The organism is Streptomyces sp. CC228A (assembly GCF_021390935.1).
Taxonomy (GTDB): domain Bacteria; phylum Actinomycetota; class Actinomycetes; order Streptomycetales; family Streptomycetaceae; genus Streptomyces.
Genome location: NZ_JAJPUI010000002.1, coordinates 230,176 through 287,846, shown reverse-complemented (window position 1 = coordinate 287,846; position 57,671 = coordinate 230,176). Strand labels below are relative to the sequence as shown.

The following is a 57,671-nucleotide window of genomic DNA, read 5'->3' as shown; positions in this document are numbered from 1 at the left end:
CGCGTCGCGGTCGTCGCGCACCTCGGCGTCGAAGCCGGCCGCGCGCTCGGTCAGCGCGTCCAGCACGACCTGTGCGTTCGAGGCGTTGGCGACGACCATGTACTCCTGCTCTTGGAGCCGGTACACGATCAGGTCGTCGAGGATGCCGCCGTCCTCCCGGCAGATCATCGTGTAGCGGGCGCGGCCGGTGCCGACACCGCCGATGTTGCCGACGAGCGCGTAGTCCAGCAGGTCCGCGGCCTGCGGGCCCGTCACGGTGATCTCGCCCATGTGGGAGAGGTCGAAGAGGCCGGCCCTCGTACGGACGGCCTGGTGCTCGTCGCGCTCGCTGCCGTACCGCAGCGGCATGTCCCAGCCGGCGAAGTCGGTCATGGTGGCGCCCAGCGAACGATGCAGCGCATCAAGGGCCGTACGGCGCGGGGAAGTGCTCATGTAAGGGGGCTCCCAGGTCCAGGGGGCGGCAATGGCGAGGACGATTCCTCCCCATCTGTCATCGGAACCTGAGAGGTTCGCCGTGACCCGCGGGAGGACCCGCCGGGCGCGGCTTGCACCTTGGGTGGAGCCGTCCGCCCGGAACGGGGGGCGGCTCGCTTTTCAGATCTGCCTCACCCGTGCGGTGCGGGGCCTGAGAGATTCAAGGGAGGGACTTGCTCCTTCGGCGCCCGGGCCAGCGACTGCGGCTGGTCCGGAACTCTCCCGCACGGATTCGATCGGCCGGTATGCGGTTGTCGGCGCGCACATCATTGCACGAGGGTCCCGATCGGCAAACCCTCGACTTGTCGGCAAATCACTTGAGACTTATTACCGGTTCTTTACACTTCGTGGGCAGGCTGTGGAAAGCCGACCCGGGAGGGGCCATGACATTGCAGCGGTCCGAGGCGTACGCCGTGACCGCGGGGGTGCCCGCGCCGTCCGGGCTGCCCGCCCGCGGCGACACCACCGCCGTCCCGCTCCCCGCGGGCGGCGCACCCCTGTGTGCGGGCGCCCCGCCGACGGCCGCCGCCGTGCTGCGCGACCTGCGCGACCGGGCCGGGCGGGGCCCCCGGGAGCTGGTCTTCGCGGAGGGCGACCTCGTGGTGGTGTCCGGGCTGCCGGGCAGCGGCAAGTCCACGCTGATGCGGCGCGCCGTGCCCGGCCGCGCCGTCGACTCCCAGGACGTCCGCGAGCGCTGGGAGCGCAGGGTCCCCCGGATCGTCCCGTACGCGGTCTACCGCCCGCTCGTACGGGCCGCCCACTACGCCGGGCTGTGGAGCGCCCTGCGCTCCGGCCGCAGCCTCGTCGTCCACGACTGCGGCACCCAGTCCTGGGTCCGCCGCTGGCTCGCCCGGGAGGCCAGGCGGCGGGGCCGCACGCTGCACCTGCTGCTGCTCGACGTGGACCCCGACACCGCCCGCGCGGGCCAGCGCGAGCGGGGCCGCGGCGTCTCCGCGTACGCCTTCGCCCGGCACCGCGGGGCCGTCGCCCGGCTGCTGCGCGACGCCGAGCGGGGCGTGCTGCCGGGCGGCTGCGCCTCCGCGGTGCTGCTCGACCGGGCGGCCGCCGGCGCACTGACCCGCATCACCTTCGGCTGACGACGGCGGGGCCCGGGGCTGCCGCCCGGCTGGGGCGTCCGCGACCGGAGCCGGCCGCCCGGTGGGGCGGACCGCCCACTCCGCCCGGCGGGCGTGCCCCGCCTGCCCATCGGGCCGGTCCCCTCCGCGGTGCCGGCCCCCGGGGCCGGAACCGGCGGGTGCCCTGCTGCCGACCCGGCCCGCAGCGGCGCTCCGCCCGGGACCGCCCCGGACTCCACGACGGCCCTCGGCCCACCACGGCAGCCCCGCCCCGCGGCACCCCGCCGACATCTCCCGCCCGGGCCCGGCCGCCGCTCGGCCGCCGCCGGCCTGGTCGGCCGGGCGGGCACAGGCCACCCCGGCCGCCGCGCGGCCGCCGCGCCGCCGACCGGGCGGGCACAGACCACCCCGGCCGCCGGGGCTGTTCCGGCCGCCGCAACCGCCCCCGCCGCCCCGGCCGACCGCCCCCGCGGGCCGTCGCGCTAGGGTGCTGCGGAGACCCAAGTGCCCCGCGCGGGAAGGGATGGAGCGCCTTGGACCACGCAGCAGCCGCCACCGCCTGGCCCGCCAACGAGCTCGAAGAGGTCCTCGCCGCCTCCGTCGGCCACCCCGGCGCGGGACCGCGCATCGGCGAGGTCCTCGGCCGCAGCCACGTGTGGGTGCCCCTCCCCAAGGGCGGCGGCCCCGACAGCGCCGGTCCCGGCGGCCCCGGACTCGACCTGCCGACGCTGGAGGTCGACGGACAGCCGTACGTGCCCGTCTTCAGCTCCGAGGCGCAGCTGCGCGCCTGCGCCGGCGACCACATGGCCTTCGCCGTGGCGCCCGCCGTGGAGGTCGCCCGCGGGCTCCCGCCGCAGCTCGGCATCGCCGTGAACCCCGGCGGCGCCGTCGGCGTGCCGCTGCCGCCGCCGGCCGTCGCCGAGCTGTGCCGCGCCGGGCGCAGCCCGCTGGACGGCCCCGCGACCGGGGCCGCGTCCGCCTCTTCGAGCCGGACTGGAAGGACGACCCCGTCGACTTCCTCGCCGCGGCCGGCCAGGAGTTCGAGGCCGCGGGCCTCGTCCTCACCGCCCGCCGCGCCCTCGCGAGCATCGAGGGCGACCCGCCCGCCCTCTTCGTCGGCGTCCAGCTCTCGTCGTGGGGGGACGCCGACCGCACCGCCCCGCTGGACGCCCTGGGCCGGGCCCTCGGCCGGGTCCCGGTGCCCTGGCCGGTGAACCTCATCCTGCTCGACGTCGCGCAGGACCCCGTCGGCGACTGGATGCGCGAGAAGGTCCGCCCCTTCTACGACCGCGCCCCCGCGTCCTGACCGCCGCCCGCCCCCGCCGACCGGCGGAACACGGCGCCTGGGCGGCGCCCCGCGCCGGGCGGCCGCTTAAGCTGGACCGGACACCACGCGGAACGAGGGGCGGGATCCAGTGAGCGCGTCAGGCACGGCGGCGGCCGGTCACGTGGAGCACATGCTGCGGCAGGTCACGCCCGGCCGCTACGACGCCTACGAGGCCCTGCTGCACGCACTGGCCGACAGCCAGGTGTGGATGCTGCTGTGGCACGGCCGGGCCGGGTCGCCCGACGCGCAGTACGGCAACGTCGAACTCGACGGGCACGGCTACGCCCCCTGCGTGACCTCCGCCCAGGAGCTCGCCGCCTCCGGCTGGAACCGCGACCACGAGGTCGTCGCCGTCCGCGACGTGGCCCGCACCCTCTACCCCGACCGCTGGGGCATCTGGCTCAACCCGCACGCCCCCGGCGGCGGCGTCGGCGTCCCGTGGGCCGACCTGCGCCGCATCGCCACCGGGCTGGACCGCATGCCCGCGGGCCCCCTGCGGCTCGGGGAACCCGCGCTCCAGCTTCCGCAGTTCTACGCCCTGCTCACCCAGAACGCGCACCGGACCGCCGCCGTCCGCTCGCTGCGCCGGGCCTGGGTGCAGCCGGCGCTCGGCACCCCGTACCTCGCCATCGGCCTCGACCTGTACGACACGAGCCCCGGCTCCGTCGACGCCGTGCGCGCCATGATGCAGCAGTCCGTCGGCGCCGTTCCCGACGGGCTGCCGGTCTCCACGGTCGCGATGTCCGACCCGTACGACCCGGTCGCGATGTGGCTGCGCGCCCACGCCCGCCCCTTCTACGACCGCGATGCCCACCTCGCCGCCCCGCCGGCGCCCGGCACGGCCGGTTACGGCTACCCGCAGCAGCGCTGACCTTCCTCTCCGCGACCCCGCGGAACGCGCCGTGAAGTCCCCTGTGTGTCCGGCGTGTTAACGCGCCCAGCGGGCTTGTCCCGGATGGGACCGGTTTGGCGACTGTCCGGGTCTCGACTAGGTATCACCGCTATCCGGACTGTTCTCCGCAGGTCCACCCGTGGGTAGTGTTCGGCCCACTCAAGACCTCATTCACTAGGCCAAACCAGGGGTGGCCCATGCGAATATTCAAGTCCCGTGCGGTCCGGGCGGTCACCGCGGCGCTGGCCGTCGGAATGATCGCCACGGGCTGCGCCAGCGAGCGCGACAAGGACAGCGGCAAGGGGGAGGGTGGCGGAAAGGACACGTTCGTGTTCGCCGGCGCGGGTGACCCGGGTTCTCTCGACCCCGCACTCGCCAGCGACGGCGAGACGTTCCGTGTGACGCGCCAGGCCTTCGAGGCCCTGCTGGAGCACGAGTCCGGCGGCAGCGAACTCGTCGGCGGCCTCGCCGAGAAGTGGTCCAGTGACCCGGCCGGCAAGGTGTGGACCTTCAACCTCCGCAAGGGCGTGAAGTTCCACGACGGGGAGACCTTCAACGCGGCCGCCGTCTGCGCCAACTACGACCACTGGTTCAACTGGACGGGCACGTACCAGTCGAGCGCGGTCTCGTACTACTGGCAGAAGATCATGGGCGGCTTCGCCAAGAACGAGGACAAGGAAGCCCCGAAGCCCAACTACAAGGGCTGCACCGCCAAGGACGACCACACCGCCGTCATCGAGGTGTACGAGCCGTCCGCCAACCTGCCCGGCGGCTTCTCCCTCCAGGCCCTGGCGATCCACTCGCCGAAGGCCCTCAAGGAGTACCAGAAGCAGGCTGCCGGCGGCAGCGGCGACGCCATCACCTACCCCGCGTACAGCCAGGAAGCCGGCACGGTCGCCGGCACCGGCCCGTACAAGATCGTCAAGTGGAACAAGGGCAACAAGGAGATCACCCTTGAGCGCTTCGACGACTACTGGGGCGAGAAGGCCAAGGTGAAGAACCTGGTCTTCCGGACGATCCCCACCGAGGAGGGCCGCCGTCAGGCGCTCCAGGCCGGTGACATCGACGGCTACGACCTGGTGTCCCCGGCGGACGTCAAGACCCTCGAAAAGGAGGGCTTCGAGGTCCCCACGCGTGACGTCTTCAACATCTTCTACCTGGGCATGACCCAGGAGAAGAACCCCGCGCTGCAGAAGCCCGAGGTCCGCCAGGCCATCGCGCACGCCATCGACCGCGAGAACATCGTCAAGACGCAGCTGCCCGAGGGCGGCAAGGTCGCCACGCAGTTCATGCCGGACACCGTCGCCGGCTGGTCGGACAAGGTGAAGACGTACCCGTTCGACACCGCCAAGGCGAAGCAGCTGCTGAAGGACGCCGGCGAGTCCGGCCTGAAGCTGGAGTTCTGCTACCCGACCGAGGTGACCCGGCCCTACATGCCGGCTCCGCAGGACATCTTCGAGCAGATGAAGGCCGACCTGGAGAAGGCCGGCATCACCGTCACGCCGAAGCCGATGAAGTGGGCGCCGGACTACCTGGACGCCACCGAGGCCGGTGCCTGCGCCCTGCACATGCTGGGCTGGACCGGTGACTTCAACGACGGCTACAACTTCATCGGCACCTGGTTCGCCAAGTACGACAAGCAGTGGGGCTTCAAGGAGCCCGCGCTCTTCGACGCCGTCAACGGCGCCTCGAAGGTGACCGACACCGCCCAGCGCGTCGAGGCCTACAAGGCCGCCAACGAGAAGATCATGGAGTACCTGCCGGGTCTCCCGATCTCCTCGTCGCCGCCGGCCATCGCGTTCGGCAAGAACGTCGTCCCGATGAAGGTCTCCCCGCTGACGCAGGAGAACTTCGCCGAGGTCTCCTTCAAGTAACCGCCACCGCACGCGCGGTCCGCCCGGCCACACCCAGCGTGGCCGGGCGGACCCGCTCTCGCGTAGACGTAAGAAAGGGGCATGCGGGGTGCTGCGACTCGTCGTACGAAGACTGCTTCAGCTCATACCCACCCTGCTCGGCCTGTCGGTTCTCCTCTTCATCTGGCTGAACCGACTGCCCGGCGGACCCGCCTCAGCGATCCTGGGCGAGCGCGCCACGCCGACCGAAGTGGCCCGCATCAACCGGGCACTCGGGCTCGACCAGCCCGTCTGGGTGCAGTACGGCCGTTTCCTCAAGCGCATCGCCCAGCTCGACCTGGGCACCTCCACCAAGACCGGGCAGCCCGTCTGGGACGAGTTCGCCCTGCGGTTCCCGGCCACCGTCGAACTCAGCCTGGCCGCCATGCTCATCGCCATCGCCGTGGGCATCCCGCTCGGCTACCTCGCCGCCCGGCGGCGCGGCGGCTGGCTGGACGTCGCCTCCGTCTCCGGCTCCCTCGTGGGCATCTGCGTGCCGGTCTTCTTCCTCGCCCTCATCCTCAAGGGCATCTTCGCCGTCAACCTCGGACTCTTCCCGAGCTACGGGAGACTCTCGACCGGCATCGACGCGACGAGTGTCACCGGCTTCGCCGTGCTGGACGGCGTCCTCACCGGCGAGTTCGACGCCGCATGGGACGCGGTCATGCACCTGGTCCTGCCCGCCGTGACCCTGGCGTCCATCCCGCTCGCCGTCATCGTCCGCATGACCCGGGCCAGTGTGCTGGAGGTCCTCGGCGAGGACTACATCCGCACCGCCGAGTCCAAGGGCCTGGAGAAGAGCGTCATCCGCCTCCGGCACGTCCTGCGCAACGCGCTGCTGCCGGTGGTCACGGCGATCGGTCTGCTCACCGGATCCCTGCTGTCCGGCGCCGTCCTCACCGAGTCCGTGTTCGCCTTCGGCGGCATCGGCTCCTTCATCAAGGACGCCATCGACGCCCGCGACTACCCGGTCCTCGTCGGCTTCATCATGTTCATCGCGATGGTGTACGTCGTCATCAACCTGCTGGTGGACCTGGCGTACAGCCTCATCGACCCGAGAGTGCGGGTGAACTGACGTGTCCACCAAGACCGACAAGATCGACCGCCTGGCGGAGCTCACCCAGCGGACCGAGACCACCTCGGGCGCCAGCCTGTGGCGCGAGGCCTTCCGGCGGCTCAAGGCCAGCAAGATGGCCGTCATCGGCGCGGCGGTCATCGCCGCCTTCGTCCTCGTCGCCGTCGTCGGCCCGTGGTTCGTGCCGTACTCGCCGACCGCGCAGACCTGGCGCGGCGAGGTCTTCGCCAACCGCGGCCAGTTCGTCGGTGCGCGCCCCGAGAACTGGTTCGGCCTGGACCACCTGGGGCGCGACATGTTCTCCAGGATGCTCGTCGGCGCCCGCCAGACCCTCCTCGTCGGTGTCGTGTCAATGCTCATCGGCCTCCTGGTCGGTGCGCTCATCGGCATGCTGTCCGGCGCCGCCGCCACGCTCGGCGGCCGGGCGGGACGGCGGGTCGACACCGTCGTCATGCGGTTCATCGACATGCTGCTGTCGCTCCCGTCGCTGCTCCTCGCCGTGTCCATCGCGGCCGTGATGGGCCAGTCGCTCACCACCGTGATGATCGCCGTCGGTGTCGTGCAGATCCCCGTCTTCGCCCGCCTGCTGCGCGGCTCCATGCTGGCGCAGGGCGGTTCCGACTACGTCCTGGCGGCGAAGGCGCTCGGCGTGAGGAAGAAGCGGATCGTCGTCACCCAGATCCTCCCCAACTCGCTCAGCCCCGTGATCGTCCAGGCGACCCTCAGCCTCGCCACCGCGATCATCGAGGCGGCCGCGCTGTCGTACCTCGGTCTGGGCAACCCGGATCCCGCCGTGCCCGAGTGGGGCGTGATGCTCGCCCAGGCGCAGCGGTTCTTCGACAACGCGCCGATGATGGCCGTCTACCCGGCGGTCGGGATCGTCATCACCGCCCTCGGCTTCACCCTGCTCGGCGAGGCCATGCGGGAAGCCCTCGACCCGAAGCTGCGAGGCTGAACGACCATGCCACTGCTCAGTGTTGACGAACTCACCGTGACGTTCGACGGACGTGGCCGGACGCCCACCGCCGCCGTGGACGGCGTCTCCTTCACCGTCGACCAGGGCCAGGTCGTGGGCCTGGTCGGCGAGTCCGGCTGCGGCAAGTCCGTCACGTCGCTCGCCCTCATGGGCCTGCTGCCCCGCAAGGGCGTGACGATCGGCGGGCGCGCCGAGTTCGACGGCGAGGACCTGCTCGCCATGAACCCGCGCAGGCTGCGCGACATGCGCGGCAGCCGACTCGCGATGATCTTCCAGGACCCGCTGTCCTCGCTGAACCCGGTCGTCCCGATCGGCGTCCAGGTCACCGAGATCCTCCAGCGCCACCGCGGCATGAAGGGCGAGGCGGCCCGGAAGGAGGCCGCGCACCTGCTGGACCGCGTCGGCATCCCCGACCCGCACCGCAGGCTGAAGGAGTACCCCCACCAGATGTCGGGCGGCATGCGCCAGCGGGCCCTGATCGCCATGGCGGTCGCCTGCGCACCGCGCCTGCTGATCGCCGACGAGCCGACGACCGCACTGGACGTGACGATCCAGGCCCAGATCCTGGAACTGCTGAAGGAGCTCGTGGACCAGGAGGGCACGGCCCTGCTGATGATCACCCACGACCTCGGCGTGGTGGCCGGGCTCTGCGACCAGGTCAACGTCCTGTACGCGGGCAAGGCCGTGGAGACGGCGGACCGCCGCGAGCTGTTCGCCCACCCCACGCACCCGTACGCGCACGGTCTGCTGGGCTCCATCCCCCGGCTGGACGCGCCGCGCGGCGAGCCGCTCCACCCGATCCGCGGCTCCATCAACGACAAGATCGCCTGGGTTGACGGCTGCGCGTTCGCCCCGCGCTGCGACCACTACACGCTGGAGTGCCTGTCGGGCACGCCCGCCCTGACCGAACCCGGGAACGCCGGCCACCAGGTCCGCTGCGTCAACCCGATCCTGCCCGAGGGGGTCCAGGCATGAGCCTGCTCGAACTGGACGGAGTGAAGGTCCACTTCCCGGTCAAGAAGGGACTGCTCTTCGACCGCACGGTCGGCCACGTGTACGCGGTCGACGGGGTGTCCCTGAAGGTCGAGGCCGGGCAGACGTACGGCCTGGTCGGCGAGTCCGGCTGCGGCAAGACCACGCTGGGCCGCGCGGTGCTGCGGCTGGTGGACATCACCGACGGCTCCGTCGTCTTCGACGGCACGGACCTTGCGGCGCTCCCCGAGGAGCAGATGCGCAGGTTCCGCCGGAGGCTCCAGATGGTGTTCCAGGACCCTCTGGGCAGCCTCAACCCCCGCCAGAACATCGAGTCCATCCTGACGGAGGGCATGCTGGCGCACGGCATCGGCGACGACCAGGAGGACCGGCGCAACCGGATCAAGGCGATCCTGGAACGGGTCGGCCTCCCGTCGAACGCCCTGTCCCGCTACCCGCACGAGTTCTCCGGCGGGCAGCGCCAGCGCATCGGGATCGCCCGCGCGCTCGTCCTCGAACCGGACGTCATCATCTGCGACGAGCCGGTCTCCGCGCTGGACGTGTCGATCCAGGCGCAGGTCATCAACCTGCTGGAGGAGCTCCAGGAGCAGCTCGGGCTGACGTACCTGGTCATCGCCCACGACCTGGCCGTCGTCCGGCACATCTCGGACGTCATCGGCGTCATGTACCTCGGCTCGCTCGTCGAGGAGGCCCCGAGCGACGCGCTGTACGAGTCGCCGAAGCACCCGTACACGCGCGCCCTCATGTCGGCGGTCCCCGTCCCCGACCCGGAGGTGGAGGACCGCCGCGAGCGGATCCTGCTGCACGGGGACCTGCCCTCCCCGGCCGCCCCTCCGGCGGGCTGCCGCTTCCACACGCGGTGCCCGTGGGCCCAGCCCCGCTGCGCGCAGGACCGTCCCGAGCTGACGGACACGGGCGACGGCCACCGGGTCGCCTGCCACTTCACCGCGGAGATCGAGGCGGGCACCCTCGCGCCCACGCGCCCGACGGGCCCGGAAGCGGTCACCGCCACCATCCCGGAGCAGCCCTCGGCCCCGGTCACGAAGGCCCCCTGACCGGCGCACGCGCAAGCCCTGCGGCGGGGCGCGCCCTGCCCTCCTGCCGGTACGGGTCTTCCGGCGGCGGGGGTGCGCTGTGCGCTTCTGCCTGTGCGGGGTTTCCGGCGGGGGTGCGCCCTGCCCCTCCTGCCTGTACGGGCCTTCCGGCGGCAGGGGCGCGCCCTGCCCATCTGCCTGTGCGGGGTTTCCGGCGGGGCCGCGTTCTGCGCTTCTGCCGGTACGGGGCTTCCGGTCGGGGTGCCCTGAGGGGTGCCCGTATGGGGATGCCGGCCGGGGTGCTGGGGCCTGTGCCCGCGCGGTCCCTGGCTCGGGTGGTCTGACGTGCGCCTGCGCGGGCCGGTGGCGGGGGCGTGCCGCCCGGGACCGCACAGCCCGGGACCGCGCAGCCGCACCGGCCCACCGGGCACACCGGACGAACTCCGCGGCCCCGCGGCGGCGCACTCCGCACCCCCGCGGCGGCACACCCGCAGTCCCGCGGCGGCGCACCCCGCCGCGGGGCTGCGGCGCGGCCGTCCGGCACGCGGGGTACAACGGTGCGGTGCTCCAGGATCTGTTCACCCCCTCCGTCCTCCACGCCGTGGACCTCGCGGGGATCTTCGTCTTCGCGATCTCCGGCGCGCTGCTGGCCGTGCGCAAGAACTTCGACGTCTTCGGCATGGCCGTCCTCGCCGAGTTCACCGCCCTCGGCGGCGGCCTCTTCCGCGACCTCGTCATCGGAGCCGTACCCCCGGCCGCCTTCACCGACCTCGGGTACTTCCTCACGCCGCTCGTCGCCACCGCCCTCGTGTTCTTCCTGCACCCCGTCGTGGAGCGCACCCAGGCGGCCGTCAACGTCTTCGACGCGGCCGGGCTCGGCCTGTTCTGCGTGGCCGGGGCGACCAAGGCGTACGACTACGGGCTCGGCCTGACCTCCTCGGCCGTGCTCGGCCTCGCCACGGCCGTCGGCGGCGGCGTCCTGCGGGACGTGCTCGCCAACGAGGTGCCGTCCCTGCTCCGCTGGGACCGCGACCTCTACGCGGTACCGGCGATCGTGGGCGCCACGATGGTCGTGCTCTTCATCCGCTTCGAGATGCTGAACCCTTTCACCAGCGGCCTGGCCGCGCTCACCGCCTTCGTCCTGCGGCTGCTCGCCCTGCGCTACCGCTGGCGGGCGCCGCGCGCCTGGAACCGCCGGTCGTCGGCCACCGAAGAACCTCCCCCTGGCAAAGCTACCGCTTAGTATTTTCCTGTTGTACGGTGCCGTCATGGACAGCCAGTTCGACCGCGACACCGCGGTGACCCTCCGCTCGCCGGGCCTCTACGACGCGGAGCTCTCCGCCGACTGGACGATCTTCGGCGTCGTCAACGGCGGCTACCTGCTCGCCCTGCTGGGCCGCGCGCTCGGCGACGCCCTGCCGCACCCGCACCCCTTCACGGTGTCCGCCCACTACCTGGCGCCCTCGCTGCCCGGCCCGGCCGTCATCCGGACCGAGACCGTCCGCACCGGGCGGAGCCTGTCCACCGGCCAGGCGTCCCTCTACCAGCAGGCCGAGGACGGCACCGAGGTGGAGAACATCCGCGTCGTCGCCACCTACGGCGACCTGGACGGCCTGCCCGACGACGTCCGCACCACCGCCAAGCCGCCCGCCATCCCCCCGTACGAGCACTGCCTGGGCCCCGCGGACGCCCCCGCCCCGCTGCCGGGCTCCTCCGAGATCGCCCGGCTCCTCGACCTCAAGCTCGACCCGGCGACCGTCGGCTGGGCCCTCGGCGCCCCGTCCGGCAAGGGCGAGATGCGCGGCTGGTTCGGCCTGGCCGACGGACGCGACCCGGACCCGCTGTCCCTGCTGCTCACCGTCGACGCGCTGCCGCCCACCGCCTTCGACCTGGGCCTCAACGGCTGGACGCCCACCGTCGAACTCACCACCCACATCCGCTGCCGCCCCGCTCCGGGCCCGCTGCGGGTCTCCATCACCACCCGCAACCTCGCCGGCGGGTTCCTGGAGGAGGACGCGGAGGTCTGGGACAGCGCCGACCGCCTGGTCGCCCAGTCCCGCCAGCTCGCACGCGCCCCCCGCCCGTAGCGGCGCGGCGCGCTCAGTCCAGCCAGTGGCGGCTGCCGATCACGATCAGCCGCATCCGCCGCCACGCCCTGCGGGCGACCTCGTCCACGGCCTCCGCGTCCTGGCCCGCCGCCAGGAACGCGGAGGCCGTCATGACCATGTGGTCGACGTACAGCCCGGCGAGCATCAGCACGTCGTCCGGCCCCCACCCGGCCGTCTCCGGCTGCCCCTCAAGCTCCTCGGCCACCTCCCGGGCGAACCGTTCGAGCTGCGCCGCGATCGCGTCCCGCACGGCCCGTACGCCGCCGTGCTGCTCCCGCGCCACGAACCGCACATGCGCCGGGAAGTCCCGGACCAGCGCGGCGATCAGCTCCACCGCTCCCGCGATCCGCTCCTCGCTGTCCCCGGTCGTCGCCAGCGTCGTGCGGATGGTGCCGTGCAGGCTGCCGAGCGCCTCCTCCACCAGCGCCACCCCCAGGTCCGCGGTGTCGCGGAAGTGGCGGTAGAAGGCGGTGGGGGTGACCCCGGCCGCCCGCGTCACCTCCCGCAGGCCCAGGCTGCTGAGGCTCTGCTCCTCCAGCAGCGCGAGCGCCGCGTCGAGGAGGGCCTGTCGGGTCTTCTGCTTGCGGGCCTGCCGGACCCCCGTGGCGGCGGTGGTGTGACTCATGCCATGCAGTAAACAACTGTTCTCCGAAGGGTTCCAGCGGCGAAACCACCTAGACTGAAGAGTCAGTGCACAGTTGTCACCTAACCGTCGTATCAGGAGGCAACCCGATGCTCTTCCTCGTAGCCGCCCTGCTCCTCCTCGGCACCTTCATCGGCACCCCGGCGTTCCTGCCGCTGCCCGCCACGGCGGTCGCCGCCACCGCGGTCGCCCTCTGGCTCCTGGTCTTCGCCGCCCGGGAGCGCCGCACCCGTACGCGCCGCACCAGCTGACCCACGGTCCGGAGGCCGCCATGAAGACCACCGCATCCACCACAGCCACCGCATCCACCGCCCCCCTCGCCGGCCCCTCGCCCGCGGACCCTGTCCGGGCCGCCCCGACCGGGGAGTCCGCCGGGTCGAAGGGGGCCGCCGGGGCGCCCGGCACGTCCGCCGCCGCGGCCCGGAAGCGGGACGCCGACGGCATGGCCGTCGCCTCCTTCGTCCTCGGCCTCGTCGGGCTCGTCGCCTTCAACCTCCTGCTCGGCCCCCTCGCCATCGGCCTCGCCGTCCTCGCCCTGCGCCGCCGCACCCGCCGGCGGGGGAGGGCCCTCCTCGGTTTGGCCCTGGGCGTCGCCGACCTCGCCGTCCTCGCCGCGCTCGTCACCGCGAACGGCACCGTGTCCTGGAGCCTCGGCTGACGCACCGGCACGAGCCGGTGACGGAATGGCGCGATCCGGCACGTCAGCCCGGACGGGGGCCCGTAGAATCGGCGGCACCATGGTTTACCTCGACCACGCCGCGACCACTCCGATGCTTCCCGAGGCGATCGAGGCGATGACCGCCCAGCTCGCCGCCACGGGGAACGCCTCCTCCCTGCACGCCGCCGGCCGTCGGGCGCGCCGCACCGTCGAGGAGGCGCGCGAGGCCCTCGCCGAAGCGCTCGGGGCGCGGCCCAGCGAGGTCGTGTTCACCTCGGGCGGCACCGAAGCCGACAACCTCGCCGTGAAGGGCCTGTACTGGTCCCGCAGGGGCGCCGACCCGCGCCGCGTCCGGGTCCTCGCGAGCCCCGTCGAGCACCATGCCGTCCTGGACGCCGTGCACTGGCTCGGTGAGCACGAGGGCGCCACCGTCGAGTACCTCCCCGTCGACGGGTACGGACGCGTCCACCCCGACGCCCTGCGCGAAGCCATAGCCCGCGACCCCGCGAGCGTCGCGCTGGCCACCGTCATGTGGGCGAACAACGAGATCGGCACGGTGCTGCCGGTCCGCGAACTCGCGGAGGCGGCGCGCGAGTTCGACGTGCCGCTGCACTCCGACGCCGTGCAGGCCTTCGGTCAGGTGCCGGTGGCCTTCGGCGACTCCGGGCTCGCCGCCATGACGGTGACCGGACACAAGATCGGCGGCCCCTACGGCATCGGCGCGCTGCTGCTCGGCCGCGCCTACAGCCCCGTGCCCGTCCTGCACGGCGGCGGCCAGGAGCGCCACGTGCGCTCCGGCACCCTCGACGTGCCCGCCGTCGCCGCCTTCGCCGTCGCGGGGCGGCTCGCCGCCGAGCGCCGCGAGGAGTTCGCCCGCGAGATCGGCGCGCTGCGGGACGAACTCGTCGACGCCGTCCGCTCGGCCGTGCCGGACGCCGTCCTCGGCGGCGACCCCGTCGACCGCCTCCCCGCCAACGCCCACTTCAGCTTCCCCGGCTGCGAGGGCGACTCGCTGCTGCTCCTCCTCGACGCGCAGGGCATCCAGTGCTCCACCGGCTCCGCGTGCACCGCCGGGGTGGCCCAGCCGAGCCACGTCGTCCTCGCCACGGGCACCGACCCGGAGCTGGCGCGCGGCACGCTCCGCTTCTCCCTCGGCCACACCACCACCCGCGCCGACATCGAGGCCGTCGCCAAGGCCATCGGCCCGGCCGTGGAGCGGGCCCGGACGGCCGGCCTCAGCTGACCGCGGCGCCCGCCGGCCGACGCGGCGGCGCCGGATCCCGGCCGCAGCCCACCGCCTCCGGGCCCGGCCGCGCGGGTACGGACAGCAGCCCACCGCCTCCGTACCGCGCCCGGCGGTGCCGGTACCGGAAGCAGCCCACCGCCTCCGTACCGCGCCCGGCGGTACCGGATCCAGTCCACCGCCTCGGTACCGCGCCCGGCGGTACCGGTACCGGAAGCAGCCCACCGCCTCCGCGCCCGATGACCCGCAGGCGGGCGCACGCCGTGGCCCGCCACCCGGCGGAGGCCGTCGCCATCAGGCGACCCCCACGGGGACACCCGCCCGCCCGGCCGCCCGATGCCCCGGCCGCACGTCGCCGTCCCGGCCCTTCAGGCCCCGCCGGCGCCCGGCTCAGGAGCGGACGGCGAGGGCGACGGAGGGTTCGCGGCCGCCTCCCGCACCAGCTTCAGGTACCGGTCCCAGTCCCAGTGCGGGCCCGGGTCCGTGTGGTCCGTGCCCTCCACCTCGACGTGCCCGATGATGTGCTCCCGGTCGACCGGTATGCCGTACCGCCCGCAGATGTCGGCCGCCAGCCGCGCCGACGCGGCGTACATCTCCGCCGTGAAGTCCTGCGGACGGTCCACGAAGCCCTCGTGCTCGATGCCGATGCTCCGCTCGTTCATGTCGCGGTTCCCCGCGTGGAAGCCCACGTCGAGCTCGCGGATCATCTGCGCGATCCGCCCGTCCTTGCCCACCACATAGTGCGTGGCCGCCCCGTGCAGCGGGTCCTTGAACACCCGCAGGGCCGTGGCGTAGCTGCCCTGCACCACGTGGATCACGATCCGGTCCACCGTGTAGTCGTCCGGCCGGTCGGCCCGCCGCCAGTTCGCCCGCGACGCCGCCGTCCACACCGCGCCCGCGTGGTCGAGCTCGCCCTCCTTCCGCGGCTTCTCCGTCCCGGGCAGGAGCCACCACATGCGCTCCAGCTCGTCCCAGCCCGCCGCCACCCCGCCCGCCAGAGCGGCGCCGCCGCCGATCAGCAGGGCCCGCCGTCCCAACCGCTTCCGCCCGCCGTCCGGGCCCTGTTCGCTCCCCATGTGACCATGAACGCACACGCCCGCCGCGACGGTTCCCGCGGCCCCGTACCCTGGTAGGGCTATGACTGAGACCTCCCCCCGCCCCCTCCGCGTCCTCGCCGCCATGTCCGGCGGTGTGGACTCCGCCGTCGCCGCCGCCCGCGCCGCCGAGGCGGGCCACGACGTGACCGGGGTGCACCTGGCGCTCTCCGCGAACCCGCAGTCCTTCCGCACCGGCGCCCGCGGCTGCTGCACCATCGAGGACTCCCGCGACGCCCGCCGCGCCGCGGACGTGATCGGCATCCCCTTCTACGTCTGGGACCTGGCGGAACGCTTCCGCGAGGACGTGGTGGAGGACTTCATCGCCGAGTACGAGGCCGGGCGCACGCCCAACCCGTGCCTGCGCTGCAACGAGAAGATCAAGTTCGCGGCGCTCCTCGACAAGGCCCTCGCGCTCGGCTTCGACGCGGTGTGCACCGGCCACTACGCGAAGGTCGTCACCCTCGCCGACGGCACGCGCGAGCTGCACCGCGCCTCCGACGAGGCCAAGGACCAGTCGTACGTCCTCGGCGTCCTGGACGAGAGGCAGCTCGCCCACGCCATGTTCCCGCTGGGCGACCCCGTGACCACGAAGGACGAGATCCGCGCCGAGGCGGAGCGCCGCGGCCTGGCGGTCGCGAAGAAGCCCGACAGCCACGACATCTGCTTCATCGCCGACGGTGACACCCAGGGCTTCCTCGCCTCCCGCCTCGGGAAGGCGGAAGGCGACATCGTCGACGAGTCCGGCACCCGGCTCGGCACCCACGACGGCGCGTACGGCTTCACCATCGGCCAGCGCAAGGGCCTGCGCATCGGCCACCCCGCCCCCGACGGCAAGCCCCGCTACGTCCTCGACATCTCCCCGGTGGACAACACCGTGACCGTCGGCCCGGCGGAGGCCCTGGACGTGGTCGCCCTCACGGCCGTCAAGCCCCGCTGGTGCGGCCGCGCCCCCGAGGGCCCCGGCACGTACACCGCGCAGCTGCGCGCCCACGGCGGCGAGACCGACGTCACGGCGGAGGCCGTCGACGGCGAGCTGCGCGTCACCTTCGCCGAGCCCGTCCGGGGCGTCGCACCCGGCCAGGCCATCGTCCTCTACGACGGGACGAGGGTCGTCGGCTCCGCGACCATCGCCGCCACCACCCGCCGCCCGCGGGCCGCCGTCGGCAGCTGACCACTCACCCGCCCCCGGCCGGGGCCGCGTCAGCGAACGGGCGCGTGCACGACCCCCTCGCGATGTGCGCTAACGTCTCCTGCTGCGCGGTTGCGAAAGCAAGGCGCCATGGCACGACTGCATGGCGAATCGGGGGATCGTACGGTGGAGTACTCACAGCGGTGGCAGGAGCTGTTCGACCTGCCGCCGGGACAGCACGGTACGGCGCGGACGGTCCTCGCCTCCGCGGACAGCGGCGGACCGCGCGGCACGGGCGGCGGCCAGGGCACCCTGCAGCACACGAAGGGACCGTGGAGCAGCGCGTCCGCCACCGCCTCCGACCTGCGGACGAACACGGAGAAGAGCCGCGCCTGCCTCGCCCCCGGCCACACCGGCGTCACGTCGGGCGGCGCGGGCCTCGCGTCGGCGGCGGCCCTCACGAGCGTGCTGACATCCTGGGAGGACCGGCTCGCGTCCGTACGCGACGAGTGCGACCACCTCGACGGGGCGCTCCTGAAGGTGGCCAAGGAGATGGGCGAGACCGACCTCGCGGTGAAGGACTCCCTCACGCAGGTACGGAAGGCCGGTGAGGCGCCGTGACCAGTACCCTCACCTGGCAGCAGCTCCGCGACCTGAAGCGCTCCGTGTTCGAGGACGCGGGCGACCGGTGGCACGAGGTCTCCAGCCGCTCGGCGACGGACCGCACGCGGGTCGATCGGGCCATGTCCAAGCAGCTCCGCGACACCCAGGAGAGCGAATCCGCCGAGAAGGCGCTGGGGCGCCTGCAGCGGCTCAGCCGCAACTTCCAGTATCTGCACACCGAGTGCGGCCTCGTACGGACCGCCCTCAACGGCCTCGCCGCCGACCTCGCCGCACCCCAACGCAGGCTCCAGCAGGCCCTGGAAGACGCCGCGACCCTGAACCTCACCGTCCACCAGGACGGTTCCGTCAGCTTTCCGGCCGCCGAGGTCGAGAACGTCGCCGGGGAGAAGCGGCAGGTGCCGGGCGGCACGGTGCGCGGCGGCCGGCTGCCGCTGGACCCGCAGCCCCTCGACAGCCGCGGCTTCACGTCCCCGTACGTCGACAGCGCGCCCGGGCTCCGGCTCGTCAACCCGCACGCCGCGAAGGCCGAGGACGTCGCCCACCGCATCACCCAGGCGGTGAACGCGGCACGCGAGGTCGACGCCCGGTACGCCAAGGCGCTGAACGAACTGAAGGCGGAGAAGGGGCTCGACGTCACGGCGGCGATGCTGAAGGACGCCGCGCACGACACCGCCGTCGTCCGCGACGCCGCCGACGCCTACCTGGCCCGCGCCGTCCCGGAGGACAAGACGCCCGCCGAACGCCGGGCGTGGTGGGAGAACCTGGGGGAGGAGCAGCGCCAGGAGTACCTGGTGATCGCACCGGACCTCATCGGCAGCCTGGACGGCATCCCGGCCGCCACCCGCGACGAGGCCAACCGCACCTACCTTCCCGTCCTCATCGCCGAACTGGCGCAGCGGACAGGCGACGACGACGCGCAGACGAAGCTGGACGCGCTGCGGATGATCCAGGACAAGCTGAACCAGCCGAGCCACCCGCCGATGTATCTGCTGGGGATCGGGGAGGAAGGGAACGGCCGGGCGATCGTCTCGTACGGCAACCCCGACACGTCCCGGCACGTGTCGGCGTACGTGCCGGGCCTGGACACCAGTCTGAACGAGACGTTCGTCAAGGAAACCATGGTGCGGGCCCAGAACACCGCCATCGGCGCACGCAAGTACGATCCCTCAAGTGCCTCCATCGTGTGGCTTGGCTACGACGCTCCGCAGTTGACGAACATGCACGTGCTGGGCACGGGCGACGCAGAACGGGGGGCGCCTGCCTACAGCTCCTTCATGGACGGTCTCCAGGCCACGAACCGCCATTCCGACCTCCACCTGACAGCCATCGGGCACTCGTACGGCTCTCTCACCGTGGGTACGGCAGCCAAGGAGCCCGGCGGCATCCCGGGCGTCGATGACGTCATCCTGCTGGGCAGCCCGGGCGTGGGGGTGGACAGGGCGGAGGATCTCGGCGTCGGCAAGGAACACGTCTTCGTCGGTGCGGCGGACAACGACATCGTGACCCACCTGCCGTCGAAGACCCAGGGGAGAGCAGCACTGATCGGTGCCGGTGTGGGCTCCCTTGCCGGGCCGGTCGGGACGGTGCTGGGAACGGTAGTCGCAGGGGAGATCAGTGACCCCGGCAGCGACGACCTGTACTTCGGCAAGGACCCCGCCAGCGAGGCCTTCGGAGCACAGCGCTTCCAGACCCTGACCGGCCCGCACCCCGTCACTAGCGGAGACCCGTTCCAGGCCCACTCCAACTACTTCACGCCGCAGGGCGCGGATTCCGATCCCGTCTCTGCGTCCAACATCGCTCTGATCGTCGCCGGGAAATCCGGCGAAGTGGTCAAGGAGGAGTACCGGTGACACGTGGGGCACGGGCGCTACGGAGGTCCTTTGCGCTCACGCTGGCCGGTTTGGTCGTCGTGGGATGCGGAGTCGCAGGCGGAGGGGCAGCAGACATGAACATGCAGGAAGCCGCGGAGCGCGCGGACTCCATGCTGGACACGACGATCAAGGCGGTGGTGCCGGAGATCCAGTGGACGCACGACACCACGACCGCATCGAGCTGCGAGGTGTGGCGTCGGCGCACCGTCCTCACGATCATTTCCGACGCGCGACGCGGCAACTTCCTCGGAGTGGTCGAGCGTCACTGGAAGAAGAGCGGCTACCGCATCAGCGCTGTGAGGAAGAGCGCCGACGTGCCGGCCATCTTCGCCGAGTCCGCCGACGGCTTCCGGATCACCCTGGAGTTCGGCCACAAAGGCCAAGCCTTCTTCGAAGTGGCCACCCCCTGCGTGGAGGAGTCGGCAGTGGCCGACCCGACGTCGCAGCCCAACGGCCCCGCGTACGCCCCCGGTGGGATCCCCACGCCCAACGTGCGCTCCGACTTCTGGTCGGCGGCGGGTCCGGCCGTCCCGCCTGCCGGTCAGCCCTCGTCCTCCTCGTAGAAGCAGAAGTGGCCCTTGACGGCCGCCACTTCCGGCTTCGGGTCGAGGTAGGCCCACACCGCGTCGGGGCGGCCCGGCAGGGACCAGTACGAGGCGGTGCCCTTGAAGGGGCAGTACGTGCGCGTGTCCGACGGGGCGAGCAGGTCCTCGCGGACGTCCTCCGTCGGGATGTAGCGGCGGGTGCGGCACCCCGTCTCCCGGAGGGTCAGCGCGCGGGTGGTGTCGGCCACCACCCGGCCGTCGCGTGTGACGCGGACCGGCTCGGTGGCCGGTTCGACCGTGATGCGGTGCCCCGAAGGCGTCCTGTCGCTCATGACGGGTGAACGGCGGGCGGCCCGCCGGTGTTCCCGTACCGTTGCGCCATGGACATCTGCGTCTTCCTCTCCGCCGCCGACCTGGACGAGCGCTACACCGCACCCGCCCGCGAGTTCGCCGCGCTGCTCGGCAAGGGCGGCCACACGCTCGTGTGGGGCGGCTCCGACGCGGGGCTCATGAAGGTCGTCGCGGACGCGGCGGAGGAGGCCGGCGGGCGGCTCGTCGGCGTGTCGGTGCAGTTCCTCCACCACAAGGCCCGCCCCGGCGTCGACGAGATGGTCATCGCGAAGGACCTCGCCGAGCGCAAGGCGGAGCTGCTGGCGCGGGCCGACGCCGTCGTCGTCATGGTGGGCGGCACCGGAACCCTCGACGAGGCCACCGAGATCCTGGAGCTGAAGAAGCACGGCCTGCACGACAAGCCGGTCGTGCTGCTGAACACGGCGGGCTTCTACGACGGGCTGAAGGAGCAGTTCCGCCGGATGGAGGCGGAAGGGTTCCTGCCGCTGCCCCTCACCGAGCTGGTGTTCTTCGCCGAGGACGGGGCCTCCGCCCTCGCCTACCTGGAGGAGGCCGCCGGGATCCGGTGACCGGCGCGCCGGGTGCGAGGATGACCCGTATGGCTACTCATCTGATCACCGGCGCCGGCTCCGGCATCGGCGCCGCCGTCGCGCGCCGGCTCCACGCGCGCGGAGACGAGCTGATCCTGCTGGCCCGTGACGCCGGGCGGGCCAGGGAACTGGCCGCGGCGCACCCGGGGGCGAAGACCCTCGTCGGCGACCTCGCCAACCCCGACCGGCTGTCCTGGGCCTTCTCCCACCAGGCGCTCCCGGACCGGCTCGACTCCCTGCTGCACATCGCGGGCGTCGTCGAACTCGGGGCGGTGGGCGAGCTCGGGCTGAAGGCGTGGCGGAGCCAGCTCGACGTGAACCTCCTCGCCCCGGCCGAGCTGACCCGGCTGCTGCTGCCGCAGCTGCGCGCGTCCCAGGGGCACGTGGTGTTCGTGAACTCCGGCGCCGGGCTGAACGCGCACGCCGAGTGGTCGGCGTACGCCGCCTCCAAGCACGGGCTCAAGGCCCTCGCCGACTCCCTGCGCGCCGAGGAGCACGCCCACGGGGTGCGCGTCACCTCCGTGTACCCGGGCAGGACCGCCAGCCCCATGCAGGCCAAAGTGCACCACCAGGAGGGCAAGGCGTACGACCCGGCCCGCTGGATCGACCCCGAGTCCGTGGCCACCACCCTCCTCATGGCGCTCGACCTGCCGCGGGACGCCGAGGTCAACGACCTCACCGTGCGGCCGGGGCGGTAGGCCCTTGCGCGTACCCTTCCCGGGTGAGCGAGAACATCCGTAGCGAGGACGTCATCTGGGGCCCGGCCACCGGGGTGGGCTCCCTGCCGGGCGGCGACGCCCGCGAGGCCGCGAGGACCGTCACCGGGTCCTTCGAGGACTTCGTCCACTTGCCGGAGCTGCCGGCCCGCGGCCCCGGAGCGGACATGATCGGCCGGACCGCCGGGATGCTGGTCGACATGTACGCGCACGTCGAGCCCAGCGGCTGGCGCATCAGCGACCGGCCCGGCCGCGACACCCGGCGGGCCCGCTCCTGGCTCGGGGAGGACCTGGACGCGCTGGAGGAGTCCACCCAGGAGTACGACGGGACGTTGAAGGTGCAGGCCGTCGGGCCGTGGACCCTCGCCGCCGCCCTGGAGCTGCGCGGCGGCGAGGCCGCCCTGGCCGACCCCGGTGCCTGCCGCGACCTGGCCGGCTCCCTCGCCGAGGGGCTGCGCGGCCACCTCGCGGATGTCCGGCGGCGCGTGCCGGGCGCCCGCGTCGTCCTCCAGCTCGACGAGCCGTCGCTGACCGCGGTGCTGCGCGGTCAGGTGAGGACCGCCAGCGGCTACCGCACCTACCGGGCCGTGGACCGGCAGGTCGTGGAGGCCGGGCTGCGGGACGTCATCGCGGCCGCCGAGGTCCCCGTGGCCGTGCACTCCTGCGCCCCCGACGTGCCGTTCGCGCTGCTCCGCCGCGCCGGCGCCGCAGCCATCTCGTTCGATTTCGGACTCCTCACGGATCGTGACGACGAGGCGGTCGGGGAGGCCGTCGAGGGCGGCACGAAGCTGTTTGCCGGCGTCGTGCCCTCCACCGACGGCCCGTTGTCGGACCCTGCCGGTAGCGTCATGGGTGTCAGGACGCTGTGGCGCAGGTTGGGGCTGCATCCGGGCACGCTCGCGCACGCCTTGGTGATCACCCCGGCGTGCGGTCTGGCGGGTGCCTCGCCCGCCTACGCCCGCCGCGCACTGGCGCACTGTGTCAAGGCGGCGAAGTCCCTCGCGGACAACCCTGAGTAACGGGAGGATCGACGTGGCGGTCGAACAGGACGGTCGGGACCGGCAGGACGGGCAGGGCGGTCGCGACCGGCAGCTCGGGCAGGACGACGCCGTGCCGGCGGAGGCCCGGGAGGAGCACGCCCGGCTGGCCGAGCAGGTGGAGGAGCACCGCTTCCGGTACTACGTGAAGGACCAGCCGGTCGTCAGCGACGCCGAGTTCGACCGGCTCCTGCGCACCCTGGAGCGCCTGGAGGAGCAGCACCCCGGGCTGCGCACCCCCGACTCCCCGACGCAGAAGGTCGCGGGGGCGTACGAGACGGAGTTCACGGCGGTCCGGCACCGGGAGCGGATGCTGTCCCTGGACAACGCGTTCGACGACGAGGAGCTGGCCGCCTGGGCGGAGCGGGTGGCGCGCGACGTCGGCGCCGCCGAGCACCACTTCCTGTGCGAGCTGAAGGTCGACGGCCTGGCCGTGAACCTCACGTACGAGAAGGGGCGGCTCACCCGCGCCGCGACCCGCGGCGACGGCCGCACGGGCGAGGACATCACCCCCAACGTGCGGACCATCGCGGACGTCCCCGACCGGCTGAAGGGCGACCGCGTCCCCGACCTGGTGGAGATCCGGGGCGAGGTGTACTTCCCGATGGAAGCGTTCGAGGAGCTGAACGCCCGCCTCGTGGCCGCCGGGGACAAGCCCTTCGCGAACCCGCGGAACGCCGCCGCGGGATCGCTGCGCCAGAAGGACCCGAGGATCACGGCGACGCGTCCCCTGCACATGGTGGTGCACGGCGTCGGCGCCCGTGAGGGACTGGCCATCGACTGCCTGTCGCACGCCTACGAGCTGCTGCGCGAGTGGGGGCTGCCCACCGCCCGGCACAACCGCGTGGTCGGGGACCTGGACGGCGTGCGGGAGTTCATCGCGTACTACGGGGACCACCGGCACTCGGTGGAGCACGAGATCGACGGCGTGGTCGTCAAACTCGACGAGATCCCCCTCCAGGGGAGGCTGGGCTCCACGTCGCGCGCGCCGCGCTGGGCCATCGCGTACAAGTACCCGCCGGAGGAGGTCAACACCAAGCTGGTGAACATCCGGGTCGGTGTGGGCCGTACGGGCCGCGTCACGCCGTACGCCCAGGTGGAGCCGGTCACCGTCGCCGGTTCCGAGGTGGAGTTCGCCACGCTGCACAACCAGGACGTGGTGAAGGCCAAGGGCGTCCTCATCGGTGACACGGTCGTGCTGCGGAAGGCCGGAGACGTCATCCCGGAGATCCTCGGCCCGGTCGTCGACCTGCGGGACGGCAGCGAGCGCGAGTTCGTCATGCCGTCCGCGTGCCCGGAGTGCGGCACGCCGCTGAAGCCGATGAAGGAGGGCGACGTCGACCTGCGCTGCCCGAACGGCCGGACCTGCCCGGCGCAGCTCCGGGAACGGCTGTTCTACCTCGGGGGGCGCAAGTGCTTCGACATCGAGAACTTCGGCTACGTCGCGGCGGCCGCGCTGACCCGCCCGCTGGAGCCGGCCGAGCCGCCCCTGGTCGACGAGGGCGACCTGTTCGACCTGACGATCGAGCAGCTGCTGCCGATCAAGGCGCACGTCCTGGACCAGGACAGCGGTCTGCCGAAGCGCGACCCGAAGACCGGCGAGGAGAAGGTCGTCACGGTCTTCGCCAACCAGAAGGGCGAGCCGAAGAAGAACGCCCTGGCCATGCTGAAGAACATCGAGGAAGCCAAGAGCCGCCCGCTCGCCCGGGTCATCACCGCGCTCTCCATCCGCCATGTGGGTCCCGTCGCCGCCGAGGCGCTCGCCCGCGAGTTCCGCTCCGTCGACCGTATCGAACAGGCCACGGAAGAGGAGCTGGCGGCGGTGGAGGGCGTCGGCGGGGTCATCGCGCAGTCGCTCAAGGAGTGGTTCGCGGAGGAGTGGCACCGCGAGATCCTGCGCAAATGGCGGGCTGCGGGCGTCCGGATGGAGGAGGAGGGCGCCGGCGAGGAGGAGGGCCCGCGCCCGCTGGAGGGGCTCACCGTCGTCGTCACCGGCACGCTGGAGAACCACACGCGGGACGGTGCCAAGGAGGCCCTGCAGGCACTCGGCGCGAAGGTGACCGGCTCCGTCTCCAAGAAGACGTCCTTCGTGGTGGCCGGCGAGAACCCGGGCTCCAAGTACGACAAGGCCGTGCAGCTGAAGGTCCCCGTGCTGGACGAGGCCGGTTTCGCCGTGCTCCTGGAGCAGGGGCCGGACGCCGCCCGCGAAGTGGCCGCGCCCGTCGAACAGTAGAGCGGCAGGCGGAGGAGGCAGGGGAAGCGTAAGACCGGGAAGGAGCAGTAAACGGCCGGAAAAGGTCACCCGTTCGGCCCATATCGGCTGCATACGGGTGGCTGGGTCGCATTCGGGCAAGAGCTGTAGAGCGCTGCCCGCGGAAGCCCTCCGCGGCCTACTGTTGAGCTGTGCGCCTGTTGTGCACGGCCGCGTGGGGACACTCCCGCCGTGGTGACATGACACGAGGCCACCACCACCAGGCAGAGGCAACGGCACCGCCGGCTGTGAGAGGGACGGAATGAAACCGACCGAGAGTGCCGACCCGGTCGCGCGGCCGCGTCCGTACGCGCCCGTCGGCGCGGCGTGCGCGGGACTCGTCGCCCAACTGCCCGCCATCGTCGTGGCGCTCGCCGCGGTCGCCCTCGCGACCGGGTTCTACCGCGCCGTCAGCCACGGCCACGCACTCTTCCCCGGCGGCGCCACGGGCTGGTCCCTCGCCGTCCTCACCGGCATCGTCGTGGGCCACCTCGTGGCCCTCGGCCGCGACCGCTGGTGGGGCGGCACGGGCTCCGGCGCCGCCCTCACCCTCGCCGTCCTGCTCCTGTACGGCTGGGTGCCCGCCGGCCTGGTCAGCCTGGCCGTCGTCGTCCTCGTGGGCGCCGCCCGCAGGCACCGGTGGCGGCAGGGCCTCCTGCACGGGGCCGCCGACGTCCTCGGCATCGGCTCAGCCGCCCTCGTCCTGGCCGCCTTCGGGGACGTGCCGTCCGTCGAACGGCCCTGGGAGCCCCTCGAATGGGGGATCGCCGCCGTACCGGAAGTCGCGCTCGCCGCGGGCACGTACCTGGTGGTGACCCGGATCGTCCTGTGGTACACGCTCGCGCCGCCCGCCGGCGGCCTGCCCACCGCGGCCCGCACCGCGCTGCTCCGCCAGGGGCTCGTCGCCGTCGCCCTGCTCGGCATCGCCCCGCTGATCTGCGTCGTGGCGGTCTCCCTGCCGGTGCTGCTGCCGCTCTTCGCCGTGCCTTTAATCGCCCTCGACTCCACGCTGTGGATCGCCCGCGCCCGCGCCGAGGAGCAGTTGCGCGACCCGCTGACCGGACTGCCCAACCGGCAGTGGCTGCTGGAGCGCACCTGGACCGCCCTGGAGGCCGCCGAGGCCGACGGCGTCCGCACCGCCCTCGTCCTCATCGACCTCGACCGCTTCCGGTCCGTCAACGACACCCTCGGGCACCTCGCGGGCGACCGGCTCCTCCTGCAGATCGCCGAGCGCCTGCGGCTCGCCCTGCCGCGGGGCGCCGAGGCCGCCCGGCTCGGCGGCGACGAGTTCGCCGTCCTCCTGCCCACCGCCGACTCCCCGACCAGCGCCCAGCGCGTCGCCCGGCTGCTCGCGGCCGAGCTGTCCTCCCCCCTCGACCTCGACGGACTCACCCTCGTCCTGGAGGCAAGCGCGGGCGTCGCCGTCTTCCCCGACCACGCGCTGGACGCCGAGGGCCTCCTCCAGCGCGCCGACGTCGCCATGTACCAGGCCAAGCGGGACCGCACGGGCGTCGAGGTGTACGAGTCGAAGCGCGACTCCAACACCCCCGACCGGCTCGGCCTCCTCGGGGACCTGCGCCGCGCCCTCGACGCCGGCGACGTGGAACTGCACTACCAGCCCAAGGTCCGCTTCGACGGCCACGTGGCCGGCCTGGAGGCACTCGTGCGCTGGGTGCACCCCGAGCGCGGCAAGGTGCCCCCGGACGAGTTCATCGCCATCGCCGAGTCCTCCGGCCTGATGCCGCACCTCACCGAGTACGTCCTCGAGACGGCGCTCGGCCAGGTCGCCCGGTGGCGCGCCCAGGGCCTGGACGTGCCGGTCGCCGTCAACGTCTCGCCGCGGGACGTGCACAGCCCCGGCTTCGCGGGGGCGGTCGCCGCCCGGCTCGCCCGCCACGGCGTCCCGGCGGGCGCCCTCCAGCTGGAGATAACGGAGCACGTGCTGCTGGAGGACCCGCAGCGGGCCGCGGACACCCTCGCGGGACTCACCGGCCACGGCGTGAAGATGTCGCTGGACGACTTCGGCACCGGCTACTCCTCGCTCGTGCACCTGCGGCGGCTGCCGGTGAGCGAACTGAAGATCGACCGCTCGTTCGTCGCGCGGCTCGCCGTGGACAACGAGGACGCCGAGATCGTCCGCTGCACCGTGGACCTCGCGCACTCCCTGGGCCTCCTCGTCGTCGCGGAGGGCGTCGAGGACGACGAGACGTGGGAGCGCCTGCGGGACCTCGGCTGCGACGCGGTGCAGGGATGGCTGGTGGCCGCCGCCATGCCGCCCGCCGAGACCACGGCGTGGCTCCGCGCCCGCGGCAAGCACGGCTGGCGCCGTCCCGCGGCCGCCCTGCCGCCGTCCCCGTCCGGCCAGGCGTCCGACCAGCCGTCCGACCAGCCGTCCGGCCAGATCGTCACCTGAGCGCCCCGCCGGCGGCCCGCCGCGGCACGCCGGCGGGCCGGGGCGCCGGCGACGGGGCAAACCGTTTAACGGGTGAGGGGCACCGCCCCATAGGATTGGGCCAAAATCCACACACTCACCCCTGAGGATCGCTGCATGCCTGGCATCACGCGCGAGGAGGTCGCCCACCTCGCCCGGCTGGCGCGTCTGGAGCTGAAGCCCGAAGAGCTCGACCACTTCGCAGGCCAGCTCGACGACATCATCGGCGCGGTCGCCCGCGTCTCCGAGGTCGCCGACCAAGACGTCCCGCCGACCTCCCACCCGCTGCCGCTGACCAACGTCATGCGCGCGGACGAGGTCCGTCCGTCGCTCACCCCGGAGCAGGCGCTCTCCGGTGCCCCTGCCCAGGAGCAGCAGCGTTTCAAGGTGCCGCAGATCCTGGGGGAGGACTGACCGTCATGACGGACACCCACATCATCAAGCTCACCGCCGCCGAGATCGCGCAGAAGATCGCGTCCGGTGAACTCACCGCCGTCGAGGTCGCCGAGGCGCACCTCGCGCGCATCGCCGCCGTCGACGAGAAGGTCAACGCCTTCCTGCACGTCGACCGCGAAGGCGCCCTCGCGCAGGCCCGCGCCGTCGACGAGAAGCGCGAGCGCGGCGAGGAGCTCGGCCCGCTCGCGGGCGTGCCGCTCGCCCTGAAGGACATCTTCACCACCCAGGACATGCCGACCACCGTCGGCTCCAAGATCCTGGAGGGCTGGCGGCCGCCGTACGACGCGACGCTCGTCAGGAAGCTGCGCGCCGCCGACGTCGTCATCCTCGGCAAGACCAACATGGACGAGTTCGCCATGGGGTCCTCCACCGAGAACAGCGCCTACGGTCCGACCGGCAACCCCTGGGACCTCAGCCGCATCCCCGGCGGCTCCGGCGGCGGTTCCTCCGCCGCCCTCGCCGCCTACGAGGCGCCCCTCGCCATCGGCACCGACACGGGCGGCTCCATCCGCCAGCCGGCCGCCGTCACCGGCACCGTCGGCGTCAAGCCGACCTACGGCGCGGTGTCCCGCTACGGCATGGTGGCCTTCTCCTCCTCCCTCGACCAGGGCGGGCCGTGCGCCCGCACCGTCCTCGACGCGGCCCTGCTGCACGAGGTCATCGCCGGGCACGACCCGATGGACTCGACCTCCATCGACGCGCCCGTCCCGCAGGTCGTCGAGGCCGCCCGCAACGGCAGCGTCGAGGGCATGCGCGTCGGTGTCGTCAAGCAGTTCCGCGGCGAGGGCTACCAGGCCGGCGTCGTGCAGCGGTTCGACGAGTCCGTCGCGCTCCTCAAGGAGCTCGGCGCGCAGATCGTCGAGCTGGACTGCCCGTCGTTCGACCTCGCGCTGTCCGCGTACTACCTGATCGCGCCCTCGGAGTGCTCGTCCAACCTCGCCCGCTTCGACGGCCTGCGCTACGGGCTGCGGACCGGCGACGACGGTTCGCGCTCCGCCGAGGAGGTCACCTCCCTCACCCGCGAGGCCGGCTTCGGCGCCGAGGTGAAGCGGCGCATCATGCTCGGCACGTACGCCCTCAGCTCCGGCTACTACGACGCGTACTACGGCTCCGCGCAGAAGGTCCGCACCCTCATCAAGCAGGACTTCGACCGGGCCTTCGAACAGGTCGACGTGATCGTCTCCCCGACGACCCCGACCACGGCCTTCCCGATCGGCGAGCGCGCCGACGACCCCATGGCCATGTACCTGGCCGACCTGTGCACCATCCCGACCAACCTGGCCGGCAACGCCGCCATGTCCGTGCCGTGCGGCCTCGCCCCCGAGGACAACCTGCCGGTCGGGCTGCAGATCATCGCCCCCGTGATGAAGGACGAGCGCCTCTACCAGGTGGGCGCCGCCGTCGAGGCCGCCTTCGTGGCACGCTGGGGCCACCCGCTGCTGGAGGAGGCACCGTCGCTGTGAGCGCACTGACCAAGGCCAAGGGCTTCAAGAGGTCGAAAACCGGTACGTACCTGTCCATCGGCACCACCGCGTTCGGCGCCGTCAGCGTCATCAAGCAGGCCCGCAAGGCCCGGACCGAGCACGACACGCTGCAGCTCGTGGACGCGATCGTGTCCGCCGCTGCCATCGTCACCGGCCTCGCCATCCTGGTGCGCGAGCTGAAGCGCATCGGTGACGACGATGTCCTGTTCGGCTGAGAGGGAAAGTTTCACCGTGACCGCCACGACTGACCTGGTGTCGTACGAGGACGCCCTCGCCACCTTCGAGCCCGTCATGGGCCTGGAGGTGCACGTCGAACTCGGCACCAAGACCAAGATGTTCTGCGGCTGCTCGACCGAGCTGGGCGCGGACCCGAACACCCAGACCTGCCCGGTCTGCCTCGGCCTGCCCGGCGCGCTGCCCGTCGTCAACGCGATCGGCGTCGAGTCCGCCATCCGGATCGGCCTCGCACTGAACTGCGAGATCGCCGAGTGGTGCCGCTTCGCCCGGAAGAACTACTTCTATCCGGACATGCCGAAGAACTTCCAGACCTCCCAGTACGACGAGCCCATCGCCTTCCACGGCTACCTCGACGTGCAGCTGGAGGACGGCGAGGTCTTCCGCGTCGAGATCGAGCGCGCGCACATGGAGGAGGACACCGGCAAGTCGACCCACGTCGGCGGTGCCACCGGCCGCATCCACGGCGCGCAGCACTCCCTGCTCGACTACAACCGCGCGGGCATCCCGCTCATCGAGATCGTCACCAAGCCGATCGTCGGCGCCGGCGACCGCGCACCCGAGGTCGCCAAGGCGTACGTGGCCGAGCTGCGCTCCCTGATCCGCGCCCTCGGCGTGTCCGAGGCCCGCATGGAGATGGGCCAGATGCGCTGCGACGTCAACCTGTCGCTGCGCCCGATCGGCACCGAGAAGTTCGGCACCCGCAGCGAGACCAAGAACGTCAACTCGCTGCGCTCCGTCGAGCGGGCCGTCCGCTACGAGATCCAGCGGCACGCCGCGGTCCTCGTCGGCGGCGGCACGATCGTGCAGGAGACCCGCCACTTCCACGAGGACGACGGCTCCACGACGTCCGGCCGGGTGAAGGAGGAGGCCGAGGACTACCGGTACTTCCCCGAGCCCGACCTCGTGCCGGTCGCCCCGTCCCGCGAGTGGGTCGAGAAGCTCCGCGCCGAGCTGCCCGAGCTGCCGCGGCTGCGCCGCAACCGGCTCCGCGAGGAGTGGGGCGTCTCCGCCCTCGACATGCAGGCCATCCTCAACGCCGGGGCCATCGACCTGATCGTCGCCACGATCGACGCGGGCGCCCCGGCCGACCAGGCCCGCAAGTGGTGGATGGGCGAACTGTCCCGGCAGGCCAACGAGTCCGGCACAGCGCTGGACGAGCTGGCCATCACCCCGGCGCAGGTGGCCCGGGTCACCGAGCTCGTCGCCTCCGGCGACCTCAACGACAAGCTGGCCCGCCAGGTGATCGAGGGCGTGCTGGCCGGCGAGGGCGACCCGGACGCGGTCGTCGAGAAGCGCGGCCTGAAGGTGGTCTCCGACGAGGGCGCCCTGGGCGCCGCCGTGGAGGAGGCCATCGCCGCCAACGCCGCCATCGCGGACAAGATCCGCGGCGGCAAGGTCGCGGCGGCCGGCGCGCTGGTCGGCGCCGTCATGAAGGCCACCCGCGGCCAGGCCGACGCGGCCCGGGTCCGGGAACTGATCCTGGAGAAGCTGGGCGTCAGCGAGGGCTGACCCCCGCGTCCCGCGAGGGGCGGCGCACCGGCACGGTCCGGCGCGCCGCCCCTTCGTCGCGTCCGGGGCGCGGTGGCGGGGGGCGCACGGCCGTGGCGTGCGCGTGGCCGGGCCCCGCGGGTGCCGTGCCGGTGAGCCGCGTCTGAGGGCGCCGTGGCGGGCGGGCGTGCCGTTCCGGCGTACGCGGGGCGCGCGACGGCGGCTGAGGGCGCGGGGTCGGCTGAGGGGTACGGCGGCCGCCGTACCCGGGCGGGGGAGCCGTCAGCCCTTGCCGCCGGGGCGCTCGGGCGGCGGAGCGGCTATCCCGTACCGCCGGGACGCTCGGGCGAGGGGGCCGTCAGCCCGCGCGGCGACCGTGCCTGTGCGGGGGAGCCGTCCTCCCGTGCCGCCACTGTGAGGGGGAGCGGTCCTCCCGTACCGCCGCCGCCGTGCCCGTACGGGCGGGCAGTCCTCGCGTGCCGCCGCCGCCCCCACGGCGGCAAGCAGGCCACCTCGTGCCGCCGCCGTGCCTGTGAGGGGGAGCCGCCGGCGCCGGCCGCCCCGCGGGGCGGCAAGCAGGTCACCCGCACCCCCCGCCGCGCCCCTGCGGGGCCCGCTTTTCCAGGGGTCGGCAGGCCACCCGTACTGCCGAGGGCCCCCCGCCATCCGGCCTGTGAGTAAGCCCACGAAAGGGGCAAATGATCTCTTTTGGCTGTCAGAGTGGCAGACCAGCAGGTCATGTGTTCTTCCGGGAGGTTCCCGGCACGAACCGCACACCCCTCAGGGAGCGACCCTTTGGCAGCCCTCGCCCGGTGGTGCATGCGCCACCGCCTCGTGACCGTACTGCTCTGGCTGGCCGCGCTTGTCGGCGTGACCGCGGCCGCGGGCATCGCCGGCTCCGCGTACTCGAACGACTACGACGTGCCCGGCACCGAGTCCGGCCGTGCCGCGGCCGTGCTCCAGGAAAGCTTCCCCGGTCAGGGCGGCAGCAGCGGCACGATCGTCTGGCACACCGACTCCGGCACCGTCCGCGCCGCGGCCGTCGAGCAGCGGATGACGGACATGCTGGACGAGGTCGGCGAGCTGCCCGGGGTCACCTCCGTGACCGGCCCGTACGGCTCCGCCACCGTCCCCGAGGCGACCGGCGGCATCGACGCCTCCCGCGCGGGCGACGCCGACCCGCAGTCCGCGAGGACCGCGCAGGCCGCCGAGGCCGACGCCCACACCTCCGGCGGGTACAGCGGCCAGATCAGCGAGGACGGCCGCACTGCCTATGCCACCGTCGCCTTCGACCAGGCCACCGACGACATCCCGCGGGAGCAGGCCCGGGCCTTCGTCGACACCGCCCGTGCCGCGGCCGGCGACGGGGTCGAGGTGGCCGTCGGCGGGACCGTCGCCGCGCTCACCGAGAGCGAGAGCGCGCACACCGCCGAGATCGTCGGCGTCGCCGTCGCCGCCGTGGTGCTCTTCCTGGCCTTCGGCTCCCTGGCCGCCAGCGCGCTGCCCATCGCCACCGCCCTGGTCAGCGTCGGCACCGCCTACTCCGGGATCGCCCTGCTCGGCCACGTCATGTCCGTCGCCGACTTCGCACCCATGCTGGGCATGCTCATCGGCCTCGGCGTCGGCATCGACTACGCGCTCTTCATCGTCACCCGCCACCGCAAGGGCCTCAAGCGCGGTCTCACCGTCGCCGAGGCCGCCGAGAGCGCCGTCGCCACCACCGGGCGGGCCGTCGTCTTCGCGGGCGCCACCGTCTGCATCGCGCTCCTCGGCATGCTGATCCTCGGGCTGGGCTTCCTCAACGGCGTCGCCATAGCCGCGTCCCTCACCGTCATCCTCACCGTCGCCGCGTCCGTGACGCTGCTGCCCGCGTTGCTCTCCTTCATCGGGATGCGGGCCCTGTCCCGCCGCGAGCGCCGCCGCCTCACCGAGCACGGCCCGCAGCCCGAGCTGCCCACGGGCTTCGCCGCCCGCTGGTCCGCGTTCGTCGAGCGGCACCCGAAGAAGCTGGGCGCGGTCGCCGCCGTCGTCATGCTCGTCCTGGCGCTGCCGACGCTGTCGCTGCGCCTCGGCACCTCCGACCAGGGCAACGACCCCGCCTCGGCCACCACCCGCCAGGCGTACGACCAGCTCGCCGAGGGCTTCGGGCCCGGCGTCAACGGTCCGCTGACCGTCGTCGCCGAGCTGGACGGCGCCGCCGACCGGGTCGCCATGAACGAGCTGCCCGGCCAGCTGCGCGCCACCGCCGGCGTGGACTCCGTCGGCCCCGTCACCTACAGCGGCAACGGCAGCACGGCGACGGTCACCGTCGTCCCGGACTCCGCACCCCAGTCGCAGCAGACCAGCGACCTCGTCGAGCGGCTGCGCGCCGACGTCCTGCCCGCCGCCGAGCAGGGCACCACACTGGACGTCCACGTCGGCGGCATCACGGCCGCGTACGACGACTTCGCGCAGGTCATCATCGGCAAGCTGCCGCTGTTCGTCGGCGTCGTCATCGCCCTCGGCTGCCTGCTGCTCCTACTCGCCTTCCGGTCCCTCGGCATCCCGCTGAAGGCCGCGGCCATGAACGTGGCCGCCGTCGCGTCCGCCTTCGGCATCGTCGTGGCGATCTTCCAGTGGGGCTGGGGCAGCGAGCTGCTCGGCCTCGGCAGCGCCGGCCCCATCGAACCCTTCCTGCCGGTCATCGCCGTGTCCGTGCTCTTCGGGCTCTCCATGGACTACCAGGTCTTCCTGGTGAGCCGGATGTACGAGGAGTGGCTGGAGACCAGGGACAACCGGCGCGCCGTCCGCGTGGGGCTCGCCGAGACCAGCCGGGTCATCAACTCCGCCGCCGTCATCATGATCGCCGTGTTCCTCGCGTTCGTGCTGTCCGGCGACCGGGTCATCGCGATGTTCGGCATCGGCCTCGCCGCCGCCGTCGCCCTGGACGCCTTCGTCCTGCGCACCCTGCTCGTACCGGCCCTCATGCACATGCTGGGCGGGGCGAACTGGTGGCTGCCGCGGAGTCTGGACCGGATCCTGCCGAAGATCAGCATCGAGCCCCCCGAGGTCCCCGTACCGGCAGCCCGTGCGAGGATCCCGGAGAAGCGCACGAGCGGCGACGGAGAGCTCGTGCCGTAGCCCGCCGGCACGGCGGGGGAGCGGGGGGAGACCACCATGGTGTTCGCGATGTCCCTGGGCGACGACGGCGCCGAACTGTGCCCGCTGGAGCCCTGGCAGGCCGAGGAGTACCTCGCGCACATCGACCGCGGCCGTGACTTCATCGGCCGGTACGTCGGACTGCCGGACGTGTGCAAGGACCTCGCGTCGGCCCGGGCGTTCCTCCAGTCGTACGCCGACAAGACGGCCGCCGACGCGGGGCGCCTCTACGCCATCCGGCTGGACGGCACCCTCGTCGGCGGCGTCATGTTCCGCACCATGGACCCCGCGATGGGCACCTGCGAGGTCGGCTGCTGGCTGGAGCCCGCCGCCGTGGGGCGCGGCCTGGTCACCCGGGCGGCCACGGCGATCATCGACTGGGCCGTGGAGGTGCGCGGCATGCACCGCGTCGAGTGGGTGGTCGCCCCGGCCAACACCGACAGCATCAACGTCGCCAAGCGCCTCGGCATGACCCGGGACGGCGTGCTGCGCGGGGTCTACCTGTACCGGGGTGAGCGGCAGGACAGCGAGGTCTGGTCCGTCCTCGCCCCGGAGTGGCGCGCCCACCGGAAGGCGGCCCGGGCCGTCCCCGGCAGCTGAGGCGGCCGGGGCGGGCAGCCGGCCGAGTCCGGGCAGCCGGGGCCTGGCAGTCGAGTCCGGGCTGCCGGGCCTGGCAGCCGAGTCCGGGCAGCCGAGTCCGGGCTGCCTGGGCCTGGCGGCCTGGGCCTGGCAGTCGAGGCCGGGCTGCCGGGGCCGGATCCGACCGGCTGCGGCCGCCGCGGGACGGCGGGTGGGGGCGTCCCGCGCGAGGAGCGGCGACCGCCACAGCCACCGCCCGGACTTGTGCCGGCCTTCGCCCTCCTGGGCCTGCCGTCCCCCTGTCTGCTGCGCAGGCATGGCCTTCCGCGGCCATGGCAGGCACCGTCCCCCCGCGGCCCGTAGAGGTCGGCCCCGGGCAGGGACGCCGCCCCAGGGCAGCCACCCGCGCTCCCCCGGGGCAGCCACCGCCGTCCGCCCCAAGGCGGGCGTCAGGCGGGCGCGTGGTCACCCTCGGTGAAGGCCGTCACCCCGGCGGGCGGCGCCCCCTCACCGCACCTCCAGCAGCAGGATCCGGTCGTCGCCGGGCTCCGGCGTCCCGCGGCCGTCGGTCTCGCTCGTGACCAGCCAGAGCCGGTTGCCGCCCGCCGCCAGCACCGTGCGCAGCCGCCCGTACTCGCCTTCGAGGAACGCCTGCGGCGCGGCGGAGGGTTCCCCGCCGGCCAGCGGGATCCGCCAGAGCCGCTGGCCGCGCAGCCCGGCCATCCACGCCGAGCCCGCCACCACGGCGAGACCGCTCGGCGACGCCTCGGCCACGTCCCACTGCGCCACCGGGTCGACGAAGTCGCCCGACCCGCCGTCCTTCCCCTCCACCTCGGGCCAGCCGTAGTTGCGGCCCGGCTGGATCAGGTTGAGCTCGTCCCACGTGTTCTGGCCGAACTCCGACGCCCACAGCCGCTTCTCCCTGTCCCAGGCGAGGCCCTGGACGTTGCGGTGGCCGTACGAGTACACGACGGAGTCCTCCTGCGGGTTGCCGTGCAGGGGCTGCCCGTCGGGGGTCATCCGCAGGATCTTGCCGGCCAGGGAGTCCTTGTCCTGGGACAGCCCCGTCTCGCCGGTCTCGCCCGTGCCCGCGTACAGCATCCCGTCGGGCCCGAACGCGATCCGTCCGCCGTTGTGGATGACGCCCTTCGGGATGCCCCGCAGGACCGTGTCGGGGGCGCCGAGCTGCTGCCCGGCCGGTCGGCTCTCGTCGTAGATCATGCGGGCGATGCGGTTGTCGGACGCGGTGGTGAAGTACGCGTAGACGAGGTGGTCCTCCCCGTACGAGGGGGACAGGGCGAGGCCCAGGAGCCCGCCCTCGCCGCCCGGGTCGACCCCGGGCACCTCGCCGACCTCGGTGAGCTTCCCCGTCTCCGCGTCGACCCGGGTGATCGTGCCCTCGTCCCGGGAGGACACCAGCAGGTCGCCGCCCGGCAGCTCGGCCAGCCCCCACGGAGACGTCAGCCCCTCGGCGACCGTCCGCACCACCCGTACCGAGCCCTTGGCGGGCGGTGCGGACGGGGCGGGGGAGGCGGACGGGGAGGGCGCGGGGCTCGCGGACGCGGACGGCGGCGGCGTCCCGGTGGCGCCGGGCGGGCTCTGCCCGTCCGAGGCGCAGCCGGTCGCGACGAGCAGCGCGGAAGCGGCCAACAAGGCCGTCATGGTGGGACGTTGCACGGTTCGGATCCCTTCCCCCAGCGGTGTCGCGAGCAGCACGTCCAGCCTAGGCCCCCGGCGGGCGGCCGCCCTTCACCACCTGCGTGTCGGCATCCTCGGACGCCCCGCGCGGACCGTCACGCCCGGCCCCCGGCCCCCGGCATCCTCGGACGCCCCGCGCGGACCGTCACGCCCGGCGCCCCGACCGCCCCGGCCCCCGACCGCCGCGCCTGTCCGGCCGCCTGCCGCCCACCGCGCCCGTTCGGTCTGCCCGCCCCGCCTGTCCGGCCGCCCCGTCCGCCCACGCGCGCGCCCGGTCCGCCCGCCCCACCCGTCCGCCCCACCCGTCCGCCGCTCTCGCCCGCCGCTCCCGCCCGTACAGCGGTCTGCCGCCCGCCCGTCCGACGGCCGGCCGGGCGGGCGGGCGCCGGTTCAGTCCCAGGAGCCGAGGGCGGGCGGAAGGGCCGCCAGTTCGGCCAGGTCGCGGGCGGTGAGCTCCAGGGCCGCCGCTCCCGCGTTCTGCACCGCCCACTCGGCCCGCTTCGTGCCCGGCACGGGCACCACGTGGCGCCCCGCCGACAGCACCCACGCCAGGGCCACCTGCGCGGGGGTGACGCCCGTGCCCGCGCCCCCGTGGCGCTCCGCCACCCGCCGCAGCCCCGCCACCAGCGGCTGGTTCGCGGCCATCATCTCCGCCGTGAACCGCGGATGCCGGGCCCGCATGTCCTCGGGCTCGAAGCCGCCGCCCGGCGTCAGCGTCCCCGTGAGGAAGCCGTTGCCCAAGGGCATCGCCGCGAGGAAGCCGACGCCCCGCGCCGCGCACCACGGCAGCAGCCGGGCCAGCGCCTCCCGCGACCACAGCGACAGCTCCGCCTGCACCGCCGCCACCGGGAAGACCTGCTGGACGCGCTCCAACTGCCGGATCGTTCCGTCGTACAGGTCGTACGGGCCCCGGCGTCCGCCGCGCACGCCCACCGCGCACAGGCCCAGCGCCCGCACCTTGCCCGCCGTGACCAGCTCGGCCATCGCCCCCCAGGTCTCCTCCACCGGCACCTTCGGATCCGCCCGGTGCAGCTGGTAGAGGTCGATCACGTCTGTCTGCAGGCGCCGCAGCGACGCGTCGCAGGCCCGCCGCACGTACGAGGGGCGGCCGTTCGCCACGATGTGGCCGTCACCGACCACCAGACCGCACTTCGTCGAGACGAACGCCTCCGCCCGGCGCTCCTTCAGCACCCGGCCCAGCAGCAGCTCGTTCGTGTACGGGCCGTACATGTCCGCCGTGTCCAGCAGGCTCACCCCGGCGTCCAGCGCCGCGTGCACGGCCCGCAGCGAGCGGTCACCGCGCCGCTGGGAAGCGCTGTAGGCCCAGCTCATCGGCATGCAGCCGAGGCCGACCGCCCCCACGCCCAGCCCGGTCGCTCCGAGTGTCCTGCGCTCCAACTCCCCGTTCCTCCCTGTGCAGCGCACCCAAAACTAACCAATGGCGGACCGGCGCCTTCGCCTAGCCTCCTGGGCATGACTGCTGATGTGTGGCTGCCGATTGCGGCCGACGAGATCGACGGGCTGCCCGGGGCCTCCGCGTCCGGGCTCACCTACCGCTTCTGGGACGGCGGGCCGGACTTCCCGGCCGACCCCGCCGACTGCGCCTTCTACGTCGTCCCGTACATGAAGGGCATGGAGACGGCGATACGGCCGCTCACCGCCATGGGGTCGCTGCGGGTCGTCCAGACCCTGTCGGCGGGCGTGGACCACGTCACGCCCGGCCTCGGGGACGTACCGGCGGGCGTGGCCCTGTGCAACGCCCGAGGCGTGCACGAGGCCAGCACCGCCGAGCTCGCCCTCGGGCTGGTCCTCGCCTCGCTGCGGGGGATCCCCGGCTTCGTCCGCGGGCAGGACCGCGAGGAGTGGCGCGCCGGCTTCTATCCGGCGCTCGCCGACAGGTCCGTGCTGATCGTCGGGTACGGCTCGATCGGCGCCGCCATCGAGGACCGGCTCGCGCCCTTCGAGTGCGCCCGGGTCATGCGCGTCGCGCGCTCCGCGCGCACCACCGAGCGCGGGCCCGTGCACGCGCTCGGCGATCTTCCCGCGCTCCTCCCGGAGGCGGACGTGGTGATCCTGTCCACACCGCTCGCCCCTGACACGCACCACCTCGCGAACGCCGCGTTCCTCGCCCGCATGAAGGACGGGGCGCTGCTCGTGAACGTCGCCCGCGGCCCGGTCGTCGACACCAAGGCCCTGCTAGCCGAGGTGGAGAGCCGCCGCATCACGGCCGCTCTGGACGTCACCGACCCCGAACCGCTCCCGGCCGGGCATCCCCTGTGGCATGCCCCCGGCGTGCTGATCAGCCCCCATGTCGGCGGCTCCACCTCCGCGTTCATGCCCCGGGCCAAGCGGCTGATCGCGGAGCAGGTGGCCCGCTTCGCCGCCGGAGAGGAGCTGCGGAACGTCGTCCTCACCACGTAGGGCCGCGGCGGCCCCTGCCCCGGGCACGTACCGGGGCAGGGTGACTCCGGCGCGTGCCTTCGGTCGTTGCCTGCGGTAGGGCTTCCGAGGCTTATACGCTCGGGAGTGATATGTGCGCCCTGTGTGCCTATAAGAAGCTTGATCGCTACGGACTGTACACAGCCCCTGTCCCTGAGTGACGAACCTGGTGTATCGTCGCATCTTGGGGGCACGTCGAAAGGCGGCACGTAGCGCCGGGGAACGACGTGATTGCCGACGTGATGGCTGATCGGAACGCAAGGGGGGCGACGGGTGATGCGCGGTCGACGCAGCACGGATCCGCAGCGGCAGAACCACCGCGGGTGCGGACCCGCCGGAGCGGATCAGGCGGGGGTCTTCCGATGAGCGCCCCGGGCGTGCTCATCGACCCCCGGTCCCTGCCGGGCCCGGGCGGGCCCGGCGGCAGCGGAAGCCCCGGAGGGCCGTCCGGAGGTACCGGATCCCCGCCCGGAGGCGCCGGCGGAAACGCCGCCCCGCTGCTCCTCGCCCTCGCCTGCGGCGGCTACGCGCTCGGCGCGCTGCTCGGCTGGGGATCCCGGGAACTCGCCTTGATCATGGGGGACTTCGGGTTGAGCGCCGCCGCGCTCGCCGCCTCCGCCTCCTGCTTCCTGTACGCGCGTGCACACGACCGCCGCATGCGGCCCGCCTGGCTGCTGTTCGCGTTCTCCTCCGCCATGGCCGCCGCCGGGAACGCCGTCTGGGGCTGGTACGAAGTCGTACAGGACCGGCCGGTGCCCAGTCCCTCCCTCGCCGACGTGTTCTTCCTGCTCTTCGCGCCACCCGCGATCGTCGGCCTGCTCGTCCTCGCCAAGCGGCCCGTCACCCGCGCCGGATGGATCTGCCTCGCGCTCGACTCCTGGCTCATCGCGGGCTCGCTCCTCACCCTCTCCTGGAGCCTCGCCCTCGCGCACACGGCGACCTTCCGGGGGGAGAGCGTCGCGGGCGCCGCGCTCTCCCTGGCCTACCCGCTGCTCGACATCGTGCTCGTCAGCATGGTCCTCGCCCTGCACTTCCGGCGCTCCAAGGGCAACCGCTCCGCCGTCCACACGGCCATCGCCGCCCTCGCCCTGACCGTGCTGTGCGACGCCCTGTTCACCTCGCCGCTGCTGCGCGACACCTACCGGTCCGGCCAGCTCCTCGACGCCGGCTGGTTCGCGGGCTCCCTGCTCCTGGCCTACGCGCCCTGGGGCGTGCGCCGCGCCGCCGACCTCCCCGCGCCGCCCCGGGGCGCTCCGCGCCAGGCCCGCCACTCCAGCCGCCCCATCGCCGGATCGCTCGCCGCCCTCACCCCGTACCTGGCGGCCGCGGTCTGCACCCTCAGCATCCTGTACAGCGTCATCGAGGGCCGCAGAGTGGACCGCGTCGTCGTCTTCACGGGCTGCACCGTGGTCCTCGCCCTGGTCGTCCGGCAGGGCATCATGCTGCTGGACAACATCGCCCTCACCCACGAACTGGCCCAGAAGGAGAACCACTTCCGGTCGCTGGTGCAGAGTTCGAGCGACGTCATCATGATCGCCGCCCCCAACGGCGTCCTGCGCTACGTCAGCCCCGCGGCGACCGGTGTCTACGGGCGGGACGCCGACGACCTCGTGGGCACCGAGCTCGCCGCCCTGATCCATCCCGACGACCTCGGAGCCGTCGTCCACGAGGTGCGCCGTTTCCTGGCCAGCCCGCCCTCGGAAGAGCCCACCACCCGCATCGAGTGCCGGTTCCGGTCCGGGAACGGCGACTGGCTCAACGTGGAGTCCACGGTCAACCGGCACCAGGGCGGGCTGATCTTCAACAGCCGGGACGTCACCGAGCGGGTCCGCCTCCAGGCTCAGCTCCAGCACAACGCCGAGCACGACCCGCTCACCGACCTGCCCAACCGCGCCCTGTTCACCCAGCGCGTCCGCCAGGCCCTGGGCGGCCGCCGGGCCGGGGACTCCGGCACCGCCGTGCTCTACATCGACCTCGACGGGTTCAAGGGCGTCAACGACCGGCTCGGCCACCAGGCCGGCGACGAGCTGCTCGTCCAGGCCGCCCGCCGCCTCCAGGACTCCGTACGGGCCGGGGACACCGCCGCCCGCCTCGGCGGCGACGAGTTCGCCGCCCTCATCGCCGGGGACGGCGGGCAGGACCCGGCCGCCCGCGAGTTCCAGGTCCACGAGATCGCCGACCGGCTGCGCCTCACTCTGTCCCAGCCCTACGACATCGACGGCGCCGAGGTGCGGGTCGCCGCGTCCATCGGCGTCGCCTTCGCGGAGCCCGGCATCAGCGCCGGTGACCTGCTGCGCAACGCCGACCTCGCCATGTACCGCGCCAAGGCCGGCGGCAAGGGCCGGGTCGAGATGTACGTCCCGCAGATGCAGGCCGACGCCGTCCGCCGCACCGAGCTGCAGGGCCGGCTCCGCACCGCCCTGCACGACGGGGCGTTCGCCCTGCTGCACCAGCCCGTCGTCGACCTGGCCACCGGGCGGGTGGCCGCCGTCGCCGCCCAGCCGCGCTGGCGCTCCGCCCAGGGCATCCTCTTCACGCCCGCCGAGTTCCTGCGCGTCACCGACGACGGCGGGGAGCGCGCCGCGGAGCTCGGCCGCTGGATGCTGGAGAAGGCCGTGGAACAGGCGGCCGAGCGGCACCGCGCCGGTCACCGCGTACCCGTCTCCGTACGGGTCCCCGCCCGGCGGCTGCTCGACAGGTCCCTGCCGCCGGCCACCGTCGAGGCCCTGCTGAGCCGCTACGGCCTGCCCCCCGAGGAACTCGTCCTGGAGCTCTCCGACAGCGACCCGCGCATTCCTTTCGACGAGCTGGAGCAGCGGATCGCCGCCCTGCGCCGACTCGGCGTGCGGATCGCCCTCGACGGCTTCGGCAGCGGATACGGGGCGCTCACCGCCCTGCGCCGGCTTCCGGCCGACATACTGAAGTTCGACCGCGGCCTGATCGAGGGCGTCGTCGAGTCCACCCGGCTCAACAAGATCACCGGCGGCCTGCTGAGGATCGCCCGCGACCTCGGGCTCCAGGCCGTGGCCGACGGCGCCGACGTCCCCGAGCAGGTCCTCGCCCTGCGCTCCATGGGCTGCACCCACGCCCAGGGCATGGCCTTCAGCGGCCCGCTCGACGAGCACCGGCTGCGCCGGGCCCTGAGCAGGGGCGAGTTCCCGCTGCCCGGCGCCCTGCCGGGCGGCGGCGCGGCCCGGGCCCCGGCAGGGCGGCCGGGGAGGCGCGAGGCCGCTGCCCGTCTTCAGCGGCGGGCCCGGCGGCGCGGCCTCCGGAAGCCACGCGGACGGCCGCGGCGGCGGCCGGGCGGGCGGCCACGCGAGCGGCCACGGCGGCGCGGTCCTTCCCCCGATACGCTCACATAATGAGACGCGTGTCCCACCCACTTGACACTGACGGTGCGCCGGGTGGAGGGTCATTGCCATGCGCACCCGAATTCTCGTACTTGGAAAGCGCGTCGGCTGAGCAGGTCCCGACATGGCCCTGCGGACCCACACCGGCGCGCTCCCCTCGCTTGCCTCACGGCACGAGGGGTTTTTTGTTGCACCGGTGCCTCCGGGCAGACGCTGACAGACACCGCCAGACCCGCTGAAACTCTCGCCCAACCCTCAGCTTCGAGAAGAGAATGCCGATGACCGAGCAGGCCACCGGGGCCCACCACCCCCAGCCGCGGCCCCGCAGCGGCGGACCGCAGGCTTCCGCCACCGTTGAGCACGTCACGGGCGCCCAGTCCCTGATCCGCTCTCTTGAGGAAGTCGGCGCCGAGACGGTATTCGGCATTCCCGGCGGGGCCATCCTGCCCGCGTACGACCCGATGATGGACTCCACCCGGGTGCGCCACGTCCTCGTCCGCCACGAGCAGGGCGCCGGCCACGCCGCCACCGGCTACGCCCAGGCCACCGGCAAGGTCGGTGTCTGCATGGCCACCTCGGGCCCCGGCGCCACCAACCTGGTCACCCCCATCGCCGACGCCCACATGGACTCCGTCCCGCTCGTCGCGATCACCGGCCAGGTCTCCTCCAAGGCGATCGGCACCGACGCCTTCCAGGAGGCGGACATCTGCGGCATCACCATGCCGATCACCAAGCACAACTTCCTGGTCACCAACGCCGACGACATCCCCCGGACCATCGCCGAGGCGTTCCACATCGCCTCCACCGGCCGCCCCGGCCCGGTCCTGGTCGACATCTCCAAGGACGCCCTCCAGGCGAAGACCACCTTCAGCTGGCCGCCGCAGACCGACCTGCCCGGCTACCGCCCGGTCACCAAGCCGCACGCCAAGCAGATCCGCGAGGCCGCCCGGCTCATCACCGAGGCCAAGCGCCCCGTCCTGTACGTCGGCGGCGGCGTCATCAAGGCGGGCGCCACCGCCGAGCTGAAGGTCCTCGCCGAACTCACCGGCGCTCCCGTCACCACCACCCTGATGGCGCTCGGCGCCTTCCCCGACACGCACCCGCTGCACGTCGGCATGCCCGGCATGCACGGCGCCGTCACCGCCGTCACCGCCCTGCAGAAGGCCGATCTGATCGTCGCCCTCGGCGCCCGCTTCGACGACCGCGTCACCGGCAAGCTCGACAGCTTCGCGCCGTTCGCCAAGATCGTCCACGCCGACATCGACCCGGCCGAGATCGGCAAGAACCGCGCCGCGGACGTGCCGATCGTCGGGGACGCCCGCGAGGTCATCGCCGACCTGGTCCAGGCCGTCCAGGCCGAGCACACCGCCGGCAGCAAGGGCGACTACACCGCCTGGTGGAAGGACCTCAACCGCTGGCGCGAGACCTACCCCCTCGGCTACGACCAGCCCGCGAACGGCTCCCTCGCCCCGCAGCAGGTCATCCAGCGCATCGGGCAACTCGCCCCCGAGGGCACGATCTTCGCCGCGGGCGTCGGCCAGCACCAGATGTGGGCCGCCCACTACATCGACTACGACAAGCCGGCCACCTGGCTCAACTCCGGCGGCGCGGGCACCATGGGCTACGCCGTCCCGGCCGCCATGGGCGCCAAGGCGGGCATGCCCGACCGCACGGTCTGGGCCATCGACGGCGACGGCTGCTTCCAGATGACCAACCAGGAACTGGTCACCTGCGCCCTCAACAACATCCCCATCAAGGTCGCCATCATCAACAACGGCGCCCTCGGGATGGTCCGCCAGTGGCAGACCCTCTTCTACAACCAGCGCTACTCCAACACCGTGCTGCACTCGGGCCCCGAGGCCACGGGCAAGGAGCCGAGCGCCGGCACCCGCATCCCGGACTTCGTGAAGCTGTCCGAGGCCATGGGCTGCGTCGCGATGCGCTGCGAGAGCCCCGAGGACCTGGACAAGGTCATCGCGGAGGCCAATGCCATCAACGACCGCCCCGTGGTCATCGACTTCATCGTCCACGAGGACGCCATGGTGTGGCCGATGGTCGCCGCCGGCACCTCCAACGACGAGATCATGGCCGCCCGCGACGTCCGCCCCGACTTCGGCGACAGCGAAGAAGACTGAGAGAGAGCCGAGTTCCCGAACATGTCCAAGCACACGCTCTCCGTCCTGGTGGAGAACACCCCCGGCATCCTCGCCCGGATCGCCGCCCTGTTCTCCCGCCGCGGCTTCAACATCGACTCCCTCGCCGTCGGCGTCACCGAGCACCCCGACATCTCCCGGATCACCATCGTGGTCAATGTCGAGGACCTGCCGCTGGAGCAGGTGACCAAGCAGCTCAACAAGCTGGTCAACGTCCTGAAGATCGTCGAACTCGAGCCCAGCGCCGCGATCCAGCGCGAGCTCGTCCTGGTGAAGGTCCGCGCCGACAACGAGACCCGCTCCCAGATCGTCGAGATCGTCCAGCTGTTCCGCGCCAAGACCGTGGACGTCTCCCCGGAGGCCGTCACCATCGAGGCCACCGGATCGAGTGACAAGCTCGAAGCGATGCTGAAGATGCTGGAGCAGTTCGGCATCAAGGAGCTCGTCCAGTCGGGCACGATCGCCATAGGGCGCGGCGCCCGCTCCATCACGGACCGCTCCCTGCGGGCGCTCGACCGGTCGGCCTGAGCCGCCCCCGAGACCCCGGCCCGCGGCCCGCGTCCGCGTGGCGAGACCCGTCGACTTCCACCCTCATCCCCCGCGTACGGTGGGACGCACCACCAGAACATCCAAGGAGAAGACCCAGTGGCCGAGCTGTTCTACGACGACGACGCCGACCTGTCCATCATCCAGGGCCGCAAGGTCGCGGTGATCGGTTACGGCAGCCAGGGCCACGCCCACGCGCTGTCGCTGCGCGACTCCGGCGTCGACGTCCGCGTCGGTCTGCACGAGGGCTCCAAGTCCAAGGCCAAGGCCGAGGAGCAGGGCCTGCGCGTCGTGACCCCGGCCGAGGCCGCGGCCGAGGCCGACGTCATCATGATCCTCATCCCGGACCCGATCCAGGCCCAGGTCTACGAGGACTCCATCAAGGGCAACCTGAAGGACGGCGACGCGCTGTTCTTCGCCCACGGCTTCAACGTCCGCTTCGGCTTCATCAAGCCCCCGGCCGGCGTCGACGTCGCCCTCGTCGCCCCCAAGGGCCCCGGCCACCTGGTGCGCCGCCAGTACGAGGAGGGCCGCGGCGTCCCGGCGATCGCGGCCGTCGAGCAGGACGCCACCGGCAACGCGTTCGCGCTGGCCCTGTCGTACGCGAAGGCCATCGGCGGCACCCGCGCCGGCGTCATCAAGACGACCTTCACGGAGGAGACCGAGACCGACCTGTTCGGTGAGCAGGCCGTGCTGTGCGGCGGCACCGCCGCGCTGGTCAAGGCGGGCTTCGAGACCCTCGTCGAGGCGGGCTACCAGCCGGAGATCGCCTACTTCGAGTGCCTGCACGAGCTGAAGCTCATCGTCGACCTGATGTACGAGGGCGGCCTGGAGAAGATGCGCTGGTCGGTCTCCGAGACCGCCGAGTGGGGCGACTACGTCACCGGCCCCCGCATCATCACCGACGCCACCAAGGCCGAGATGAAGAAGGTCCTCGGCGAGATCCAGGACGGCACCTTCGCCAAGAACTGGATGGACGAGTACCACGGCGGCCTGAAGAAGTACAACGAGTACAAGACGCAGGACTCCGAGCACCTGCTGGAGACCACCGGCAAGCAGCTGCGCAAGCTGATGAGCTGGGTGGACAACGACGAGGCCTGAGCCTCGTGACGGCGGGGCCGGGCGCGATGCCCGGCCCCGCCGCGTCATGCGCGGCGAGGTGCCGCGCACCCCGTTCGCGGCTTGTCCACGGCGTCCAGCCACGTGCGGGTGACAGTGCCAACGAGGCGCAGAATCCCAGCCCCGCCACTACTAGACTGAGCGCGGCACTGCACACCCGTACGCGTCAGGCTCACAGCGTCGTGCGTCTTTCACGCGGCAAGCCCCTCCACCGCCTGCGGCCGTCGGGACGGCCGTCCGCACTGGACTTGTGAGGACCTTTCGTGAGCTCGCACCCTCAGAAAAAGCCGGTAGTTCTCATCGCCGAAGAGCTGTCGCCCGCCACCGTCGACGGGCTCGGCCCCGACTTCGAGATCCGGCACTGCAACGGCGCCGACCGCGCCGAGCTGCTTCCCGCCATCGCGGACGTCGACGCGATCCTGATCCGCTCCGCCACCAAGGTCGACGCCGAGGCCATCGCCGCCGCGCACCGGCTGAGGGTCGTCGCCCGCGCGGGCGTGGGCCTGGACAACGTCGACGTGTCCGCCGCCACGAAGGCCGGCGTGATGGTCGTCAACGCGCCGACGTCCAACATCGTGACCGCCGCCGAGCTCGCCTGCGGCCTCCTCGTCGCCACCGCCCGCAACATCCCGCAGGCCAACACCGCCCTCAAGAACGGCGAGTGGAAGCGCAGCAAGTACACGGGTGTCGAGCTCAGCGAGAAGACCCTCGGCGTCGTCGGCCTCGGCCGCATCGGCGTCCTCGTCGCGCAGCGCATGTCCGCCTTCGGCATGAAGGTCGTCGCCTACGACCCGTACGTGCAGCCGGCCCGCGCCGCGCAGATGGGCGTCAAGCTGCTGACGCTGGACGAGCTGCTGGAGGTCGCCGACTTCATCACCGTCCACCTCCCGAAGACCCCGGAGACCCTCGGCCTCATCGGCGACGAGGCCCTCCACAAGGTCAAGCCGACCGTCCGCATCGTCAACGCCGCACGCGGCGGCATCGTGGACGAGGAGGCGCTGTACTCGGCGCTGAAGGAGGGGCGCGTCGCGGGCGCCGGCCTGGACGTGTACGCGAAGGAGCCGTGCACCGACTCCCCGCTGTTCGAGCTCGACCAGGTCGTGTGCACCCCGCACCTGGGCGCCTCCACCGACGAGGCCCAGGAGAAGGCCGGCATCGCGGTGGCCCGCTCCGTCCGCCTCGCCCTGGCCGGCGAGCTGGTCCCGGACGCCGTCAACGTGCAGGGCGGCGTCATCGCCGAGGACGTCAAGCCGGGCCTGCCGCTCGCCGAGCGCCTCGGCCGGATCTTCACCGCCCTGGCCGGCGAGGTCGCGGTGCGGCTCGACGTCGAGGTGTACGGCGAGATCACCCAGCACGACGTGAAGGTGCTGGAGCTGTCCGCGCTGAAGGGCGTCTTCGAGGACGTCGTCGACGAGACCGTCTCGTACGTCAACGCCCCGCTGTTCGCGCAGGAGCGCGGTGTCGAGGTGCGGCTCACCACCAGCAGCGAGTCCCCCGACCACCGCAACGTCATCACCGTGCGCGGCACGCTCGGCGACGGCGAGGAGGTCGCCATCTCCGGCACGCTGGTCGGCCCCAAGCACATCCAGAAGATCGTCGCAGTGGGCGACTACGACGTGGACCTGGCGCTCGCCGACCACATGGTCGTGCTGCGCTACGAGGACCGCCCCGGCGTGGTCGGCACCGTCGGCCGCATCCTCGGCGAGGCCGGCCTCAACATCGCCGGCATGCAGGTGGCGCGTGCGGAGGAGGGCGGCGAGGCGCTGGCGGTGCTCACCGTCGACGACACCGTGCCGCAGTCGGTCCTGACCGAGCTCGCCACCGAGGTCGGCGCCACGTCCGCGCGCTCCGTCAACCTCGCCTGACGGCTCCACGCGTCCGGTGCCCCCACCCGCCCAGGCGGCTGGGGGCACCGCCGTTTCGGCGCGGGCGCGGGGGACGAGACGACCTCCCGCCCGGCCGGGCGGGAGGTCGCGGGCGTCGGGACGAGGGGCCGCCGGCGCCCGGGCGAGGCCGACCGGTCGCGCGGGTCCGTTCCGCCCCCGGGGGGCATCGCTGACCGCACGAGGAGCCGCCCCCCTCCACCGGCAGGTGGTCCGACCCCGCCAAGCGGCTACCGGCCACCGGGCGACGGGCCGTCCGGGACGTACGGCGGGGCCCGCTCCACTCCCCGAGGGGCCGCACGACCCCCCGTAGTCACTGGCGGTAGGGGGCCCTGGCTATGGGCCGCAAGAAGGATGGCACTGTTCCCCGCTGGAAGCTCGGGGATGGGGTGAGCTTCATTGGTCCTTACGATCACCGGTTACCCAAACCGGCGATCGTCGGCTATGTTGCGGCCGCTTTGCATGGATGCCTGCGCGAGATGTCCCGCCGAACCCCTTGGGTTCGGCTGTTGAAGGGGGCCGGCGCCGACTACCGACCGTATGAGTGGGTGTGTGCCGTACCCAGCGCGATGAGGATCGTTGTGCGGGCTGTGGCGGTGGTGCGGCGTGTGAGGGCGGCGTACAGGGTGCGGCCGAGTGCCTGTCCGGCGCCGCCGATACCGAGGGCCCAGGCGGCCTGGCTGGTGGTGTAGCCGCGTTCGAGGAGGAGTGGGACGAGGGCGACGACGGCGTACATCGCGCAGCCGGACAGGGTGAAGGCGGCGGCGAGCAGGAGGAACGGTCGGCTGCGCCCGACCCCGTCAGCGCCTCCGGTCGCATGTGCGGGGCTGGTTGGGCGTCGGGCCAGGGTGCGCGCAATGCGAGGGCATGAGCGGGGATGGTGACGGCGGCGAGGATGCCGGCGAGCACAAGGGAGGTGTGGCGCCAGGACAGGCGCTCGGCGAGGGCCGCGGTCAGAGGTGCGAAGACAGTGGAGGCGAGCCCGCCGGCGAGGTGACGACGGTCAGGGCGCGGACGTGGTCGGGTGCCCACCAACGGGTGAGGGCGGCGAACGCGGGTTGGTAGAAGATGGCGGCCATCGCGAGCCCGGCGAGCATCCAACCGGCGGCGAAGAGCGGGAGGTTCGGGGCCGCAGCCACGGTCAGCAGGCTGATGACGCCGAGTACAGACCCTGCGGTCATGACGGCGCGCGGGCCGCGCCGGTCGAGGATGCGCCCGACGCGGATTCCGGCGAGGGCGGAGACGACGAGACCGAGGGAGAACGCCGCGGTGGTCGCCCCGGCCGGCCAGCCGGTCGCGGCGTGATCTGCGGATCGAGGACGGGGAAGACGTAGTAGACGATGCCCCAGCTCACGATCTGCGTTGCGCAGAGGGCGGGCAGGGGCGCGCCCTGGCCACCTCGTCCGGCGCGGCGGTTCCGGACGCCCCGTCGTCTGGGCCGCCGCGGCCCGTCCCCACTGGCCGCACGGCTCCCGGCCGCCGCGCTGGCGCAGGCCGCCCCCGCCGGGCCGGCCGTGGCCGCGCCCCGGAGGCAGGGTGGACCTGCCAGGGGTGCGGGACGAGGATGGTGACGGCGGGGGCTGCGCACCCTGCAAGTGGTCCGTCGCCCGCATTGGGAGTGCGGTGCGGGGCTGGCGGCGCGGTGGGTGTGGGGGTCAGATTCCGCCGGTTCCGAAGACGCCGGTTCCGAAGGCGTCGAGGGGGCCGAACAGGCCGGTGAGGGCGGTCTCGGAGAGGTTGGTGCCGGGCTCGGGCTCGGTAGGGGTCCATTTCACGATGGACCAGGTCTGGCCCGGGCCGCCCTTGGGCCTGCCGACGAGGTATCCGCCGGCGTCGGTCCAGTAGGTCTGGCGGGAGGGAATCGTGTTGCTGTCCGAGGCGTAGATGTGGGTGCCGTCGTAGGTCCACCCATATGTGCTGTCCGGGCCTTGGCTGGCTCCGCAGCCGTAGAGGCGGGTGGTGGAGTCGGAGGCGATCACCGGTGGGACGATGCCTTCCTTGGCCGCAGCCTTGAGGTAGGTGTCCAGCGCGGCCATGATGCGCTTGTCCTCGTCGGTGCTGTAATTGAAGTTGGTGAAGCGCAAGAGGACCTCTGAGTCGTCGAGCCTGCGCACGGCGCACTTGCGGTGCCACTCGTTCAGGTCCTCCAGCGGGATGGCGGCCTGGGCGGCGGCGGCGCGGCGCTCCTTCACCTCGGGCAGCAGCTTCTCGGCGCGCTCACGGACCTGTTCGGCGCGCGGATCGCTCCGCAGGCGCTCGACCACTTCCTTCGTCGGCTGGTCGATCTCGCCCCTCAGCTGGGCAATCTCGCTCCGAAGCGCCTGCTGCTCTTCCGCAGGGAGGAAGCTCAGTACTTTCTCCCGCACCTCCTCGGGCATCTCGGCGAATTGGTGCCCCCTCTCCGAAATGGGGTCGGGGCGGCCGCCCATGCTTCGCAGTCGGTAGGCGCGCAGCAGGCTGAGGTCGTGGGCGCTGGGAGGGTTCTCCTCGGCGGCCCATGCCTCCGCCTCGGCCTCCGCGTACGCGCGGGCTCGTTCGTCCTGCTGGAACTCGTAGTTCTTGGCCATCCCGGCGCGCAGGCGGGCCTGGATGGCGGTCCACTCGGCGGGGATCAGCGGGGCGAGACGGCCGCGCAGGTCTGCGGGCATGTCGTTCAGCCGGCTCTCGAAGGCCCGCTGGGTGTTGAAGCGGTCCTTCATCTGGTCTGTCGACTTCGAGTCCATCCACACGCAGTAGTCGCCGATGTTCTGGTATTCGCCGACGGCATGGCTGACGATCTGCTGGGAGTTGTGCCGCCACACGGTGGCGGGGCTGTTGTCGGCCTGGCCCAGCTCCAGCCAGGGCTTTTCACTGACGGTCTGGAGGTACCTGGTGCCCAACCTGTGGTCGCTGACGTCGTGGGTGCGGCCCAGACGCACGCGCACGGCCCGGCCGGTCTCGTTGTTGACGATGGTGAACTTGCCCTCAGGGAACCTAGACATGACCACACTGTCTATCACCCAGCGCGTTCACACGACTACGTAACGTGCATTTCGCGCCAAGCTTGCATGGCCGCTGGCCTGCACCGGACACCGGTAGCGGTGAGCTGGGGGAACATCGGCTTGGCGCTCAGGAATCCGGCGTCGCGGGCCGTGCGGGCCGGGGGTACGGCGACGAAATCGCCGAGCGCGAGGCCACCCCGCCGGTGTCGCTGTGGCCGGCGTCGAGGGCGCGGCGGCGGGCAGTAGCCCCATCGACGAGGCCGGTACCTACGAGGTCGCGCTCAGCTCCACCAACAGCCGCAAAACCGGCGGCTACTGGTATGGCACGCAGCACATGGCACGCACCGCCCCCGAGAACTACTGGACCGATATCGACCTGGCAAAGTCCCGGGCCGCCATCACTGTCACCGACTGACCCGCCACCCCTTACCGGGTCTGGTCCCCACAGCTACTCATGCTGTGGGGGCCAGGAGTCTGCGATACCCCGACCCGCCAGCGAATCCATTTACTGCCTGTAACCGCTGCCCATGATCACGCGGAAATGCTCGATCGGTACTCATGATCACGCGGAAGTGCTCGCGGAACTGCGGAACCCAGACGAGGTCAGAGCCGGCGCGCCTTCAGTGCCATGTGCAGCAGCAGCCGGTCCTCGCCGGAGTCCAGGTCCAGCCCGGTGAGCTGCTCCACACGGGACAGCCGGTAGTAGAGCGTCTGGCGGTGGATGCCGAGGGCCGTGGCCGTGCGGCCGGCCTGGCCCGCGCAGTCGAGGAACACCTCCGCCGTCCGGGCCAGTTCCGCGTGGTGCGCGGCGAGCAGGGGGCGCACCGCCGGGTCCGCGGCCGCAGCGCCTCCTTCCGCCGTGCCCGGCAGTGCCGCGAGGAGCCGGTACGGGCCGATCCCCGACCAGGTGGCGACGGGCCCCAGCGGCGGTTCCGCCAGGGCCGCGCGGGCGGCGCCCACCGCCTCCCGCCACGCGGAGGGCAGCTCCGCCAGTCCCCGCCGCGGCTCGCCCACGCCCGCGGTCGTGCCCGGCCCCGCCACCCCCTGCAGCCGGGCGCCCGCGGCGAGCGCCGGGGACAGCGCCTCGGCCGAGCGGAGCCGTACGAGCGCGCCGAGCGCGCCGACCGCGCGGCCGTCCGGGGTCCGCCACGGCACCGTGCACAGGGCGGCTGCACCGGGGACCGTACGGGCGGACGGGGCGTCGGCTTCCGGCCAGGGGGCCACGCACACCAGGGCGTGCAGGCCCTCCGCGCCCGGGCCCAGCGCCGTGCGCAGCGCGGCCAGCGCCGACTCCCGGCGGCCGTCGTCCGCCGCCAGCACGGCCCGCAGCTCCCGCGACAGGTCGGTGCCCGCCTGCTTCTCCTCGGCCAGCAGCGCACCGATCCGCGACGCCACGTCCATGGCCGCGGCCAGCCGCTCGGGGGGCGGTCCTGGCTCGGCGTCCAGCAGCCACACGTAGCCGAGGACGACGCCGCGGTGCCGCACCGGCAGGCAGAGGCGGTCCCGGTACACCCCCGCCTCCGGGGAGGCGGGGATCCGCACCGGCCCGGTGGCCCGTGCGATGCCGAAGCCCTCGAACCAGCTGCGCACCGCGGGGGTGGACCGGCGGGTGAGGATCGAGCGGGCGCGGACCGGGTCCACCTCGGTGGCGTCCTCGCTGTCGTGCGCCCCGAAGGCGATCAGCCCGAAGTCCCGGTCCTCCAGGGTCGCCGGGGCGCCCAGCAGCACCGAGATCTCGTCGACCAGTTCCTGGTAGTCGCCCTGCACCAGGACAGTGTCCCATGGGCTTCAGACAGATGTATGAGATCTGCGGCACGGACCCGTGACACGTGTCGATGGCCGACGCCCGGGTCGATCCTTAGGTTTCACGGTGGTTCCCCGTGCCGTTTCCGACAGGTCGCCGCCTGGTCGGTATCCGGCCACCCGTACCGCTTGTTCCGTTCCCGATAGCTCCGACCCCTGTTCGTGGAGGTGCCCCGTGCTGGGTCCCGTGATCCTCGCCGCGTCGCGCAGCGACAAGATGCGCCGTCTCGTGTCCGCGGCGCCGGTGACCAAGCCGGTCGTCGACCGGTTCATCCCCGGTGAGACGGTCGACCAGGTCATCCCCATCGTCCGGGAGCTGACCGGGAAGGGGCTGGAGGTCACGCTCGACGTCGTCGGCGAGGACATCACGACCCCCGAGCAGGCCACGGCCGCGCGCGACGCCTACCTGCGGCTCGTCGAGCGCCTCGCACCCCTCGGTCTGGGCACCGGCGCGGAGATGTCCGTCAAGCTGTCGATGTTCGGCCAGTCGCTCGACGGCGGGCACGAGCTGGCCCTCGCCAACGTCCGGCCGGTCGTCGAGGCGGCCGCCGAGATCGGCACGACGGTCACCCTGGACGCCGAGGACCACACCACCCTCGACTCGATGTTCGCCATCCACGAGGAGCTGCGGAAGGACTTCCCGCAGACCGGCTGCGTGATCCAGGCATACCTGTTCCGCACCGAGGACGACGCCCGGCGCCTCGCCGCGAACGGCAGCCGCGTGCGGCTGGTGAAGGGTGCCTACAAGGAGCCAGCCTCCGTCGCCTACCAGGACAAGGCCGAGATCGACAAGGCCTACGTCCGCATCCTCAAGATCCTGATGGCGGGCGAGGGCTACCCGATGATCGGCTCGCACGACCCGCGACTCATCGCCGTCACCCAGGAGCTCGCGCGCCGCCACGGGCGCAAACTGGACGAGTACGAGTTCCAGATGCTGTACGGCATCCGCAGCGAGGAGCACGTCCGGCTGGCCGCCGAGGGCCATCGGATGCGCGTCTACACGGCGTACGGGACCGACTGGTACGGGTACTTCATGAGGCGCCTCGCGGAGAAGCCGGCGAACCTGCTGTTCTTCGTACGGTCGATGATCACCAAGAACTGAAAACCCGGGGAAACCCGGAAACCCCGGAACACCCCCCGGCCACCCGGACCCGTCCGGGAGCCCCCGGAAACCCTTTCCCGACACCCCGGAACCCCCAGGGCAGAGCCCCACCTCACCAGAAGGAGCAACGGAACTCATGGACGCTGTGACCCAGGTCCCCGCCCCGGTCAACGAGCCGGTGCACGGCTACGCCCCCGGTTCCGCGGAGCGCACCCGCCTGGAGGCCAAGCTGAAGGAGCTGGCCGAGAACCCCGTCGACCTCCCGATGACCATCAACGGCGTCAAGCGCATGGGCGGCGGCGAGCGGGTGGACGTCGTGCAGCCGCACAACCACCGGTCCGTCCTCGGCACCTTCGCCGGCGCCACCCGCGAGGACGCCCAGGACGCGATCGACGCCGCCCTGGCCGCCGCGCCGGGCTGGCGCGCCATGTCCTTCGACGACCGCGCCGCGATCTTCCTGCGCGCCGCCGACCTGCTGGCCGGCCCGTGGCGCGAGACGCTGGCCGCCTCCACCATGCTCGGCCAGTCCAAGACGGCCCAGCAGGCCGAGATCGACACGCCCTGCGAGCTCGTCGACTTCTGGCGCTTCAACGTGTCGTACGCCCGCGACCTGCTCGCCGAGCAGCCGCCGGCGAACTCGCCGGGCGTCTGGAACCGCCTGGACCACCGCCCGCTGGAGGGCTTCGTCTACGCGATCACGCCGTTCAACTTCACGGCCATCGCCGGCAACCTGCCGACCGCCCCCGCCCTCATGGGCAACGTGGTCGTCTGGAAGCCGTCCCCGACGCAGACCCACGCCGCCGTGCTGCTCATGGAGCTGCTGGAGGAGGCCGGCCTGCCCAAGGGCGTCATCAACCTGGTGACCGGCGACGGCATCGCCGTCTCCGAGGTGGCGCTGGAGCACCCGATGCTCGCGGGCATCCACTTCACCGGTTCGACGAGGACCTTCCAGCACCTGTGGAAGACCGTCGGCAACAACATCGAGAAGTACCGCTCCTACCCGCGCATCGTCGGCGAGACCGGCGGCAAGGACTTCGTCGTCGCGCACCCGAGCGCCGACCGCGCCGTCCTGAAGACCGCGCTGACCCGCGGCGCCTTCGAGTTCCAGGGCCAGAAGTGCTCCGCCACCTCGCGCGCGTACATCCCGGCCTCCCTGTGGAACTCCGGCTTCAAGGAGGAGTTCGCGGCCGAGGTCGACGGCATCGCGATGGGCGACGTCACCGACCTGTCGAACTTCATCGGCGCCGTCATCGACGAGCGCGCCTTCGCCAAGAACAAGGCCGCGATCGACCGCGCCAAGCAGGACCCGACCTGCACGATCGTCGCCGGCGGCACGTACGACGACTCGGTCGGCTACTTCGTCCGGCCCACGGTCATCGAGTGCACCGACCCCGAGAACGAGGTCTTCCGGGACGAGTACTTCGGCCCGATCCTCGCGGTGCACGTGTACGAGGACGACCGGTACGAGGCCATGCTGGAGCAGATGGAGTCGGTGTCGGCATACGCCCTGACCGGCTCGGTCATCGCCAAGGACCGCGCGGCCGTCGCGTACACGATGGACAAGCTGCGCTACGCCGCCGGCAACTTCTACATCAACGACAAGTCGACCGGCGCCGTCGTCGGCCAGCAGCCCTTCGGCGGCGGCCGCGCCTCGGGCACCAACGACAAGGCCGGCGCGCCGCAGAACCTGATGCGCTGGACGCTGACCCGCGCCATCAAGGAGACGCTGGTCCCGCCGACCGAGTACGGCTACCCGCACATGGGCTGACACCTCCCGCCCTCCCGTAGACCCCGCCCCCCTCCGGCGCCCCCACGCCGGACGGGGGCGGTTCTCATGAACGGCTCGATCCCGCCCTTGCTGTTTGTCGCGTACGCGTCAGACTTCTCCGTCGGTACCTCCCCATCCCCGCTCCTCCCCCCACCGACGAAGGAGTCCCGGCATGAGACGCACCACCCGTGCGCGCATCGCTACCTCCGTCCTGCTCGTCGCCGCCTCCCTCGGCCTCGGCGCCACCCCCGCCGGAGCCGCGGACGAGACCGGCGGCGCCGCCCCGGCCCGCCTCCACGCCCTCGACTCCGCCGTCGAGCGGGCGCTCGGCGACGAGAGCGCCGGCACCTACGTCGACGCCGAGACCGGCGCGCTCGTCGTCACCGTCACCACCGAGGCCGCGGCCGCCAAGGCCCGCGCGGCGGCGCCGTGCCCCGGCGCGTCCAGCGCAGTGCCGCGCAACTGGACGCCGCCATGGCCGCGCTGGAGGCCCGCGCCAAGATCACCGGCACCTCTTGGGGCCTGGACCCGCGCACCAACCAGATCGCCGTGGAGGCCGACTCCTCCGTGTCGGCCAGGGACATGGCGCGGCTCCGCAAGGTCGCCGCCTCCCTCGACGGAGCCGTCCGCGTCACGCGTGTGCCGGGCGAGTTCCGCCGCGAGGTCGCCGGCGGCGACGCCATCTACGGCGGCGGCTCCCGATGCTCGGCCGCCTTCAACGTCACCAAGAACGGCACCCGGTACTTCCTGACGGCCGGGCACTGCACGAACATCTCCTCAAGCTGGTCCGCCACCTCCGGCGGCGCGCAGATCGGCGTGCGCGAGGGCAGCAGCTTCCCGACCAACGACTACGGCATCGTCCGCTACACCACGACGACCAACACCGGGGGCCGGGTCAACCTCTACAACGGCAGCTACCAGGACATCGCCTCCGCCGCCGACGCCGTCGTCGGCCAGTCCCTCCGCAAGAGCGGCTCCACCACCAAGGTGACCAGCGGCACGGTCACCGCCGTGAACGTCACGGTCAACTACAGCAGCGGACCCGTCTACGGCATGGTCCGCACCACCGCCTGCTCGGCCGGCGGGGACAGCGGGGGAGCCCACTTCGCGGGCAGCGTCGCCCTCGGCATCCACTCCGGCAGCTCCGGCTGCACCGGCACCAACGGCTCCGCCATCCACCAGCCGGTCCGCGAGGCCCTCGCCGCGTACGGCGTGGCCGTGTACTGATCCGCGGGCGGTCGCCCCGGCACGGGGGAGGCGCACGCCCCGCCGCGCCGGGGGGCCGCGGCGGCGGTGGATCGGGATCCCCCGCCGCGGCGGCCGTCGTCGGTATACGGACGTGCGACCGCCGACCGCCGACCGCATGCGGACTTCCGTCCGCCGAGCCCATGCGTCTCCGTCCGCCGTCCGCCATCCGTCCGCGCCGGAATAGGGCGGCGGCGGTCGGGCCCGCGGTGCGACAGTGGGCGGTATGAGCGACCGTCTGCGCACCGCCCACACCTACGAGTTGCAGCCCGCCATACTCGACGAGTTCCGAGCCCTCCTCGACGGCGCCTTCCACGGCGACTTCGGCGACGCGGACTGGGAGCACGGGCTCGGCGGCGTCCACGCGTACATCGAGGACGCCGAAGGGCGGATCGCCGCCCACGGCAGTGTCGTCATGCGCCGCGTCGTGCACGCGGGACGCGCCCACCGCGTCGGCTACGTCGAGGCGGTGGGCGTACGGGCCGACCGCCGCAGGCAGGGCCTCGGGGGCCGGGTCATGGCGGCGCTGGAGGAGGTCGTCGACGGGGCGTACGACTTCGGGGCCCTCTCCGCGTCCGACGACGGCGTGCCGCTCTACCGCGCGCACGGCTGGCAGCTGTGGAACGGCGCCATCGGCGCGTACGGCCCGCAGGGCGTGGTCCCGCTCCCCGACGAGGAGGACAGCACCTACCTCCGCCCCGGCGCCGGGCGCCCGCTGCCCGCGCCCGAGGCGGGGCCGCTGCTCTTCGACTGGCGCGACGGCGACCTGCTCTGAACGGTGGCGGGGCAGGGGCCCGGGGGCCCGTCGGGCGGTCCCGGGCGGCTGCCCGTCTCAGATAGTAGGAAGTCCGAGTAATTGTGGAGACAGAGGCGTCCGGCTCGCTTAGCTTTGTAGGAGCCGAACGTCTCGCTCCATCAGCGAACGGCGGTCGAGCGCGCGACGCCCCCGGCAGGTCACCCCTGCGGCAGCGCCTCCCGCCCCTTCCGGCGCCTTCACCCCCGCCCTCTCCCGAGGGGCCCTCATCTGAAGGAGTCGATCCGCCATGTCCGTCGCCACCGCCCCCCGCCCCGCCCGCGTCCGCCGCGCCGCACGCCTCACCGACGCCGAGCGGAGGAACGCCGCGGCAGCGCTGCAGCGCGCCCTCGACCGCCGCGACAACGGCGGCTCC

46 protein-coding genes, 4 pseudogenes and 1 riboswitch (2 of these 51 only partly in view) are annotated in these 57,671 nt (G+C 72.8%); of the genes and pseudogenes, 40 read left to right on the top strand and 10 right to left on the bottom strand.

The annotated features are described in order from the left end of the window. Positions 1–432, bottom strand: the 5' portion of a protein-coding gene (gene gcvT, locus L6E17_RS06715; RefSeq protein WP_236239854.1) for a glycine cleavage system aminomethyltransferase GcvT. Its footprint begins 684 nt before the window's first position; 432 of the gene's 1,116 nt are visible here — the first part of the coding sequence; it begins with the start codon at positions 430–432; its stop codon lies off the left edge, out of view. Positions 433–604: 172 nt separating this feature from the next. After that, a riboswitch (glycine riboswitch) is annotated at positions 605–709 on the bottom strand. Positions 710–857: 148 nt separating this feature from the next. On the opposite strand from gcvT, the gene L6E17_RS06710 reads away from it, so the two are divergent. The 10 genes and pseudogenes from L6E17_RS06710 (at position 858) to L6E17_RS06665 (ending at position 11,826) form a co-directional block, all read left to right on the top strand. Beyond that, entirely contained in the window at positions 858–1,571 is a 714-nt protein-coding gene (locus tag L6E17_RS06710; RefSeq protein WP_236239853.1) for an AAA family ATPase, read from the top strand. 512 nt (positions 1,572–2,083) lie between these two features. Beyond that, positions 2,084–2,856: pseudogene (locus L6E17_RS06705) on the top strand (enhanced serine sensitivity protein SseB). 109 nt (positions 2,857–2,965) lie between these two features. Continuing rightward, positions 2,966–3,748 (top strand): enhanced serine sensitivity protein SseB C-terminal domain-containing protein, encoded by a 783-nt coding sequence (locus tag L6E17_RS06700; protein ID WP_236239852.1) that lies wholly within the window; start codon positions 2,966–2,968, stop codon positions 3,746–3,748. A gap of 218 nt (positions 3,749–3,966) precedes the next feature. Then, positions 3,967–5,643: an ABC transporter substrate-binding protein gene (locus tag L6E17_RS06695; RefSeq protein ID WP_236239851.1), complete on the top strand. Its 1,677-nt coding sequence runs from the start codon at positions 3,967–3,969 to the stop codon at positions 5,641–5,643. A gap of 88 nt (positions 5,644–5,731) precedes the next feature. Then, positions 5,732–6,736 (top strand): ABC transporter permease, encoded by a 1,005-nt coding sequence (locus tag L6E17_RS06690; RefSeq protein WP_236239850.1) that lies wholly within the window; start codon positions 5,732–5,734, stop codon positions 6,734–6,736. Between the two features lies 1 nt (position 6,737). Next, positions 6,738–7,691: an ABC transporter permease gene (locus L6E17_RS06685; protein WP_236239849.1), complete on the top strand. Its 954-nt coding sequence runs from the start codon at positions 6,738–6,740 to the stop codon at positions 7,689–7,691. Between the two features lie 6 nt (positions 7,692–7,697). Then, positions 7,698–8,687, top strand: a complete 990-nt coding sequence (locus L6E17_RS06680; RefSeq protein ID WP_236239848.1) for an ABC transporter ATP-binding protein — start codon at positions 7,698–7,700, stop codon at positions 8,685–8,687. Further along, positions 8,684–9,760: an ABC transporter ATP-binding protein gene (locus L6E17_RS06675; RefSeq protein ID WP_236239847.1), complete on the top strand. Its 1,077-nt coding sequence runs from the start codon at positions 8,684–8,686 to the stop codon at positions 9,758–9,760. The genes L6E17_RS06680 and L6E17_RS06675 overlap by 4 nt, the downstream gene beginning before the upstream one ends. Before the next feature lie 541 nt (positions 9,761–10,301). Further along, complete coding sequence (locus L6E17_RS06670; RefSeq protein ID WP_236239846.1) at positions 10,302–10,982, top strand: trimeric intracellular cation channel family protein; 681 nt, start codon at positions 10,302–10,304, stop codon at positions 10,980–10,982. A gap of 25 nt (positions 10,983–11,007) precedes the next feature. Next, the gene (locus L6E17_RS06665; RefSeq protein WP_236239845.1) at positions 11,008–11,826 is read left to right on the top strand and encodes a thioesterase family protein; all 819 of its coding nucleotides are present in this window, start codon (positions 11,008–11,010) and stop codon (positions 11,824–11,826) included. 13 nt (positions 11,827–11,839) lie between these two features. Here L6E17_RS06665 and L6E17_RS06660 read toward each other — a convergent pair whose 3' ends face one another. After that, on the bottom strand, positions 11,840–12,472 hold the full coding sequence (locus tag L6E17_RS06660) for a TetR family transcriptional regulator (RefSeq protein ID WP_236239844.1): 633 nt from the start codon (positions 12,470–12,472) through the stop codon (positions 11,840–11,842). Positions 12,473–12,579: 107 nt separating this feature from the next. Between L6E17_RS06660 and L6E17_RS06655 the strand changes: the two genes are divergently transcribed. The 3 genes from L6E17_RS06655 (at position 12,580) to L6E17_RS06645 (ending at position 14,391) form a co-directional block, all read left to right on the top strand. Further along, positions 12,580–12,741, top strand: coding sequence for a hypothetical protein (locus L6E17_RS06655; RefSeq protein ID WP_236239843.1), 162 nt, complete (start codon positions 12,580–12,582; stop codon positions 12,739–12,741). A gap of 20 nt (positions 12,742–12,761) precedes the next feature. Then, complete coding sequence (locus L6E17_RS06650) at positions 12,762–13,148, top strand: DUF4190 domain-containing protein (RefSeq protein ID WP_236239842.1); 387 nt, start codon at positions 12,762–12,764, stop codon at positions 13,146–13,148. A 79-nt stretch (positions 13,149–13,227) separates the two neighbouring features. Next, on the top strand, positions 13,228–14,391 hold the full coding sequence (locus L6E17_RS06645; protein WP_236239841.1) for a cysteine desulfurase family protein: 1,164 nt from the start codon (positions 13,228–13,230) through the stop codon (positions 14,389–14,391). 368 nt (positions 14,392–14,759) lie between these two features. Here the strand turns inward: L6E17_RS06645 and L6E17_RS06640 are convergent, their stop codons facing one another. Beyond that, positions 14,760–15,467, bottom strand: coding sequence for an N-acetylmuramoyl-L-alanine amidase (locus L6E17_RS06640; protein WP_236239840.1), 708 nt, complete (start codon positions 15,465–15,467; stop codon positions 14,760–14,762). A 61-nt stretch (positions 15,468–15,528) separates the two neighbouring features. On the opposite strand from L6E17_RS06640, the gene mnmA reads away from it, so the two are divergent. The 4 genes from mnmA to L6E17_RS06620 all read left to right on the top strand — a co-directional run bounded on the left by mnmA (position 15,529) and on the right by L6E17_RS06620 (position 19,675). Beyond that, on the top strand, positions 15,529–16,659 hold the full coding sequence (gene mnmA, locus L6E17_RS06635) for a tRNA 2-thiouridine(34) synthase MnmA (protein ID WP_236239839.1): 1,131 nt from the start codon (positions 15,529–15,531) through the stop codon (positions 16,657–16,659). Positions 16,660–16,803: 144 nt separating this feature from the next. Beyond that, positions 16,804–17,238: a hypothetical protein gene (locus L6E17_RS06630; RefSeq protein WP_236239838.1), complete on the top strand. Its 435-nt coding sequence runs from the start codon at positions 16,804–16,806 to the stop codon at positions 17,236–17,238. Then, positions 17,235–19,091, top strand: a complete 1,857-nt coding sequence (locus L6E17_RS06625; RefSeq protein WP_236239837.1) for an alpha/beta hydrolase — start codon at positions 17,235–17,237, stop codon at positions 19,089–19,091. Before L6E17_RS06630 ends, L6E17_RS06625 begins: the two co-directional genes overlap by 4 nt. 95 nt (positions 19,092–19,186) lie before the next feature. Then, positions 19,187–19,675 (top strand): hypothetical protein, encoded by a 489-nt coding sequence (locus tag L6E17_RS06620; protein ID WP_236239836.1) that lies wholly within the window; start codon positions 19,187–19,189, stop codon positions 19,673–19,675. On the opposite strand, the gene L6E17_RS06615 is transcribed toward L6E17_RS06620, so the two are convergent. Further along, the gene (locus L6E17_RS06615; protein WP_236239835.1) at positions 19,654–19,989 is read right to left on the bottom strand and encodes a DUF427 domain-containing protein; all 336 of its coding nucleotides are present in this window, start codon (positions 19,987–19,989) and stop codon (positions 19,654–19,656) included. The genes L6E17_RS06620 and L6E17_RS06615 overlap by 22 nt on opposite strands. A gap of 48 nt (positions 19,990–20,037) precedes the next feature. Between L6E17_RS06615 and L6E17_RS06610 the strand changes: the two genes are divergently transcribed. From L6E17_RS06610 to L6E17_RS06560, 11 genes are all read left to right on the top strand, one after another. Continuing rightward, entirely contained in the window at positions 20,038–20,577 is a 540-nt protein-coding gene (locus tag L6E17_RS06610) for a TIGR00730 family Rossman fold protein (protein ID WP_236239834.1), read from the top strand. Positions 20,578–20,606: 29 nt separating this feature from the next. After that, entirely contained in the window at positions 20,607–21,296 is a 690-nt protein-coding gene (locus tag L6E17_RS06605; RefSeq protein WP_236239833.1) for an SDR family oxidoreductase, read from the top strand. Between the two features lie 23 nt (positions 21,297–21,319). Continuing rightward, positions 21,320–22,333 carry a methionine synthase gene (locus L6E17_RS06600; RefSeq protein WP_236239832.1) on the top strand — a complete coding sequence of 338 codons (1,014 nt, stop codon included), beginning with the start codon at positions 21,320–21,322 and terminating at the stop codon, positions 22,331–22,333. A 91-nt stretch (positions 22,334–22,424) separates the two neighbouring features. Beyond that, complete coding sequence (gene ligA / locus L6E17_RS06595; RefSeq protein ID WP_236240379.1) at positions 22,425–24,584, top strand: NAD-dependent DNA ligase LigA; 2,160 nt, start codon at positions 22,425–22,427, stop codon at positions 24,582–24,584. A gap of 280 nt (positions 24,585–24,864) precedes the next feature. Next, positions 24,865–27,015: a bifunctional diguanylate cyclase/phosphodiesterase gene (locus L6E17_RS06590; RefSeq protein WP_236239831.1), complete on the top strand. Its 2,151-nt coding sequence runs from the start codon at positions 24,865–24,867 to the stop codon at positions 27,013–27,015. A 135-nt stretch (positions 27,016–27,150) separates the two neighbouring features. Beyond that, a complete protein-coding gene (gatC, locus tag L6E17_RS06585) occupies positions 27,151–27,447 on the top strand; it encodes an Asp-tRNA(Asn)/Glu-tRNA(Gln) amidotransferase subunit GatC (protein ID WP_018531282.1) in 297 nt (98 codons plus the stop codon). 5 nt (positions 27,448–27,452) lie between these two features. Next, complete coding sequence (gene gatA, locus L6E17_RS06580; RefSeq protein WP_236239830.1) at positions 27,453–28,952, top strand: Asp-tRNA(Asn)/Glu-tRNA(Gln) amidotransferase subunit GatA; 1,500 nt, start codon at positions 27,453–27,455, stop codon at positions 28,950–28,952. Further along, the gene (locus L6E17_RS06575) at positions 28,949–29,188 is read left to right on the top strand and encodes a hypothetical protein (RefSeq protein WP_236239829.1); all 240 of its coding nucleotides are present in this window, start codon (positions 28,949–28,951) and stop codon (positions 29,186–29,188) included. The genes gatA and L6E17_RS06575 overlap by 4 nt, the downstream gene beginning before the upstream one ends. Before the next feature lie 16 nt (positions 29,189–29,204). Then, on the top strand, positions 29,205–30,719 hold the full coding sequence (gene gatB, locus L6E17_RS06570; RefSeq protein WP_236239828.1) for an Asp-tRNA(Asn)/Glu-tRNA(Gln) amidotransferase subunit GatB: 1,515 nt from the start codon (positions 29,205–29,207) through the stop codon (positions 30,717–30,719). 774 nt (positions 30,720–31,493) lie between these two features. Next, positions 31,494–33,818, top strand: a complete 2,325-nt coding sequence (locus L6E17_RS06565; RefSeq protein ID WP_236239827.1) for an MMPL family transporter — start codon at positions 31,494–31,496, stop codon at positions 33,816–33,818. Between the two features lie 39 nt (positions 33,819–33,857). Beyond that, complete coding sequence (locus L6E17_RS06560; protein ID WP_236240378.1) at positions 33,858–34,436, top strand: GNAT family N-acetyltransferase; 579 nt, start codon at positions 33,858–33,860, stop codon at positions 34,434–34,436. Between the two features lie 486 nt (positions 34,437–34,922). Here L6E17_RS06560 and L6E17_RS06555 read toward each other — a convergent pair whose 3' ends face one another. Beyond that, positions 34,923–36,077 (bottom strand): sorbosone dehydrogenase family protein, encoded by a 1,155-nt coding sequence (locus L6E17_RS06555; protein ID WP_236239826.1) that lies wholly within the window; start codon positions 36,075–36,077, stop codon positions 34,923–34,925. A 426-nt stretch (positions 36,078–36,503) separates the two neighbouring features. Next, positions 36,504–37,511, bottom strand: coding sequence for an aldo/keto reductase (locus L6E17_RS06550; RefSeq protein WP_236239825.1), 1,008 nt, complete (start codon positions 37,509–37,511; stop codon positions 36,504–36,506). 75 nt (positions 37,512–37,586) lie between these two features. Between L6E17_RS06550 and L6E17_RS06545 the strand changes: the two genes are divergently transcribed. The 6 genes from L6E17_RS06545 to serA all read left to right on the top strand — a co-directional run bounded on the left by L6E17_RS06545 (position 37,587) and on the right by serA (position 47,585). Beyond that, complete coding sequence (locus L6E17_RS06545; RefSeq protein WP_236239824.1) at positions 37,587–38,534, top strand: 2-hydroxyacid dehydrogenase; 948 nt, start codon at positions 37,587–37,589, stop codon at positions 38,532–38,534. A 380-nt stretch (positions 38,535–38,914) separates the two neighbouring features. Continuing rightward, a complete protein-coding gene (locus L6E17_RS06540; protein WP_236239823.1) occupies positions 38,915–41,914 on the top strand; it encodes a bifunctional diguanylate cyclase/phosphodiesterase in 3,000 nt (999 codons plus the stop codon). Positions 41,915–42,180: 266 nt separating this feature from the next. Beyond that, positions 42,181–44,037, top strand: a complete 1,857-nt coding sequence (locus L6E17_RS06535; RefSeq protein WP_236239822.1) for an acetolactate synthase large subunit — start codon at positions 42,181–42,183, stop codon at positions 44,035–44,037. A gap of 21 nt (positions 44,038–44,058) precedes the next feature. Continuing rightward, positions 44,059–44,583 carry an acetolactate synthase small subunit gene (ilvN, locus tag L6E17_RS06530; protein WP_023586410.1) on the top strand — a complete coding sequence of 175 codons (525 nt, stop codon included), beginning with the start codon at positions 44,059–44,061 and terminating at the stop codon, positions 44,581–44,583. A gap of 117 nt (positions 44,584–44,700) precedes the next feature. Further along, complete coding sequence (ilvC, locus tag L6E17_RS06525) at positions 44,701–45,702, top strand: ketol-acid reductoisomerase (protein ID WP_236239821.1); 1,002 nt, start codon at positions 44,701–44,703, stop codon at positions 45,700–45,702. 281 nt (positions 45,703–45,983) lie between these two features. Beyond that, the gene (gene serA / locus L6E17_RS06520; protein WP_236239820.1) at positions 45,984–47,585 is read left to right on the top strand and encodes a phosphoglycerate dehydrogenase; all 1,602 of its coding nucleotides are present in this window, start codon (positions 45,984–45,986) and stop codon (positions 47,583–47,585) included. A 556-nt stretch (positions 47,586–48,141) separates the two neighbouring features. Here serA and L6E17_RS06515 read toward each other — a convergent pair. From L6E17_RS06515 to L6E17_RS06505, 3 genes and pseudogenes are all read right to left on the bottom strand, one after another. Beyond that, positions 48,142–48,984 (bottom strand): annotated as a pseudogene (locus L6E17_RS06515) (MFS transporter); the annotation flags it as partial. 274 nt (positions 48,985–49,258) lie between these two features. Next, the gene (locus L6E17_RS06510; RefSeq protein ID WP_236239819.1) at positions 49,259–50,584 is read right to left on the bottom strand and encodes a hypothetical protein; all 1,326 of its coding nucleotides are present in this window, start codon (positions 50,582–50,584) and stop codon (positions 49,259–49,261) included. An 86-nt stretch (positions 50,585–50,670) separates the two neighbouring features. After that, positions 50,671–50,846: pseudogene (locus L6E17_RS06505) on the bottom strand (pyridine nucleotide-disulfide oxidoreductase); the annotation flags it as partial. Between L6E17_RS06505 and L6E17_RS06500 the strand changes: the two are divergent. Further along, entirely contained in the window at positions 50,796–50,999 is a 204-nt protein-coding gene (locus L6E17_RS06500; RefSeq protein WP_236240434.1) for a hypothetical protein, read from the top strand. The pseudogene L6E17_RS06505 and the gene L6E17_RS06500 sit on opposite strands and share 51 nt — an antisense overlap. A 188-nt stretch (positions 51,000–51,187) precedes the next feature. On the opposite strand, the gene L6E17_RS06495 is transcribed toward L6E17_RS06500, so the two are convergent. Then, positions 51,188–52,351: a CdaR family transcriptional regulator gene (locus L6E17_RS06495; RefSeq protein WP_236239818.1), complete on the bottom strand. Its 1,164-nt coding sequence runs from the start codon at positions 52,349–52,351 to the stop codon at positions 51,188–51,190. A 211-nt stretch (positions 52,352–52,562) separates the two neighbouring features. On the opposite strand from L6E17_RS06495, the gene L6E17_RS06490 reads away from it, so the two are divergent. From L6E17_RS06490 to L6E17_RS06470, 5 genes and pseudogenes are all read left to right on the top strand, one after another. Next, complete coding sequence (locus tag L6E17_RS06490; protein ID WP_236239817.1) at positions 52,563–53,489, top strand: proline dehydrogenase family protein; 927 nt, start codon at positions 52,563–52,565, stop codon at positions 53,487–53,489. A 136-nt stretch (positions 53,490–53,625) separates the two neighbouring features. Beyond that, positions 53,626–55,257, top strand: coding sequence for an L-glutamate gamma-semialdehyde dehydrogenase (pruA, locus tag L6E17_RS06485; protein WP_236239816.1), 1,632 nt, complete (start codon positions 53,626–53,628; stop codon positions 55,255–55,257). Positions 55,258–55,429: 172 nt separating this feature from the next. Then, positions 55,430–56,484, top strand: a pseudogene (locus tag L6E17_RS06480) (S1 family peptidase). Between the two features lie 244 nt (positions 56,485–56,728). Beyond that, the gene (locus L6E17_RS06475; RefSeq protein WP_236239815.1) at positions 56,729–57,277 is read left to right on the top strand and encodes a GNAT family N-acetyltransferase; all 549 of its coding nucleotides are present in this window, start codon (positions 56,729–56,731) and stop codon (positions 57,275–57,277) included. Between the two features lie 268 nt (positions 57,278–57,545). After that, a protein-coding gene (locus tag L6E17_RS06470) for a hypothetical protein (RefSeq protein WP_236239814.1) crosses the window boundary here: on the top strand, positions 57,546–57,671 show its 5' portion. The gene runs 12 nt beyond the window's last position; the window shows 126 of its 138 coding nt (coding positions 1–126); the start codon lies at positions 57,546–57,548; its stop codon lies beyond the right edge, outside the window.

Excerpts from the sequence above, each read along its gene's own strand:
- L6E17_RS06555 (WP_236239826.1), bottom strand. The coding sequence starts at position 36,077 with ATGACGGCCTTGTTGGCCGCTTCCGCGCTGCTCGTCGCGACCGGCTGC.
- L6E17_RS06675 (WP_236239847.1), top strand. The coding sequence starts at position 8,684 with ATGAGCCTGCTCGAACTGGACGGAGTGAAGGTCCACTTCCCGGTCAAG.
- L6E17_RS06710 (WP_236239853.1), top strand. The coding sequence starts at position 858 with ATGACATTGCAGCGGTCCGAGGCGTACGCCGTGACCGCGGGGGTGCCC.
- gatA (WP_236239830.1), top strand. The coding sequence starts at position 27,453 with ATGACGGACACCCACATCATCAAGCTCACCGCCGCCGAGATCGCGCAG.
- L6E17_RS06660 (WP_236239844.1), bottom strand. The coding sequence starts at position 12,472 with ATGAGTCACACCACCGCCGCCACGGGGGTCCGGCAGGCCCGCAAGCAG.
- L6E17_RS06655 (WP_236239843.1), top strand. The coding sequence starts at position 12,580 with ATGCTCTTCCTCGTAGCCGCCCTGCTCCTCCTCGGCACCTTCATCGGC.
- L6E17_RS06645 (WP_236239841.1), top strand. The coding sequence starts at position 13,228 with ATGGTTTACCTCGACCACGCCGCGACCACTCCGATGCTTCCCGAGGCG.
- L6E17_RS06475 (WP_236239815.1), top strand. The coding sequence starts at position 56,729 with ATGAGCGACCGTCTGCGCACCGCCCACACCTACGAGTTGCAGCCCGCC.
- L6E17_RS06590 (WP_236239831.1), top strand. The coding sequence starts at position 24,865 with ATGAAACCGACCGAGAGTGCCGACCCGGTCGCGCGGCCGCGTCCGTAC.
- L6E17_RS06510 (WP_236239819.1), bottom strand. The coding sequence starts at position 50,584 with ATGTCTAGGTTCCCTGAGGGCAAGTTCACCATCGTCAACAACGAGACC.
- L6E17_RS06605 (WP_236239833.1), top strand. The coding sequence starts at position 20,607 with ATGGCTACTCATCTGATCACCGGCGCCGGCTCCGGCATCGGCGCCGCC.
- L6E17_RS06650 (WP_236239842.1), top strand. The coding sequence starts at position 12,762 with ATGAAGACCACCGCATCCACCACAGCCACCGCATCCACCGCCCCCCTC.
- L6E17_RS06615 (WP_236239835.1), bottom strand. The coding sequence starts at position 19,989 with ATGAGCGACAGGACGCCTTCGGGGCACCGCATCACGGTCGAACCGGCC.
- L6E17_RS06665 (WP_236239845.1), top strand. The coding sequence starts at position 11,008 with ATGGACAGCCAGTTCGACCGCGACACCGCGGTGACCCTCCGCTCGCCG.
- L6E17_RS06640 (WP_236239840.1), bottom strand. The coding sequence starts at position 15,467 with ATGGGGAGCGAACAGGGCCCGGACGGCGGGCGGAAGCGGTTGGGACGG.
- mnmA (WP_236239839.1), top strand. The coding sequence starts at position 15,529 with ATGACTGAGACCTCCCCCCGCCCCCTCCGCGTCCTCGCCGCCATGTCC.
- ilvN (WP_023586410.1), top strand. The coding sequence starts at position 44,059 with ATGTCCAAGCACACGCTCTCCGTCCTGGTGGAGAACACCCCCGGCATC.
- pruA (WP_236239816.1), top strand. The coding sequence starts at position 53,626 with ATGGACGCTGTGACCCAGGTCCCCGCCCCGGTCAACGAGCCGGTGCAC.
- L6E17_RS06535 (WP_236239822.1), top strand. The coding sequence starts at position 42,181 with ATGACCGAGCAGGCCACCGGGGCCCACCACCCCCAGCCGCGGCCCCGC.
- L6E17_RS06540 (WP_236239823.1), top strand. The coding sequence starts at position 38,915 with ATGAGCGCCCCGGGCGTGCTCATCGACCCCCGGTCCCTGCCGGGCCCG.
- L6E17_RS06680 (WP_236239848.1), top strand. The coding sequence starts at position 7,698 with ATGCCACTGCTCAGTGTTGACGAACTCACCGTGACGTTCGACGGACGT.
- L6E17_RS06620 (WP_236239836.1), top strand. The coding sequence starts at position 19,187 with ATGAACATGCAGGAAGCCGCGGAGCGCGCGGACTCCATGCTGGACACG.
- L6E17_RS06695 (WP_236239851.1), top strand. The coding sequence starts at position 3,967 with ATGCGAATATTCAAGTCCCGTGCGGTCCGGGCGGTCACCGCGGCGCTG.
- gatC (WP_018531282.1), top strand. The coding sequence starts at position 27,151 with ATGCCTGGCATCACGCGCGAGGAGGTCGCCCACCTCGCCCGGCTGGCG.
- L6E17_RS06545 (WP_236239824.1), top strand. The coding sequence starts at position 37,587 with ATGACTGCTGATGTGTGGCTGCCGATTGCGGCCGACGAGATCGACGGG.
- L6E17_RS06610 (WP_236239834.1), top strand. The coding sequence starts at position 20,038 with ATGGACATCTGCGTCTTCCTCTCCGCCGCCGACCTGGACGAGCGCTAC.